At 68.9% G+C, this 57,671-nt stretch carries 54 protein-coding genes and 1 tRNA gene (1 of these 55 running past the window's edge); 40 read left to right on the top strand and 15 right to left on the bottom strand.

Going from position 1 to position 57,671, the window contains the following annotated elements; genetic code table 11:
- The 3 genes in view from H036_RS23890 to H036_RS24665 are tightly spaced (each overlapping or abutting the next) and all read left to right on the top strand, a layout consistent with a single transcriptional unit that may run on beyond the window.
- Nucleotides 1-925, top strand: partial view of an O-antigen ligase family protein gene (locus tag H036_RS23890; protein ID WP_017936584.1) — the 3' portion only. 419 nt of this gene lie to the left of the window's left edge; 925 of the gene's 1,344 nt are visible here — the last part of the coding sequence; its start codon lies beyond the left edge, outside the window; it ends in the stop codon at nt 923-925.
- A complete protein-coding gene (locus tag H036_RS0119960) occupies nt 922-2,487 on the top strand; it encodes an oligosaccharide flippase family protein (RefSeq protein ID WP_017936583.1) in 1,566 nt (521 codons plus the stop codon). Before H036_RS23890 ends, H036_RS0119960 begins: the two co-directional genes overlap by 4 nt.
- On the top strand, nt 2,484-4,292 hold the full coding sequence (locus H036_RS24665) for a sigma-70 family RNA polymerase sigma factor (protein ID WP_157417689.1): 1,809 nt from the start codon (nt 2,484-2,486) through the stop codon (nt 4,290-4,292). Before H036_RS0119960 ends, H036_RS24665 begins: the two co-directional genes overlap by 4 nt.
- Here the strand turns inward: H036_RS24665 and H036_RS23880 are convergent.
- From H036_RS23880 to H036_RS0119940, 3 genes are read right to left on the bottom strand one after another with little or no spacing between them, the layout of a single operon-like run.
- A complete protein-coding gene (locus tag H036_RS23880) occupies nt 4,220-4,915 on the bottom strand; it encodes a glycosyltransferase (protein WP_017936581.1) in 696 nt (231 codons plus the stop codon). The genes H036_RS24665 and H036_RS23880 overlap by 73 nt on opposite strands.
- Entirely contained in the window at nt 4,912-5,361 is a 450-nt protein-coding gene (gene pssD, locus H036_RS0119945; RefSeq protein ID WP_017936580.1) for a PssD/Cps14F family polysaccharide biosynthesis glycosyltransferase, read from the bottom strand. The genes H036_RS23880 and pssD overlap by 4 nt, the downstream gene beginning before the upstream one ends.
- A 1-nt stretch (nt 5,362) precedes the next feature.
- Nucleotides 5,363-6,688 (bottom strand): hypothetical protein, encoded by a 1,326-nt coding sequence (locus tag H036_RS0119940; protein WP_017936579.1) that lies wholly within the window; start codon nt 6,686-6,688, stop codon nt 5,363-5,365.
- A 192-nt stretch (nt 6,689-6,880) separates the two neighbouring features.
- Here H036_RS0119940 and H036_RS0119935 point away from each other — a divergent pair, with 192 nt between their 5' ends.
- The 3 genes from H036_RS0119935 to H036_RS23875 all read left to right on the top strand — a co-directional run bounded on the left by H036_RS0119935 (nt 6,881) and on the right by H036_RS23875 (nt 10,313).
- Nucleotides 6,881-8,302 (top strand): glycoside hydrolase family 16 protein, encoded by a 1,422-nt coding sequence (locus H036_RS0119935; RefSeq protein WP_157417687.1) that lies wholly within the window; start codon nt 6,881-6,883, stop codon nt 8,300-8,302.
- Nucleotides 8,303-8,439: 137 nt separating this feature from the next.
- On the top strand, nt 8,440-9,510 hold the full coding sequence (gene galE, locus H036_RS0119930) for a UDP-glucose 4-epimerase GalE (protein WP_017936577.1): 1,071 nt from the start codon (nt 8,440-8,442) through the stop codon (nt 9,508-9,510).
- Nucleotides 9,507-10,313: a sugar transferase gene (locus tag H036_RS23875; RefSeq protein ID WP_198290036.1), complete on the top strand. Its 807-nt coding sequence runs from the start codon at nt 9,507-9,509 to the stop codon at nt 10,311-10,313. Before galE ends, H036_RS23875 begins: the two co-directional genes overlap by 4 nt.
- Nucleotides 10,314-10,356: 43 nt before the next feature.
- Here the strand turns inward: H036_RS23875 and H036_RS0119920 are convergent, their stop codons facing one another.
- On the bottom strand, nt 10,357-11,082 hold the full coding sequence (locus tag H036_RS0119920; RefSeq protein WP_017936575.1) for a response regulator transcription factor: 726 nt from the start codon (nt 11,080-11,082) through the stop codon (nt 10,357-10,359).
- Between the two features lie 93 nt (nt 11,083-11,175).
- Between H036_RS0119920 and H036_RS0119915 the strand changes: the two genes are divergently transcribed.
- From H036_RS0119915 to H036_RS0119905, 3 genes are all read left to right on the top strand, one after another.
- Nucleotides 11,176-11,448, top strand: coding sequence for a MoaD/ThiS family protein (locus H036_RS0119915; protein ID WP_017936574.1), 273 nt, complete (start codon nt 11,176-11,178; stop codon nt 11,446-11,448).
- A gap of 125 nt (nt 11,449-11,573) precedes the next feature.
- Nucleotides 11,574-12,449: a hypothetical protein gene (locus H036_RS0119910; RefSeq protein WP_017936573.1), complete on the top strand. Its 876-nt coding sequence runs from the start codon at nt 11,574-11,576 to the stop codon at nt 12,447-12,449.
- Between the two features lie 237 nt (nt 12,450-12,686).
- Nucleotides 12,687-13,157, top strand: a complete 471-nt coding sequence (locus H036_RS0119905) for a thioredoxin family protein (protein ID WP_017936572.1) — start codon at nt 12,687-12,689, stop codon at nt 13,155-13,157.
- 20 nt (nt 13,158-13,177) lie between these two features.
- On the opposite strand, the gene H036_RS24660 is transcribed toward H036_RS0119905, so the two are convergent.
- Both H036_RS24660 and gmd read right to left on the bottom strand, forming a co-directional pair.
- On the bottom strand, nt 13,178-14,134 hold the full coding sequence (locus tag H036_RS24660; RefSeq protein WP_017936571.1) for a GDP-mannose 4,6-dehydratase: 957 nt from the start codon (nt 14,132-14,134) through the stop codon (nt 13,178-13,180).
- Complete coding sequence (gene gmd, locus H036_RS0119895; RefSeq protein ID WP_017936570.1) at nt 14,131-15,123, bottom strand: GDP-mannose 4,6-dehydratase; 993 nt, start codon at nt 15,121-15,123, stop codon at nt 14,131-14,133. The genes H036_RS24660 and gmd overlap by 4 nt, the downstream gene beginning before the upstream one ends.
- A gap of 336 nt (nt 15,124-15,459) precedes the next feature.
- On the opposite strand from gmd, the gene H036_RS0119890 reads away from it, so the two are divergent.
- From H036_RS0119890 to H036_RS0119880, 3 genes are all read left to right on the top strand, one after another.
- Nucleotides 15,460-15,942 carry a DUF4395 domain-containing protein gene (locus H036_RS0119890; RefSeq protein ID WP_017936569.1) on the top strand — a complete coding sequence of 161 codons (483 nt, stop codon included), beginning with the start codon at nt 15,460-15,462 and terminating at the stop codon, nt 15,940-15,942.
- A gap of 78 nt (nt 15,943-16,020) precedes the next feature.
- Nucleotides 16,021-16,869, top strand: coding sequence for a sulfurtransferase (locus H036_RS0119885; protein WP_017936568.1), 849 nt, complete (start codon nt 16,021-16,023; stop codon nt 16,867-16,869).
- Nucleotide 16,870: 1 nt separating this feature from the next.
- Nucleotides 16,871-17,167, top strand: a complete 297-nt coding sequence (locus H036_RS0119880) for a DUF1416 domain-containing protein (protein WP_017936567.1) — start codon at nt 16,871-16,873, stop codon at nt 17,165-17,167.
- A gap of 277 nt (nt 17,168-17,444) precedes the next feature.
- Here H036_RS0119880 and ppnP read toward each other — a convergent pair whose 3' ends face one another.
- The 4 genes from ppnP to cysD all read right to left on the bottom strand — a co-directional run bounded on the left by ppnP (nt 17,445) and on the right by cysD (nt 20,374).
- A complete protein-coding gene (gene ppnP / locus H036_RS0119875; RefSeq protein WP_017936566.1) occupies nt 17,445-17,756 on the bottom strand; it encodes a pyrimidine/purine nucleoside phosphorylase in 312 nt (103 codons plus the stop codon).
- A 49-nt stretch (nt 17,757-17,805) separates the two neighbouring features.
- Nucleotides 17,806-18,012, bottom strand: a complete 207-nt coding sequence (locus tag H036_RS0119870; protein ID WP_017936565.1) for a hypothetical protein — start codon at nt 18,010-18,012, stop codon at nt 17,806-17,808.
- Nucleotides 18,013-18,128: 116 nt separating this feature from the next.
- Nucleotides 18,129-19,460 carry a GTP-binding protein gene (locus H036_RS0119865; RefSeq protein ID WP_017936564.1) on the bottom strand — a complete coding sequence of 444 codons (1,332 nt, stop codon included), beginning with the start codon at nt 19,458-19,460 and terminating at the stop codon, nt 18,129-18,131.
- A complete protein-coding gene (gene cysD / locus H036_RS0119860) occupies nt 19,460-20,374 on the bottom strand; it encodes a sulfate adenylyltransferase subunit CysD (RefSeq protein WP_017936563.1) in 915 nt (304 codons plus the stop codon). The genes H036_RS0119865 and cysD overlap by 1 nt, the downstream gene beginning before the upstream one ends.
- A 125-nt stretch (nt 20,375-20,499) precedes the next feature.
- On the opposite strand from cysD, the gene H036_RS0119855 reads away from it, so the two are divergent.
- The 3 genes from H036_RS0119855 to H036_RS0119845 all read left to right on the top strand — a co-directional run bounded on the left by H036_RS0119855 (nt 20,500) and on the right by H036_RS0119845 (nt 22,736).
- Nucleotides 20,500-21,168: a hypothetical protein gene (locus H036_RS0119855; protein WP_017936562.1), complete on the top strand. Its 669-nt coding sequence runs from the start codon at nt 20,500-20,502 to the stop codon at nt 21,166-21,168.
- A gap of 22 nt (nt 21,169-21,190) precedes the next feature.
- Nucleotides 21,191-22,372: a nucleotide sugar dehydrogenase gene (locus H036_RS0119850; RefSeq protein WP_026146193.1), complete on the top strand. Its 1,182-nt coding sequence runs from the start codon at nt 21,191-21,193 to the stop codon at nt 22,370-22,372.
- A gap of 151 nt (nt 22,373-22,523) precedes the next feature.
- Nucleotides 22,524-22,736: a hypothetical protein gene (locus H036_RS0119845; protein WP_017936560.1), complete on the top strand. Its 213-nt coding sequence runs from the start codon at nt 22,524-22,526 to the stop codon at nt 22,734-22,736.
- A 33-nt stretch (nt 22,737-22,769) separates the two neighbouring features.
- Here H036_RS0119845 and rfbA read toward each other — a convergent pair whose 3' ends face one another.
- Nucleotides 22,770-23,660, bottom strand: coding sequence for a glucose-1-phosphate thymidylyltransferase RfbA (gene rfbA / locus H036_RS0119840; protein WP_017936559.1), 891 nt, complete (start codon nt 23,658-23,660; stop codon nt 22,770-22,772).
- A gap of 19 nt (nt 23,661-23,679) precedes the next feature.
- On the opposite strand from rfbA, the gene rfbB reads away from it, so the two are divergent.
- Nucleotides 23,680-24,693, top strand: a complete 1,014-nt coding sequence (gene rfbB / locus H036_RS0119835; RefSeq protein ID WP_017936558.1) for a dTDP-glucose 4,6-dehydratase — start codon at nt 23,680-23,682, stop codon at nt 24,691-24,693.
- A gap of 60 nt (nt 24,694-24,753) precedes the next feature.
- Nucleotides 24,754-26,208 (top strand): sugar nucleotide-binding protein, encoded by a 1,455-nt coding sequence (locus H036_RS0119830; protein WP_017936557.1) that lies wholly within the window; start codon nt 24,754-24,756, stop codon nt 26,206-26,208.
- Between the two features lie 89 nt (nt 26,209-26,297).
- Here the strand turns inward: H036_RS0119830 and H036_RS23865 are convergent, their stop codons facing one another.
- The 4 genes from H036_RS23865 to H036_RS0119810 form a co-directional block, all read right to left on the bottom strand.
- Nucleotides 26,298-27,278 carry a hypothetical protein gene (locus H036_RS23865; RefSeq protein WP_051068736.1) on the bottom strand — a complete coding sequence of 327 codons (981 nt, stop codon included), beginning with the start codon at nt 27,276-27,278 and terminating at the stop codon, nt 26,298-26,300.
- A 138-nt stretch (nt 27,279-27,416) separates the two neighbouring features.
- On the bottom strand, nt 27,417-28,652 hold the full coding sequence (locus H036_RS0119820; protein ID WP_017936555.1) for a methyltransferase domain-containing protein: 1,236 nt from the start codon (nt 28,650-28,652) through the stop codon (nt 27,417-27,419).
- Nucleotides 28,622-29,647 (bottom strand): adenosine deaminase, encoded by a 1,026-nt coding sequence (locus H036_RS0119815; RefSeq protein ID WP_036489442.1) that lies wholly within the window; start codon nt 29,645-29,647, stop codon nt 28,622-28,624. The genes H036_RS0119820 and H036_RS0119815 overlap by 31 nt, the downstream gene beginning before the upstream one ends.
- 30 nt (nt 29,648-29,677) lie before the next feature.
- Nucleotides 29,678-30,961, bottom strand: coding sequence for an aminotransferase class I/II-fold pyridoxal phosphate-dependent enzyme (locus H036_RS0119810; protein ID WP_017936553.1), 1,284 nt, complete (start codon nt 30,959-30,961; stop codon nt 29,678-29,680).
- Nucleotides 30,962-31,148: 187 nt separating this feature from the next.
- Between H036_RS0119810 and H036_RS0119805 the strand changes: the two genes are divergently transcribed.
- From H036_RS0119805 to H036_RS0119695, 23 genes are all read left to right on the top strand, one after another.
- Nucleotides 31,149-31,221: transfer RNA gene (locus tag H036_RS0119805), tRNA-Trp, on the top strand.
- Nucleotides 31,222-31,256: 35 nt separating this feature from the next.
- A complete protein-coding gene (gene secE, locus H036_RS0119800) occupies nt 31,257-31,502 on the top strand; it encodes a preprotein translocase subunit SecE (protein WP_157417683.1) in 246 nt (81 codons plus the stop codon).
- 59 nt (nt 31,503-31,561) lie between these two features.
- Nucleotides 31,562-32,392 (top strand): transcription termination/antitermination protein NusG, encoded by an 831-nt coding sequence (gene nusG, locus H036_RS0119795; RefSeq protein WP_017936551.1) that lies wholly within the window; start codon nt 31,562-31,564, stop codon nt 32,390-32,392.
- Between the two features lie 127 nt (nt 32,393-32,519).
- Nucleotides 32,520-32,951, top strand: coding sequence for a 50S ribosomal protein L11 (rplK, locus tag H036_RS0119790; protein WP_017936550.1), 432 nt, complete (start codon nt 32,520-32,522; stop codon nt 32,949-32,951).
- A gap of 64 nt (nt 32,952-33,015) precedes the next feature.
- Complete coding sequence (rplA, locus tag H036_RS0119785; RefSeq protein ID WP_017936549.1) at nt 33,016-33,729, top strand: 50S ribosomal protein L1; 714 nt, start codon at nt 33,016-33,018, stop codon at nt 33,727-33,729.
- Between the two features lie 311 nt (nt 33,730-34,040).
- Nucleotides 34,041-34,619: a 50S ribosomal protein L10 gene (gene rplJ, locus H036_RS0119780; RefSeq protein WP_017936548.1), complete on the top strand. Its 579-nt coding sequence runs from the start codon at nt 34,041-34,043 to the stop codon at nt 34,617-34,619.
- Between the two features lie 72 nt (nt 34,620-34,691).
- Nucleotides 34,692-35,084, top strand: coding sequence for a 50S ribosomal protein L7/L12 (gene rplL, locus H036_RS0119775; RefSeq protein ID WP_017936547.1), 393 nt, complete (start codon nt 34,692-34,694; stop codon nt 35,082-35,084).
- 224 nt (nt 35,085-35,308) lie between these two features.
- The gene (locus tag H036_RS0119770; protein WP_017936546.1) at nt 35,309-36,268 is read left to right on the top strand and encodes an ABC transporter ATP-binding protein; all 960 of its coding nucleotides are present in this window, start codon (nt 35,309-35,311) and stop codon (nt 36,266-36,268) included.
- Entirely contained in the window at nt 36,268-37,053 is a 786-nt protein-coding gene (locus H036_RS0119765; protein WP_017936545.1) for an MlaE family ABC transporter permease, read from the top strand. Before H036_RS0119770 ends, H036_RS0119765 begins: the two co-directional genes overlap by 1 nt.
- A 5-nt stretch (nt 37,054-37,058) precedes the next feature.
- Nucleotides 37,059-37,901, top strand: a complete 843-nt coding sequence (locus tag H036_RS0119760; RefSeq protein ID WP_017936544.1) for an MlaE family ABC transporter permease — start codon at nt 37,059-37,061, stop codon at nt 37,899-37,901.
- Nucleotides 37,901-39,214, top strand: coding sequence for an MCE family protein (locus H036_RS0119755; RefSeq protein WP_017936543.1), 1,314 nt, complete (start codon nt 37,901-37,903; stop codon nt 39,212-39,214). Before H036_RS0119760 ends, H036_RS0119755 begins: the two co-directional genes overlap by 1 nt.
- The gene (locus H036_RS0119750; RefSeq protein WP_017936542.1) at nt 39,211-40,245 is read left to right on the top strand and encodes an MCE family protein; all 1,035 of its coding nucleotides are present in this window, start codon (nt 39,211-39,213) and stop codon (nt 40,243-40,245) included. The genes H036_RS0119755 and H036_RS0119750 overlap by 4 nt, the downstream gene beginning before the upstream one ends.
- Nucleotides 40,242-41,207: an MCE family protein gene (locus H036_RS0119745; protein WP_017936541.1), complete on the top strand. Its 966-nt coding sequence runs from the start codon at nt 40,242-40,244 to the stop codon at nt 41,205-41,207. Before H036_RS0119750 ends, H036_RS0119745 begins: the two co-directional genes overlap by 4 nt.
- A gap of 1 nt (nt 41,208) precedes the next feature.
- Nucleotides 41,209-42,372, top strand: coding sequence for an MCE family protein (locus H036_RS0119740; protein WP_017936540.1), 1,164 nt, complete (start codon nt 41,209-41,211; stop codon nt 42,370-42,372).
- Nucleotides 42,373-42,395: 23 nt separating this feature from the next.
- Nucleotides 42,396-43,943, top strand: a complete 1,548-nt coding sequence (locus H036_RS24655; RefSeq protein ID WP_051068735.1) for an MCE family protein — start codon at nt 42,396-42,398, stop codon at nt 43,941-43,943.
- Entirely contained in the window at nt 43,940-45,211 is a 1,272-nt protein-coding gene (locus H036_RS0119730) for an MCE family protein (RefSeq protein ID WP_017936539.1), read from the top strand. The genes H036_RS24655 and H036_RS0119730 overlap by 4 nt, the downstream gene beginning before the upstream one ends.
- Complete coding sequence (locus H036_RS0119725) at nt 45,163-45,924, top strand: hypothetical protein (RefSeq protein ID WP_157417681.1); 762 nt, start codon at nt 45,163-45,165, stop codon at nt 45,922-45,924. Before H036_RS0119730 ends, H036_RS0119725 begins: the two co-directional genes overlap by 49 nt.
- Complete coding sequence (locus H036_RS0119720) at nt 45,921-46,754, top strand: J domain-containing protein (RefSeq protein ID WP_017936537.1); 834 nt, start codon at nt 45,921-45,923, stop codon at nt 46,752-46,754. Before H036_RS0119725 ends, H036_RS0119720 begins: the two co-directional genes overlap by 4 nt.
- 278 nt (nt 46,755-47,032) lie before the next feature.
- A complete protein-coding gene (rpoB, locus tag H036_RS0119715; protein ID WP_017936536.1) occupies nt 47,033-50,503 on the top strand; it encodes a DNA-directed RNA polymerase subunit beta in 3,471 nt (1,156 codons plus the stop codon).
- 93 nt (nt 50,504-50,596) lie between these two features.
- Complete coding sequence (locus H036_RS0119710; RefSeq protein ID WP_017936535.1) at nt 50,597-54,397, top strand: DNA-directed RNA polymerase subunit beta'; 3,801 nt, start codon at nt 50,597-50,599, stop codon at nt 54,395-54,397.
- Nucleotides 54,398-54,587: 190 nt separating this feature from the next.
- Nucleotides 54,588-55,121, top strand: coding sequence for a DUF4232 domain-containing protein (locus H036_RS23855; protein WP_017936534.1), 534 nt, complete (start codon nt 54,588-54,590; stop codon nt 55,119-55,121).
- 72 nt (nt 55,122-55,193) lie between these two features.
- A complete protein-coding gene (locus H036_RS0119700) occupies nt 55,194-56,471 on the top strand; it encodes a geranylgeranyl reductase family protein (RefSeq protein ID WP_017936533.1) in 1,278 nt (425 codons plus the stop codon).
- A 30-nt stretch (nt 56,472-56,501) separates the two neighbouring features.
- The gene (locus H036_RS0119695) at nt 56,502-57,425 is read left to right on the top strand and encodes an NUDIX domain-containing protein (RefSeq protein WP_017936532.1); all 924 of its coding nucleotides are present in this window, start codon (nt 56,502-56,504) and stop codon (nt 57,423-57,425) included.
- Nucleotides 57,426-57,671 lie beyond the last annotated feature (246 nt).

Here is a 57,671-nt window from a genome sequence, read left to right as displayed (position 1 = left end):
GGTCTGGGTCACCGTGGTCGTCGGCGGGTGGCTGGCCGTGCTCGCGCCGGAGCTCACCTTCACGACACTGCTCGGTTATCTCGTGCCCCATGGGCTGCTCGGCAACCAGCTGGTGCACGACATGTTCGTGCCGAGGATGTCGGAGATCCAGACGCCTTGGGGCGCGCCCACGCCGATCCTCAGGCCGGCGGCACCCTTCCCGTACGCGAACAGCTGGGGCGCGGCCATCGTGCTGCTCACCCCCGTCGCCGTCGCCGCCCTGTTGACCAGCCGCCACCGGTGGGTTCGGTGGGCGGTGTCCGGTCTGCTGCTGGCCTCCATCGTGCCGGCCGTCGACTCCTCGAACCGGGGGATGTTCCTGGGCCTGGGAGTCAGCGCGGCGTACGTCGTACTCCGGCTCGCGATCCGCGGGCGGGTGCGGATGCTGGGGGTGCTCGCCGTGCCCGGCGCCGTCCTGGCGGTGCTGGCCGTGCGGCTGGGAGCTGCGGCCCGCATCACCGACCGCCTGCAGTACTCCAACTCGACCGAGGGCCGGGCCTCGCTCTACGCCGAGACCTGGCGGCGCACCTTGCAGTCGCCCTTCTTCGGCTGGGGGGCGCCGCGCCCGTCGCTCTACCACGAGGTCTCGGTGGGGACGCAGGGCTACGTGTGGACGGTGATGTTCTCCTACGGCCTGGTCGGACTGCTGCTGTTCGCGGTCTTCCTCGCAGGGTCTGTGCTGCGCACCTGGCGCGTTGTCGACGATGTCGCGTTGCTGATGCACGCCAGCCTGGTCGGGGCGGTGGCGATCGTTGGCTTCTACGGCCTCGACGTGATGCAGCTGCTCACCATCGGAGCTCTGGCCGCCGTGCTGCTGCGTGAGCGGGCCGACCGGGCGATGACGCCGGCCCCGTCATCCGACCGACCCGCCGGGGTGGCGGCATGAGCGAGTCGCGCACTCTGGTGGCCCGCGCCGCTGGAGTCGGCCTCGTCGGTGGCGTCATCGGAGCGGCGTCGAACCTGCTCCTCGCGACCCTGGTCGGGCGTGCACTGGGTGCGGCCGGCGCCGGACCGTTCTTCCAGACCATGGCCGTGGTGGCGATCGCCTCCAACGTCCTCGAGCTCGGCGCAGACACCGGGTTGGTCCGGCATGTCTCGGCGGCACTCGCCCAGGGCCGTGACGACCGGGTGCGCGGCCTGGTCGGGATCGCCGTGCTGCCGGTCGTCGCGGCCAGCCTGCTGGTCATCGTGGCAGGAGCGCTGGTGGCGCCCGAGCTGGGCGGCCTGACCGGCGGCGGGCGTGGCTGGGTGGTGATCGTGCTGCTCGGCTCGGGCCTGGCAGCGCTGATGGCGGTCTTGCTCGGCGCGGTCCGGGCGATGAGCTCGGCGCTCTCGGTCACGCTCGTCCAGAACGTTGGTCTGCCGTTGGCCCGCCTGGCGCTGGTGGGCGCATGCGTGATGATCGGTGCTTCGTCGTGGCGTTCGGCCGCGCTCGCCTGGCTGGCGCCGCTTCCGGCGGCGTTGCTGGCCGCCGCCCTGCTCCTGGTGCGTGCGGAGCGCAGGCATCGTGTCCCGAGCGCGCCCGTCCTGCCGGTGGAGTCGGAGTGGCGCCGGTTCTGGGCCTTCAGCGCGCCCCGGGGCGTGGGGGCTGCGGTCGAGATCTGTCTGGAGTGGGTCGACGTCCTGATCGTCGCGGCGCTGTGCTCGGCGGCGGATGCGGGCGTCTATGCGGTGGTCACCCGGGCGGCGCGCTCGGCTGAGCTGATCCAGCAGGCTTCCCGCATCGCCATCGGCCCGGTCATCAGCGCGGCGCTCACCGAGGGGCGTCTGGGAGCCGTACGACGGCTGCATCGCGACGTGGCTCTCGGCACGACCCTGCTCTCGTGGCCGTTCTTCACCATCGCCGCCTACTTCGCCCCCGCGCTGCTGGGTCTGTTCGGCCCGGGGTTCGCCGAGGGCGCCACCGCCCTGCGGATCCTGTGCGTCGGCCTGGCCCTCGCCTATGCGGCGGGCGGCGTGCAGAGCATCTTGTTGATGGGCGGGCGCAGTGGTGCCCAGGTCGGCAACAAGACGGCCTGTCTGGTCGTCAATGTCGGCCTCGATCTGGTGCTGGTGCCGCGCTTCGGCATCGTCGGCGCGGCCGCCGGGTGGGCGGTGGTGCTCGTGCTCGACGCGGGGCTGGCGTGGCTGCAGATCCTGACCGGACTGCGCTTGCGGCTCGGTCTGCGCACGGCGTACGTCGCCGGTGCAGCTGTCGCCGTGGCTACGGCAGGAATCTGCGTGCTCGTCGACGCGCTCGGCACCGGGCCGTTCGGCCACGGGGGCGGCTCGGTCGCGGCGCCCATCGGTGCTGCGCTGACGGTGACGCTCGTCGGCGGCGCCGGCGCCCTCATGGCTCTGCGTGCTCGGAGCGGTGCTGGACAGCAGGATCGTGGTCGCGGGGACGGCCTCGACATGACGACCGAGGACCTGCAAGGGCTGGCTTCTCGGACAGGAGGAGATCTGTGACAGCGAGGCCGATGGGATCCAGCACGCCGTGGGTCCCGGACCCGGATCTGATCGAGGCGACCCGTGGCGGCGACTCCGCGGCGTACTCGTCGCTGTTCAACCGCCATCGCGAGGCAGCGTGGCGGCTGGCGCGCCAGTTGGCGCGTACTCCCAGCGATGCGGATGACCTGGTCGCGGAGGCATTCGAACGCGTACTGAACCAGCTGCGGCAGGGGAAGGGCCCCGATGTGTCGTTTCGCGCCTACCTGCTCACGACGCTCAGGCATGCCCATTTCCGCCAGCACCGCGCGGAGAAAGTCACCGTGCCGACCGACGATCCCATGGTGCTGGACCAGCCGATCGAAGACCCCGACCGCGTGTTGGCATCCTTCGACAACGCCGCCGCGGCGCGTGCGTTCGGTGCCCTGCCGGAGCGTTGGCAGATGATCTTGTGGCACCTCGAGGTCGAGGGGCAGCGGCCGGCGCAGGTGGCCGAGCTTCTCGGCATGAAGCCGAACGCGGTCTCAGCCCTGGCCTACCGGGCAAGGGAGGCGCTTCGGCAGGCCTACCTGCTCGAGCACGTCGCCCATGCCCGCGATGCCGCGCACGCTGCCATCCTCGACCAGCTGCCCGCGCTCGCGCGCCGGAAGCTGGGGCGGCGCGACACGCAGAAGGTACGGCGCCACCTGGCGGGCTGCGCCTCCTGCTCGGCTGCCTACGCCGAGATCTCCGAGATGAGCTCTCGGCTGTGCGCTTTCATCGCTCCGGTGATCCTCGGTGCTGGCGCGGCCGGCTCGTACCTGCAGAGTGTGCCGGCGAGCACCCTGACGGTGCTGCACCGTCCGGTGGAGCTGACGCGGCACTGGATCCACCACGGACCCGTCCGGAGTGTCCTGCTGCACAAGCTCGCGGTGGGCGTGGCTGGGTCGCTGGCCACCGGCGTGATCGCGGGGACCGGGTGGGCCGTCTATGCCGAACCCGGCTACGGCACCAGCCACGTCGCGGCCCCCGGCCGCGGCGCGCCGACGACCGACCACCTCGGCGGCACGCCGTGGGCCGAAGCCGGAGGCGCGGCCGCTGCCACCGGGCCCTCGGTGCGGCCAAGTCCGACCACGGCGCCGCGGCTGCCCGCAACGTCGATGACCACCTCGCCGCCCGCGAGTTCCTCGCCTGTCCGGCGCCAGGTCGAGCCGATGGATACGACGGGACAAAGCACCGACACGTCGAGCAGCCATCCGCCGCGTCCGCACCCGGACCCGGAGACCGATGGCCACACCGCAACCGACCCGGCGCCTCCCTCCCCGACCCCCTCTCAGGGGACCACGGCGCCAGCCGACGTGCCGATCTCGGCGAGCTTCGAGGCAGACCCGTCTGGGCTGTCGGTGACAGTGGTCGCGCATGCCGACGGCGACATCGGCCACTACGCCTACTCCTGGCAGTTCGGTGACGGTGCCACCGCGTCCGGTGCGCGGTCCTCACACACCTACGCATCGAACGGCACCTACACGGTGAGCTTGACGGTCCGTGGTCTCCCGGGTGCGCGCACGGTGACCAGATCGGTCCCGGTCAGCGAGCCCTCCCACATGCCGAGCCCAGACGTCGGGATCAGGCAGCGTGGGTCGCGCATCATCGCCGTGGCGCACACGCCGTGCGGCCAGGGCGGTGAGAGGACGACGATCTGTTCCTGGAGCTTCGGCGATGGCTCGACCGGACAAGGCCGGCGGGTCTGGCACCACTACGACGCACCGGGACGCTACCTCCTCCGGTTGACCGTGACCGGCGGCGGCGTCACCTCTTCGCACGCGATGATCGTCTCGGTGGACTGACCAGGACTGGCAGGTGCCCCTCGGGGCTGCTCCACCGGGGCGCCAGTGCCCGACCGTCGCGACTGCACGATCTCGCGGAGTCGGGCGAGGCTGACGAAGCCGACCGGCCGGCTGGCGGTCTCGCGCAGCAGGCGGGCGACCCGGTCGACCGTGTCGTGGATCGGCGGTGACCCCGCGTCGGTGCGGACAGTGGCCGGGTCGGCGAGCGCCGCATCAAGGAGCCGGTGCAGCTGCGTCTCGCTCTCGGCGAGCAAGGCGCGACCGTCGGCGGCCATGCGGCGGCAGAACGCGACCTGGTGGTCATCCACTACCTCGCCGTACCGGGCCAGGCGTGGCACCACGACGGGTATTCGCCCGACGACGGCGGCGTCGAGCACCGTGCCGGGACCTCCCTGGCCGAGTACGACGTCGGCGTCCTCCATGCGGCTGAGCAGCTCGGCTCGCGAGACGATGCCGATCGACTCGGCTCCCGCGGTCGTCCCGGAGTATCCCGTCTGGACGAGGCACCGTACGTCGGGGTGTGCTGCCAGCCAGCTCGCCAACCAGCGCGACAGCCTGTCGAACCTGTGATGGTCGGTGCCGAAGGTGGCGAGGACCGTGAAGGTGTGCCCGGGGGCTGTCACATCGTTCTCCCGACCACGACGCCGCGGCGATAGCTACGCCTTTGCTCCGGCCACTGCAGCGCGAAGGCGTCGGCGAGCGGATAGCACATCCGCCCGGTCAGGGTGGGATGCTCGATCCTGTCGAAGACCTCGAGGTAAAGGGTGCGGATGCGGAGGAGCCGTGCGGTCACGAAGAAGGGGAAGGCCACCCCTGCTCCGGTGGACACGACCACGTCCGGCCGTTCGCGAAGCAGGATCCGCCAGGCGAGTGCCAGGTTGCGAAGAGCGTTGGGGACGTTGCGGGTCGTCGGGTGGTGTGCCCAGGTCCGGCGCTCGCCCTCGAGCGCGCCGCGGGCGTCGGCCTTGTCGAACGTGACCCAGTGCCGGTCATGGTCCGCCCAGACCTCACGCAGCGCGACCAGTTGGGCGAGATGGCCGCCGGTCGAGGCGACGAGGAGCACCTTCACCTCAGGCGCCCTCCTGCTCGAGGGCGTCGTCCGCCGGCGGGTTGCTCGACCCTGCGGGCGACGTCGTCATGGCGCCGTCCTCGGCAGCGGTGCAGAGCGGGTGCTGCCGGTCCAGGAGCACGGCGCCTGTCACCTGGCGGCCGGCGGCCCGTAGAAGTGCGAGGAAGGCGTCGGTGTGGGCCAGGGGAGCCTTGGTGGTCACCACCAGGATGACGAGGTCGCAACGGCTGGCAACCGTCGCCGCGACCGGATCGTCGATGTCGCTGCCCAGGTCGACGATGAGGACGCGGCCGACCTTCGCGGTCGGCCAGCCGCGGTCCACACCCAGAGGGCTGACATCACTGGCTTGCACCAGTCGCGTGCGGAGACCCTGATGCCCCATTCGCTCGGCCAGCAGGTGCGCGAGTGCCGGTGTGGGAGTGCCTGCAACGGCGATGGTCCGCGTTGCGGTCCGGGCATCCAGGTCGAGCCGCAGCGCGAGCGTGCGGAGAACGTCGTTGGCGGAGGTGTGACGGTTCGCGACGACCACGGGGGCGCCGATACGGGAGCTGAGCAGTTGTGGGTCGCTGGCCCGGCGAGACATCCTGTCGCGCAGCAGCGCGACGGCGACGGCGCTGGCCAGGCCGAGCACCAGCGCACCGGCCAGATAGATCACGAGGGACGGCCCCGACGTAGCCGACGCGGGGGTTGCCTGACGGGTGACGTGGCCGCCGCTGGCGTCATCGACCAGGGCGAGATCGGTGACCTGGGCCTCGAGGTTGGCGAGTTGCTGACCGTCAGCGTTCTCGAGGGCGCCGGGCGCCTTGCGCGGCCTCGGGAGGTCCCGGCGCAGCAGACTGATCTGCGCCTGCAACACGGCGGTCTGGGCGTGTGCCTGGGCCAGTGCCGCGGTCCGTCGTACGGTCAGATAGGTCGTCGCGACAGTGTTCGCGCCCTGCGCTGCCTGGGCAGCGGAAGCGGCGGTGTAGGAGACCGTGAGCACGCGCGATTGGGCGGGATTCGCCACGGTGAGCGCACCGTCGACAGCGCTGGCCGACACTCTCAGCGCACGACCCGCTTGGTCGAGTACGGCGGTGCTGGTCACGTTCTGCTGCTCCGTCGGCATGTCCGGCGCCGGCGGTGTGCCGGTCGTCGGCGAAGCAGCGGCGAAGGATTCGACGGTGACGGCCGCGGTGGCGGTGCGGCTGGTCGGCGCGAGTGAGCACGCGACCATGCCGATGCCGAACCAGATCACCAGCGCGAGCAGCGCGGTCGGCCACCGTCGCCGCAAGGCAGCAGCTGCCTTGTCAAGCTGCAGCGAAACAGTCGCGGGTGCCTCGGGATGCACGTGATACTCCTCGGGAAGTCGGCCCTTCTCCTTGGTGGAGCAGCCGCTCGGTGGGTTATGACGCCACTTGACGGATCGATTCGATCTCGGGAGGGTCAAGCGCGCGGGGTGCGCGGCATGGCGCTCCTGGCCACAGGATCAGCAGCTTCTTCTCGGGGGGACGTGGTGATGCGCGCGCTGATGAGAGCCGCCGTGAGACCGGCCGCGTGGGCGGTCGTTGCTGTCGTGATCGGACAGTGCGCGGCAGCTACGGCGTCGGCCGGCCTGTTGGACCGACCCGCCGGCTCGTCGGTTCGAGCGGCAGGCGAGGGTCTTGCTCCGACGGTCACCACGGCGCGCTTCCGGCGCGGCGTGGACGGCTGGAGCGCTGGAACCGGTTCGAAGGTACGCCGCGTCGACCATGGCGATGGCGTGCTGGAGGTGGTCCGTCGCGTGGGCCACGGCCCCGCGAGCGCATGGGGGCCGCTGGTGCACGGAGGTCCGGGTGAGCCGGTGGTCGTGACCCTTCGGATGCGGTCGGTGCGTCAGCGACCTCAGCCCGTCGTGGTCACGTTGGTCACCCAGGCCCGGACCGGGCGGTCGGTGCTGGCCCGGACCGGCAGACAGCTGTCGCCGGCCTGGCAGACCGTCACCGTCACCTACCGGGACGGCGCGCCCGTGGTGCAAGCCCACGTGAAGGCCGGCCGGCACCGCGCCTCCGCCCGGATCCAGATCGACACCGTCCGAACCACGGTGTCGACAACCTCCGTTCCCGCGGACCACGCCGCGACGCAGGCCGCCTCGCCGAGCGCGTCCCGTCCGCCGGCCGGGTCGTCACCAGCCAGCGGGCCCGCGAGCCCCTGCCAACCGCTGGACTACTCACAGCCCACGCAGGGCGTGTTGGACTGGTCCGATGACTTCGATGGCACCAAGGTCGATCCGACCCATTGGCGCGTGCACGACGGTGAGTCGCTGTCCTACGACCAGGCCCGGATCCAGGCCGCCAACGTCTCGGTCGGGGGAGGCCTGCTCACCATCGAGGCGCGTCGGCAGGACACCGCCGGCCGGCCTTTCACCACCGGCTACCTCGACACGATCGGCCGTTACGCCCGGCAGTACGGGCGCTGGGAGATCCGCGCGAAGCTGCCGACGCAGGTAGGTCACTCGCGGGGCCTGTGGCCGGCCTTCTGGCTTCGCGGGGTGGACACCCCCGGAGAGGTCGACGTCGTCGAGGCCTGGGGTGAGCCGACGGTCCGGCCGGGCTATCGCTCCGGTTCCTACCAATGGACGGTGCACCAGAACACCGCCTCGCCGCCAGGCAGTCAGCACCTCTCGGGATGGGGAACCGACCCCGGCGCCCCGCCAGTCGCCGACGGCTTCCACCTCTACGCCGTGGACTGGTCGCCGGATTGCCTGGTCTTCAGCTTCGACCACCACGTGGTAGGGGTCGTCTCCCGCTCACAGGCACCGTGGATGTCGACGTCGCTTGCCGGGCCGGCCGACATCCGGCTCAACCTCCAGGTCGGCCAGAGCTACTGGGGCTACGCCGACCCCGCCGACAACCAGCTGACAGCACTTCCCGCCAAGCTGCTGGTCGACTACGTGCGCGTCTACCGGCCACTCTCCGGAGGCTGAACACGGAGTCCAGAATCCGCCGGCAACACATTTCTGCGTCTTCGGCGTCATGGTCCGTCCTGAGCGGACTCTCCTGGCTACCACGAACGTCGTGGGCCGGTCGCTCGACCGGTTGGGGGATCTGCTGGGGCAGGACATTGACGAAGCACACGAACGGACGGTTCGCGGCCGGGGTCGGCCCGGTGATGGTGACTGGTGGGGCGGGCTACATCGGCGCACACGTCGTTGACCTGCTCGTCGGATCGGGCGTGCCCGTCGTCGTGGTCGACGATCTGAGCACCGGGCGGCCCGAGCGGCTGCCTGCCGACGTACCTCTCATGGAGGTCGACCTTGCTGCCCCCGGCGCGGCCACGGCGCTGCTGAGCATCATGCGGATCTATCGCATCGAGGCCGTCGTGCATCTGGCCGCCCACAAGCAGGTGGCCGAGTCGGTACGGCGCCCGGCTTGGTACTACCGGCAGAACGTCGACGGGCTGCTCGCTCTGCACGACGCCATGGCTCAGGCACGCGTGCACCGACTGGTCTTCTCCTCCTCCGCCGCCGTCTACGGTGACGTCGCCGCACGTCCCGAGGGCGCGGCGGGGGCGGTGGGCGAGGATGCCATCCCAGAGCCGATCTCCCCCTACGGCCAGACGAAACTGGCGGGGGAGTGGCTCAACCGCGCGGCGTACGGCGCCTGGGGATTGCGAGCGGTCAACCTTCGCTACTTCAACGTGGCCGGGGCGGCCCGCCCCGGACTCGCCGACCCGGGGATATCCAATCTCATTCCGATGGTGTTCGCCGGCCTCGCCCGTGGCGAGGCCCCGCGCATCTTCGGTGGCGACTACCCCACCTCTGACGGCACCTGCGTGCGGGACTTCGTCGATGTCCGCGACCTGGCCGCCGCCCACGTGGCGGCCCTCGGCTACCTCGACACAGCGATGCGGCACGGCGAGGTGTTCAACGTCGGCACCGGACGCGGCGCGTCGGTGGCCGAGGTGGTCGAGGTCATCGGCGCTGTGACCGGGTGGCTGATCGAGCCGGTCGTCGTCGATCGTCGCGCCGGTGATCCAGCAAGCGTCGTCGCCGACGTGAGCCGCATCCGCGCCGCCATGGACTGGCGTGCCGAACGCTCGCTCGAAGACATGGTCCGATCGGCATGGTCCGGCTGGTGCGAGCAGGTCGGGCGACCAACGGCGCCGGCACCCGCCAGGAGGGTGGCGGGATGAGCATCGCCCCGCCCGGAGCACCGCCGCTGAGCACCTCCCGACCATCGCCCCAGCACGAGCCGACACGAACGATGCCGACCAACCTCCCTGCCGCCCTGATCGTCACGCGCAGCGGAACCGTCGTGCGGGGCGGAGCGCTCGCGCCGCATCGGTCCGACGTGCTGCTCGTGCCCTCTCGCCCCGCCGCGGGCGGTCAGTCGAGACCCCACGTGATCCTCAAGAACGGTGTGGACCGCGTGCTGGCGAGCCTGTTGCTCGTGCTCCTCGCCGTGCCGATGCTGCTGGTGGCGCTGGCCGTCCGGCTCGACTCGGACGGCCCGGCGGTCTTCCCGCAGACACGGGTGGGTCGCGGCGGCCGTCGGTTCACGATGTACAAGTTCCGGTCGATGGCCGTCGACGCGGAGGCCCGGCGCGAGCGGCTGCGCGGCCTCAACGAGGCCGCCGGGCCGATGTTCAAGATGCGTCGCGATCCTCGCGTGACCCGGGTGGGTCGCTTCCTGCGCAAGGCCTCGCTCGACGAGCTGCCTCAGCTGTGGAACGTCGTGCGGGGCGAGATGTCACTGGTCGGCCCGCGTCCCGCGCTGCCCGAGGAGGTCGCCAGGTACGACGAGCGGGAGCGGCGGCGGCTCCTCGTGCAGCCAGGCATGACGGGGCCGTGGCAGGTCAGCGGGCGCTCTCGGCTCTCCTGGGAGGAGGCGATCACGCTCGATCTGGCCTACGTCGACGGCTGGTCGGTGTGGGGTGATGCGGTGCTGCTGCTCCGCACCGTGCGCGCCGTTTTCACCGGCGACGGAGCCCGCTGACCTTCGATCCGGGGCCGAGGCCGAGCAGGGTGGGCCTGATTCCTCAGGCCTTGGCGAGCTGGGCGACGTCGTCGGCCTGCTCCTTCTCCTTGGCCGGCACCACGAAGCGGTAGCCGACGTTGCGCACCGTGCCGATGAGGGTCTCGTTCTCCGGGCCGAGCTTGGCGCGCAGACGCCGGATGTGGACGTCGACCGTGCGCGTGCCGCCGAAGTAGTCGTAACCCCAGACCTCCTGCAGCAGCTGCTGACGGGAGAAGACGCGTCCCGGGTGCTGAGCCAGGAACTTCAGCAGCTCGAACTCCTTGAACGTCAGGTCGAGCGGTCGCCCGCTCACCTTCGCGGTATAGGTCGCGTCATCCACGACGACCTCACCCGAGCGGATCACGTGCGCGTCCGGGTCGGCCGCGACGCGCGCGGCGGTGAGCCGGCCGATCGCGAGCCGGATGCGTGCCTCGAGCTCCGCGGGGCCGCAGGTGTGCAGGACGACGTCGTCCATGCCCCAGTCGTGCGCGACCACGGCCAGGCCGCCCTCGGTGACGATGAGCAGCACCGGCACCTCGGCGCCGGTGGCGCGGATCAGGCGGCACAGGTCGCGGGCGTGGGCGAGGTCCTGGCGGCCGTCGACCAGCAGCAGATCGGCGCCGGGCGCATCGAGCAGAGCGCTACCCTCGGCCGGCAGCACCTTGACCTGATGGCCGAGCAGCGCGAGGCCGGGAAGCACCTCGGCAGAGGGCTGGAGCGAGCCGGTGAGAAGCAGAAGGGTGCTCATGATTTCCTCCAGGTGGAGTGAGGAGCACCGAGCCGCAACACTGAGCCTCGGTGGCGTAACCGTTGAGACATCGTAGCGAAAGGTGAGCCGACAGTGGCTGAAACCTCCATCACTGTTCATTACTGGGCTGGAGCCCGCGCCGCAGCAGGTACGTCGCAGGACATCCTCGACGCGCCGGCGCCCATCACCCTGGCCGACGTGATGGCCAGGGCGATGGCGCTGCACCCGGGGACCAGGCTGGGCGACGTACTGGCTGTCTGCTCGACCCTCGTCGACGATCGACCGACCGCCTCGGAGGACGCGGCGGAGGTGATGGTCCGGCCGGGACAGGCGGTGCAGTTCCTGCCGCCGTTCGCGGGGGGCTGAGACGCGGTTCTGGTCTAGACCTGAGGCGAACTGATGAATGATCCGTGTCGTCCTGGTCACACGGTCGTTACGTTTCGCAGAAGACATCGGCCTCGGCCGGTTTCCATCATCGAAAGGTCCCCGCCATGACCGTGAACCCCGCCACCAAGGGCATGCGCATCGCCGCTCTCGGCCTCAGCTCCGTTCTCACCATCGGCGTTCTTGCCCCGTTCGTCGGGCTCGAGGGCGCGTCCGCCGCCACCACGTGCAGCACCGCGTCGTCGCACTACTCCACGGCGAACTCCAGGCTCGCCGTCGACACGGCCAAGCTCCACAAGGCCAAGAAGAAGCTCAAGAAGGCCAAGAAGCACCACAAGTCGCACGCGGTCATCAAGCGCGACAAGAAGAAGGTCAAGAAGCTCAAGCACAAGGTCGCCGCTGACCGGGCCTCGCGCAAGTACTACGCGGCGCAGCAGACCAACTGCACCACCGCCTCGAACCAGGCCGCGACCGGCACGGCGAGCGCGCTGGACTCGCTGCTGACGCAGCTGCAAGGCGTCCTCGACCCCTCGCAGGTGACCGGCGCCCTCAACGGCCTCGCCACCCAGATCGCCGCCTCGGGCGTTCCGGGCGCGGACCAGCTCGCCGGGGTGATCAAGCAGCTCTCCGCGGCGATCGCCAGCGGCGCCACCTCGATCGACCCGAGCCAGCTGACCTCGCTGTTCGGCCAGCTCAGCGATGCTGGCCTCGACCCGACCGCGATCGAGAAGGCCTTCGAGAACGCTGTGGCGACCTTCAGCAGTTTCGACCCGAGCTCGCTGGCGAGCAACCCAGCCGGCCTCGTCGACCTGCTCCTCGGCACTCTGGCTGACAGCTTGAAGACGGCGGGCGTCCCGGCGTTGCCTGACGTGATCAGTGAGCTGAACACGACGATCGACTCGATCGTGAGCGCTCTGGTCAGCGGCAACACCAGCCAGCTGACCAGCCTGCTCAACGGTCTGCTCGGTAACCTCCCGAGCTGATCGGCGCTGACTGACTGAGTCCCATCACTGAAGTCCCATAAACGGGGCCGTTCCTCTGCGGAGGGACGGCCCCGTCTATGCATCGCAGGGCCTGTCCCCATCTCGTGGATCACGACCTGGTCCAGACCACCGTTCCCGCTGTCGGGGAGCGTCGTTGGCGTCCGCCCGCACGCCCCATGCCCGGCCCGACACATCCTCGGGGGAATCGCGACGGCGCAGTACGACGTTGCACCCGTCGTGGTCGGACTCTGGATCGTGCTCGCCGCCGTCGTACTCGCGCTCGGGTTCGGCGGCTATCGCCTGCTCACCGACGGCCGCTTCAACGGGACCCACGCAGTCCGTGGCGCAGGATCGGAGCAGGATGTGACCGCTCAACCCGCGGAAACCGACCCCTCGACGTGGGCCAGCCTCGGCGAGGCGGTCGCGAGCGTCGTCCCGGGGGAGAGGGCGACCCTGGTGCAGTTCTCCAGCGCGTTCTGTGCGCCGTGCCGAGCGACGCGGCGGATCCTCGGCGAGGTGGCCGAAGTCGTCCCGGGCGTCGTGCACGTCGAGGTCGACGCGGAGCACCACCTGGAGGTGGTCCGTCGGCTGAACGTCGTGCGGACGCCCACCACCCTGATCCTGGACGGGGACGGGCGCGAGGTCGCTCGCGCGGCCGGGGCGCCGCGCAAGGAGCAGGTGCTCGGCGCGCTTCCGCTCGGCATGTGAGTGTCAGCGTGACCTCTGGGTCACTCTGACACTCGCATGCCGAGATAGCCGGGGTCGTCCTCGGCGCCCGTGGCCAGTCGGCGTGCTTCGACGGCGACCATCTCCGCCATCAGATCCGCGACCGATGTGCGCGCCTGCCAGCCGGTGGCCCGTGTGATCGCCTCGGCTGAGCCGCCGACCGCGGCCGGGTCCGCGGGACGGGCGACCGTGGCGGTCTCGACGACGTACGCCCCCGGCTCCCGACCCGCCGCTCGATAGGCCGCCTCGGCGAGCGCGCGCAGTGGCTGTCGGACGCCGGTGCAGATGTCGGCATCGAGGGGTTCGGCGAGCCGCAGCAGCTGCGGCATCGCGGCAACATGGTCGCGAGCGTGTCCCCAGTCGCGCTCGGAGGAGAGATCCCCGATGTCCAGTACGTCGCCACAGGCCGCGGCGCGGGCGATCCGCCGGGAGACGAAGTGTGCGGGGCGCAGCGGCGACTCGTGGTTGGCCAGCCGGCCCGAGACGGCGAAGAGTCCGCGGGCACGTGCGTCCGCGACCCAGCCCTCGGCGGCCAGCTTCGAGGCCGCGTAGGGGCTGGTGGTGCCCGCCTGGACCGAGGAGGCCTGGAAGAACCGTGCCTGCGGGCGGATGTGGCGCACCGCGGCGAGCATGCCCTCGACGGCGTCGGCGTTGACGGCCACGGTGGCACGTGGGTCGTCCCAGGACCGGGCGACGGACGAGACCGCGGCGAGCTGGTAGACCTCGTCGATCTGGCGGGCGCGCAGCAAGGCTGCGAAGGCGGCGGTGTCGGTGACGTCGAGGTCGACCACCGTGATCCGTGGGTGCGCGAGGTAGAGGTCGCGGGCGGTGGCGGTGCGACGGCTCGCCAGCACTTCGGTGCCGGTGGCGGCGAGGTGCAGGCTGAGGTAGATGCCGTCCTGGCCGGTCGCGCCGGTGACGAGCGCCAGGGGCCGGCGCTGCGACGAGGCAGTCGTCACTGCTGCAGCGCGGCGATGTCGGAGTCGACCATCAGCCGAGCCAGCTCGCCGACGGAGGTGGTGGCCTTCCAGCCGAGCTCGCTCGCCGCGTGCGAGGCATCGCCGACCAGCTCGGGGACCTCGGCCGGGCGTTCGAAGCGTGGGTCGATGACCACGTGATCGCGCCAGTCGAGCCCGGCGTGGGAGAAGGCCAGCTCGCAGAAGTCGCGGACCGTGGTGCCGACCCCGGTCGCGAGCACGAAGTCGCCGGGGGTGTCCTGCTGGAGCATGCGCCACATGCCCTCGACGTACTCCTGGGCGTAGCCCCAGTCGCGGATGGCGTCGAGGTTGCCGAGCGTGACCGGCTCGGCGGTGCCGCCGCGCTCGAGCGAGGTCGCGATCCGCGCGACGGCGCGGGTGATCTTTCGGGTCACGAAGGACTCGCCGCGCCGCGGCGACTCGTGGTTGAAGAGGATCCCGGCGACGGCGAAGAGTCCGTAGGCCTCGCGGTAGTTGATGGTCGCCCAGTGCGCGTGCAGCTTGGCGGCGCCGTACGGCGAACGGGGGTGGAAGTGTGTCCCCTCGTGCTGCGGTGGCGCGGTGAGCCCGAACATCTCCGACGTCGACGCCTGGTAGAACCGGGCCTCGGGGGCGTGCTGGCGGACCGCCTCGAGCATTCGGATCGTCCCGATGGCGTCGGCGCTCGCGGTGTACTCCGGCATCTCGAAGCTGACCGCCACGTGCGACTGCGCTGCCAGGTTGTAGACCTCATGGGGCTGCGCGGTGCGCACCAGGTTGGTCAGGCTGGTGGAGTCGGTGAGGTCGCCGTAGTGCAGGTTCAACCGGCCGGTGTTGTCGGCGTGCAGGTAGATCGGGTCGATCCGGCCGCGGTTGAAGCTGGAGCTGCGTCGTACCAGCCCGTGCACCTCATAGCCCTTCGCGAGCAGCAGCTCGGCGAGGTAGGAACCGTCCTGCCCGGTGATCCCGGTGATGAGGGCGCGCTTGGTCATTGCGGCAGCATACGGAGACTGACAACACCGTCGGTCGGGGCGCGACAGCCGCGAGTCGCGAAGCCCTTCAATCTCAATTCGTGGACACGCGTCTCGCTGCGTGAGACGTCAGTTTCGCTCGCGCCGAAATCCCTCCTAGAGTCGCATCGTGCTCTCGACCATGCTGACCAAGCGCCGCGCAGTGGACCACTGCCGCGTGCGCTCGTCGCTGTGTCGGCTGGGTCGAATGTCCCAGCGAGTCTGACGGCCCGTCCCGCGCTCCTCTGAGGAGGCACCGCGATGGCTGTCGCAAGATCCGCTGACCAGCCATCCAGCCCTCTCGACCTTGGAGCATCCATGTCTGCCACCGCCCCTCGACAAGCTCGGGGACCGTCCGCCTCGTACGCCGAGCCTGTCGAGGCGCCGGGCATCGACCCGCGTGGGCCGCAGTTCACCGCGGCGATCACGGCGGTTGTGCTGATCGTGATCCTGTTGCTCCCGCCCGCGGCTGCAGCGGTGCTGACCGGCGTACAGGCCCTGCTGTTCGCGCTGGGAGCGATGCGCGGTGTTCAGCACACCCCGCACGCCGCGCTGTTCAAGCGGCTGGTGCGACCCCGCCTTCGGCCGTCGGCCGAGCTGGAGGATCCGGCCCCGCCGCGGTTCGCCCAGGCGGTCGGCCTGGTCTTCACGCTGGTGGCCCTGGTCGGCTACCTGACCGGCCTCACCCTGCTCGGCCAGATCGCGATCGGCTTCGCGCTGGTAGCGGCACTGCTCAACGCGGTCTTCCGGTTCTGCCTGGGCTGCGAGATGTACCTGCTCCTCAAGCGCCTCGGTGGATGAGGACGGCCGACGGCGCATCGCCAGACCACCAACCCCTGCTCTGACAAACGTAGTGAAAACCGAAGGGAACCAAACGAAATGACCCGCGAGAACGCGCTCGTCTCCGCCCAGTGGGTGGAAGAGAACCTGGACAACCCGAAGGTCGTGCTGGTCGAGGTTGACGAGGACACGTCGGCCTACGACAAGGGCCACATCAAGGGCGCCATCAAGCTCGACTGGACCACTGACCTCCAGGACCAGGTCCGGCGCGACTTCGTCAACAAGCAGCAGTTCGAGGCGCTCCTGAGCGGCCGCGGCGTCGCCAACGACGACACCGTCGTCCTCTACGGCGGCAACAACAACTGGTTCGCCGCCTACGCCTACTGGTACTTCAAGCTCTACGGCCACCAGGACGTCAAGCTGCTTGACGGCGGTCGCAAGAAGTGGGAGCTGGACTCGCGTGAGCTGACCACCGACCTGCCGTCGCGCGCCGAGACCTCCTACACCGCGCAGGAGCAGGACAAGAGCATCCGTGCCTTCCGCGACGAGGTCGTCGCGGCGATCGGCACCCAGAACCTCGTCGACGTCCGCTCGCCCGACGAGTACGCCGGCCGGCTGCTCGCCCCGGCCCATCTCCCGCAGGAGCAGGCCCAGCGTGCGGGTCACATCCCCACCTCGGTCAACGTGCCCTGGAGCAAGAACGCCAGCGACGACGGCACCTTCAAGTCCGACGCCGACCTGAAGGCGCTCTACGACGAGGTCGGCTTCGACACCGAGAAGGACACCATCGCACTGTGCCGCATCGGCGAGCGCTCCTCGCTGACCTGGTTCGTGCTGCACGAGCTCCTCGGCCAGCAGAACGTGAAGAACTACGACGGCTCCTGGACCGAGTACGGCAGCCTCGTCGGCGTCCCGGTCGCCCTCGGCGACGAGCCCGGGGAGGCCTGACATGTGCGGCGCCACTGCTGGTGGTCTGAGCCTCGACGGCGTCAACGTCGCCAAGGAGGCAGTGATCCAGGGTCAGGTCGTGCGTGACGGCGAGCCCGTCGCGAACGCCTACGTCCGGCTGCTCGACAAGACCGGTGAGTTCACCGCCGAGGTCCCGACCTCGGCCTCGGGCCACTTCCGCTTCTTCGCCGGCGAGGGCCCGTGGACCCTGCGCACGCTCGCCCCGAAGGCCGACCCGACCGACCGCCAGGTTCAGGCGCAGATCGGCTCGGTCGCCGAGGTGACCATCACGCTCTGACCCGGCCCCATCGCTGGCTCGGCCGCCCCAGGAGACCTCCTGGGGCGCGCCGGCGGATCGGACTCCGCCGCAACCGGAATGTCACGTGATCTTGTGGCAAATCCGGAATTTACCCTCATTGGGGTAGGCGGATGTGATCTGATGTGTTGTTCGGAGAGGTCAGGCACCGAGGCTTCGTCATGACCCCGCTCACGTGCCGCACATCGGCCACGGGCCGGCTCGTGAGGCTCCCGGGCCCAGCTTCGGCAGGACGGGCGCGTCACCGATTGCGGCTGCCTCAGCCGTAGTGGCAGACGTAGTCCAAGAGCTCGGTGACCTCGATGTCGAACGTGCTGTCACCGGGGACGGAGAAGGACTCGCCGGCGGCGTACTCCTGCCACTCGTCGGCGCCGGCGAGCCGGATCCGGCAGCGGCCCGCCTGGATCTCCATCGTCTCGGGGGCGGCGGTGCCGAAGGTGAGCGCTGCCGGGAAGATCACGCCGGCCGACTTGCGGGTGCCGTCGGCGAGGGTGAAGGAGTGGCTCACGCAGCGGCCGTCGAAGTAGACGTTCGCGGTGGTGGTGAGGGAGACGTTGTCGTAGGAAGTCACGCGCGCAGCGTAGTGAGCCTGCGCGACCCGGTGACTCCTTCCTCGGTGACTAGCCGCGGCGCCAGAGGCGTAGGCACATCGCGATCGCGACCAGCCAGCAGGCCAGCACGACCAGATCGTCGAGGTGGACGCCGTGGGTGGTCCGCCCGAATCGCAGGATGACGGGCCCGGAGATGCGTGAGTGACCCGCGACGCCGAAGACCAGCATGACGGTGGCCGCTGCCGCGGTGATGACGCTCAGGACACGGTGGGACACCCCTGCACCGTAACGGGGACGCTCTCCGCCCCTGACACGGCCGGGAGTTGCGAGGCGGGCCGGTCCGTCCTCCTCGGCCAGCGAGGGGTCGGACCGGCCCGTCTCGGCGGCTGACATCAGCCGTTGATCATCCCCGCGCCGACGGTCACGCCGGTCGCCTCGTCGATCAGGATGAACGAGCCGGTGGTGCGGTTCTTCGAGTACGAGTCGGCCAGCAGCGGCACCGTGGTGCGCAGCTGGACCCGCCCGATCTCGTTGAGGCCGAGCTCGCCCGAGGTCTGGTCGCGGTGCAGGGTGTTGACGTCCAAGCGGTACTGGATGTCCTTGACCAGGGCGCGTCCGGTCCGAGTGGTGTGCTTGATGGCCAGCTTCTGCCGCGGCTGCAGCGGCGTGGTGGTCATCCAGCAGACCATCGCGTCGATGTCCTGCGTCGGGGTGGGGGCGTTCTTCACCCTGGCGATCATGTCGCCGCGCGAGACGTCGACGTCGTCCTCGAGCCGGATCGTCACCGACATGGGCGGGAAGGCCTCGGTGACCTCCTCGTCGAAGACATCGATGCCGGCGATCTTCGAGGTCATGCCGCTGGGCAGCACGATGACCTCATCACCCTTCTTGAACACCCCACCGGCGATCTGGCCGGCATATCCGCGGTAGTCGTGGTGCTCGTCCGACTTCGGCCGGATGACGTACTGCACGGGGAAGCGCGCGTCGACCAGGTCGCGGTCGGAGGCGACGTGGACGTGCTCGAGGTGGTGCATCAGGGTCGGACCCGAGTACCACGGCATGTTCTGCGAGCGGTCCACCACGTTGTCCCCGGCCAGCGCCGAGATCGGGATGACCTCGAGGTCCGGCACGTTGAGCTTGGTGGCGAACTGGGTGAACTCGGACTGGATCTCGTCGTAGATCTCCTGCGACCAGTCCACCAGGTCCATCTTGTTGATGCACAGCACCAGGTGGGGGACCCGCAGCAGCGACAGCAGTACGGCGTGGCGCCGAGACTGCTCGGTGAGGCCGTGACGCGCATCCACCAGCACCAGACCGAGGTCGGCCGTCGATGCGCCGGTGACCATGTTGCGGGTGTACTGCACGTGGCCCGGGGTGTCGGCGATGATGAACTTGCGGTTGGGGGTCGCGAAGTAGCGGTAGGCGACATCGATGGTGATGCCCTGCTCGCGCTCGGAGCGCAGGCCGTCGGTCAGCAGCGACAGGTCGACGTAGCCGTGGCCCTTCTGCTCCGAGGTGCGCTCGACCGCCTCGAGCTGGTCGGCGAAGATCGACTTGGAGTCGAAGAGGAGCCGGCCGATGAGGGTCGACTTGCCGTCGTCGACCGACCCGGCGGTGGCGAAGCGGAGCAGGTCCATCCGACGCTTCTTCGCCTCGACAGGCTCGGCGTGCGTAACAGGCTCGGCGTGCGCGCCGTTGCTGGGCTGCGTGGTCTCGGTGGCCATCAGAAGTAGCCCTCCTTCTTCCGGTCTTCCATGGCCGCTTCGGAGAAGCGGTCGTCGCCTCGGGTCGCGCCACGCTCGGTGACGCGGGCGGCGGCGACCTCCTCGATGATCTCGTCCAGCGTTGATGCAGTGGACTCCACGCAACCGGTCAGCGTCATGTCGCCGACGGTGCGGAACCGCACGGTGCGCTCGGTGGCGGTCTCACCGGCTCGCAGCGGGTTGTACTCGGTCTCGGTCATCAGCATGCCGTCGCGCTCGAAGACGCGGCGCTGGTGGCTGAAGTAGATGCTCGGGATCTCGATCTGCTCGCGGCGGATGTAGTCCCAGATGTCGAGCTCGGTCCAGTTCGAGATCGGGAAGATCCGCATGTGCTCGCCCTCGTGCAGCCGGCCGTTGTAGAGGCTCCACACCTCGGGACGCTGGTTCTTCGGGTCCCACTGACCGAACTCGTCGCGGTGGGAGTAGACGCGCTCCTTGGCGCGGGCCTTCTCCTCGTCGCGCCGGCCGCCGCCGAACGCCGCGGTGAAGCCGTTCTCCTCGATGGCGTTGAGGAGGGTGCCGATCTGCAGCCGGTTGCGGCTGGTCTTGCCGTCGTCGACGACCACCCCGTTCTTGATGGCGTCCTCGACCCCTGCCACCAGCAGGCGTACGCCGAGGCGTTCGACCCAGTTGTCGCGGGTCGAGAGCACCTCGGGGAAGTCGTAGCCGGTGTCGACCTGCAACACCGGGAAGGGGATCTTGGCCGGGTAGAAGGCCTTCTCCGCCAGCCGCATCATCACGATGCTGTCCTTGCCGCCCGAGAACATCAGCACAGGCTTCTCGAACTCGGCGGCGACTTCGCGGAAGATGTGGATCGACTCCGCCTCCAGCTGGTCGAGCTGACTCAGCCGATAGTCGGTATGGGTGGACGTCATGGCGGGCACTCTAGCCGGGGGCTCGTAGGCGCAGACACTTCAGATGTCCGAAATTCACGCTCTCCTAGCGTTCATCTGTTGTGAACACACTGCTACCGTGAACGCTTGTGGTGACGGATCTCCCGGTGGAATCACTGGTCGAGGCAGCCCGCTCCTGGCTGCTGGAGTGGGGCATGGAGTGCTCGGTGCGCTACGAGCAGTCACCGCTCGTGCGTGCCGATGCCACCCTCGCGCTCCGGTGGGGTGGCGCCCGACAGCGCTTCGCGGTGCACGCACTACCGGCCGTGCGGCTCTCCTCGGTCCTGGCCGCCTCGGAGGCCGGCGCGCCCGTGCTGGTCGTGGCGCCGTGGATCTCGCCGAGGATCGGTGGCCAGCTCCGCGCGATCGGGGTCGCGTACGTCGACAGCGTCGGCAATGCCTCGGTGCGGTTCGGCACGGTGCTGATCGAGGTGTCGGGGCGCAAGCGGCCGAGCAAGCGCGCCGAGCCTGTCGAGGTGCCCCTCGACGAGCTCGGGGGCCATGAGCCACGCACGCCGAGCCTGTCGAGCCGCGAGCGCTCGGGGCGCCTGCTCACCCCGGCCAATCGCCGCGTGATCGCCGCGCTGCTCGCGGACCCGGCACTCGAGGCAGCGCCGCTGCGCGAGCTTGCCGAGGCCGCCGGCGTCTCTGTCGGCCAGGCCCACAAGAGTGTGACGCTGCTGGCCGGAGCCGGCTATCACCGAGGCCGGATGGACGCACGGCAGCGGGCCGCGCTCGCCGGCGTACTGGATGCCGTGGCTTCATTGGGTGAGTAATGCGATGCGTATGCTCCCTGCCATGAGGATCGCCGTGGTCGGAACGGGGTACGTCGGACTCTCGATGGCGGTGCTGCTGGCCCAGCACAACACGGTCCTCTGCTACGACATCGACCCTGCGCGGATCGCGCTGCTGGAGCAGGGCCGAAGCCCGATCGAGGACGTCGACATCAGTCGCTTCCTGAGCGAGCGCCGCCAGGGAGAGCGCTCACTCGACCTCACCTTCACCGTGGACCGTTCGACCGCCTACGAGCACGCCGACTACGTGGTGATCGCGACGCCGACCAACTACGACCCCGTCACCAACTACTTCGACACCTCCTCGGTCGAGGGCGTCATCGCCGACGTGATGGCGATCAACCCGACCGCGACGATGGTGGTCAAGTCGACCGTGCCGGTCGGCTACACCGCCGGGGTCTCCAAGCGGCTCGGCACCGACAACGTGATCTTCAGCCCGGAGTTCCTGCGCGAGGGCCAGGCGCTGCACGACAACCTGCACCCGTCCCGGATCGTGGTGGGGGAGCGGGGCGCGCGTGGCGGGCGGTTCGCGCAGCTGCTGGCGCAGGCGGCCGAGGACTCCGACGTACCGGTGCTTCTGACCGAGTCCACCGAGGCCGAGGCGATCAAGCTCTTCGCCAACACCTACCTGGCGATGCGGGTCGCCTACTTCAACGAGCTCGACACGTTCGCCGCACTGCACGGCCTGGACACCCGCCAGATCATCGAGGGCGTCGGGCTCGACCCCCGGATCGGCACCCACTACAACAACCCGTCCTTCGGGTATGGCGGCTACTGCCTGCCCAAGGACACCCTGCAGCTCCAGGCCAACTACCGCCGCGTGCCGCAGAATCTCATCTCCGCGATCGTCGCCTCCAACACCACCCGCAAGGACTTCGTCGCCGAAGACATCCTGGCCCGCGACCCGAAGGTCGTCGGCATCCACCGGCTCATCATGAAGGCGGGGTCCGACAACTTCCGAGAGTCGTCGGTGCAGGGTGTGATGAAGCGGCTCAAGGCCAAGGGCGTCGAGGTGCTGGTCTACGAGCCGGAGCTGCACGAGCCGACCTTCTTCGGGTCGGAGGTGCTGCACGACCTCGACGAGCTGAAGCGACGCTCGTGCCTCATCGTCGCCAACCGGCGTACGCCGGAGCTCGCCGACGTGGCCGAGAAGATCTACACCCGCGACCTCTTCGGCAGCAGCTGAGAACCTGTTTCAGCGCCCGTCGGCGCGGGTAGTGGTAAGGCGTGGTGGTCTGGACCGCCGCAGCGATGTCCTTGGGAAGTCCTCCGACCGGCCGATCGTGCTCACAACGCGACGTGGTCGCGGTCCGAAGGTGCACACGACTGGAGCAGTGATGACGACTGTGGTTGTCGCAGGGCTGATGGTGATGGTCGCGTGGTGCGCCGGCGCCCTCGTGCTGGCCGCCGGTGTCGGGCGGGCGCTCGCGCGCCGTGCCGAGACCGAGCCGGCCGCCGCGGCCGCAGGCATCCCGGACGGCAGCTGGCTGGTCCGCCCGGCGCAGTCGGTCGAGGACCTGCTGCCGGAGCGTCGCCCGACGGCCTACTGACGCCGCGGGGCGTCGCGACGTCGTCGCCGGCCTCTACTGGTGATCGAGAAGATCCAGCAGGTAGCGGCCGTACCCCGACTTCAGCAGCGGCTGCGCCAGTTCGGCCAGCTCGGCGTCGGAGAGCCAGCCCATCCGCCAGGCCACCTCCTCGGGGGCGCCGACCTTGGTGCCCTGGCGATGCTCGATGGCGCGGATGTAGTTGGCCGCCTCGTTGAGATCCTCCACCGTCCCGGTGTCGAGCCAGGCGGAGCCGCGCGGGAGGACCTCGACGTGCAGCGCGCCTGCCTCGAGGTAGATCCGGTTGAGGTCGGTGATCTCCAGCTCGCCACGTTCCGAGGGCTTCAGCGATCGGGCCAGCTCGACCACGGAGCTGTCGTAGAAGTAGAGACCCGGTACGGCGTAGGGGCTCCGCGGCTTCGCCGGCTTCTCCTCCAGCGAGAGTGCCTTGCGGTGCCCGTTCTCGTCGGGATCAGCGAACTCGACCACGCCGTACGCGGTGGGCTCGGCGACCCGGTAGCCGAAGACGGCCGCGCCCTCGAGGCTCTCGAAGCGGCGAAGCCGGGTACCGAGGCCGTCGCCGTAGAAGATGTTGTCGCCCAGCACCAGCGCGACCCGGTCCCCCTCGGCCAGGAAGCCTGCATCTGCTCCGATGGTGAACGCCTGCGCCAGCCCGTCGGGCGAGGGCTGCTGCTGGTAGCTGATCTCGACGCCGAACTGCGAGCCGTCACCAAGCAGCCGCTCGAACGCTTCGGCATCGTGCGGTGTGGTGATCACCAGGATCTCGCGGATGCCCGCCAGCATCAGGGTCGAGAGCGGGTAGTAGACCATCGGCTTGTCGTAGACAGGCATCAGCTGCTTGCTGACCGCGAGGGTGATCGGGTGCAGGCGCGAGCCGGTGCCACCGGCGAGGATGATGCCCTTCATGGGCCCTACGATAGGGGCCGTGAATCGCATCCTGGTCACCGGCGGCGCCGGATTCATCGGCTCGAACTTCGTGCACTACCTGGTCGAGAACACCGACTTCCAGGTCACCGTGCTCGACAAGATGACCTATGCGGCCAGCGCCGAAGCGCTCGCGGAGCTGCCCTCCGATCGGGTCTCGCTGGTGGTCGGTGACATCGCCGACGCCGCCGTCGTAGACCCACTCGTGGGCTCGCACGACGCCGTGGTCCACTACGCCGCCGAGTCGCACAACGACAACTCGCTCAACGACCCGAGCCCGTTCGTGCAGACCAACATCGTCGGCACGTTCACCCTGCTCGAGGCGGTGCGCAAGCACGGCGTCCGCTACCACCACATCTCCACCGACGAGGTCTACGGCGATCTCCCGCTGGTCGAGCCCGGCGTGGACGACCCGGAGCGGTTCACCGAGGCGACGCCCTACAACCCCTCGAGCCCCTACTCCTCGACCAAGGCAGGCTCCGACCTGCTGGTGCGGGCATGGGTGCGCTCCTTCGGTGTGCAGGCCACGATCTCCAACTGCTCGAACAACTACGGTCCCTGGCAGCACATCGAGAAGTTCATCCCGCGGCAGATCACCAACCTCATCGACGGCGTGCGGCCGAAGCTGTACGGCGCCGGCCTCAACGTCCGCGACTGGATCCACGCCGACGACCACTCCTCCGCCGTACTGACGATCCTGGAGAAGGGCGCCATCGGTGAGACTTACCTGATCGGGGCGGACGGCGAGATGAACAACCTCGACACCGTGAAGCTGATCCTGCGGCTGATGGGGCACGACGAGAACGACTTCGACCACGTCACCGACCGCGCCGGCCACGACCTGCGCTACGCGATCGACTCGACCAAGCTGCGCACCGAGCTCGGGTGGGAGCCGAAGTTCCGCGACTTCGAGTCCGGGATGGCCGACACCATCCAGTGGTATCGCGACAACGAGGCCTGGTGGCGGCCGAAGAAGGCAGCGATCGAGGCGTCGTACGCCGCGAAGGGCCAGTGACCAGCACGCTCATCGGTCGTGTCGAGTCGCCTCGACAAGCCCGGCGTACGAAGGAGACCCATGTCTGACCTGACGGTGACCGAGACCCCGATCCCGGGGCTGCTGGTCGTCCGCCTTCCCCTGCACGGCGACAGCCGCGGCTGGTTCAAGGAGAACTGGCAGCGCGCGAAGATGACCGCTTTGGGTCTGCCCGACTTCGGGCCGGTGCAGAACAACATGTCGTTCAACGCGGCGCGCGGTGCCACGCGCGGCATCCACACCGAACCCTGGGACAAGTTCGTCTCGGTGGCCACCGGGCGCGTCTTCGCCGCGTGGGTCGACATGCGCGAGGGCGCGTCGTTCGGGGCGACCTACTCGGTGGAGATCGGGCCCGACGTGGCGGTCTTCGTGCCACGCGGCGTCGGCAACTCCTACCAGGCGCTCGAGGACGGCACCGTCTACTCCTACCTGGTCAACGACCACTGGCGCCCCGGCTTCGCCTACCCGGCGCTCAACCTCGCCGACCCGACCGCCGCGATCCCGTGGCCGATCCCGCTCACCTCGGACGAGGTGGAGATCTCCGAGAAGGATCTGGCCAACCCCGTGCTCGAAGACGTCACGCCGATGCCGCCGAAGAAGACACTCATCCTCGGCGCCCGCGGCCAGCTCGGTCGCGCGCTTGCGGCGGCCTTCCCCGACGCCGAGCGGGTGGACCTCGACGGGCTCGACATCTCCTCGGCGACCGCGGTGGAGGCCTGGCCGTGGCACGAGTACGGCGTCGTCCTCAACGCGGCGGCCTACACCGCCGTCGACCTGGCCGAGACGGCCGAGGGGCGTGTCACCTCGTGGTCCGCCAACGCGGTGGCACCGGCACTGCTGGCACGGGCTGCGACCGAGCACCGGCTGACCCTGGTGCACGTGTCGTCCGACTACGTCTTCGACGGGGCCCCTCGACAGGCTCGGGGAACAGACGCCGAGCACACGGACGCCGAGCCTGTCGAGGCGGCGCTCGAGCACACCGAGGACGAGGCGTTCGCGCCGCTCGGTGTCTACGGCCAGTCGAAGGCCGCCGGCGACATCGCCGTCGCGACCACGCCACGGCACTATCTCGTCCGCACCTCGTGGGTGATCGGCGATGGCAACAACTTCGTCCGCACCATGGCCCGGCTGGCCGCGGACGGCGTCTCGCCGAAGGTGGTCTCCGACCAGATCGGCCGGCTGACCTTCACCGCCACGCTGGCCGACGCGATCGCGCACCTGGTGCGCACAGGTGCGCCGTACGGCACCTACAACGTCTCCAACGCCGGCGAGCCGCTGTCCTGGCAGCAGATCGCGGCCGAGGTCTTCGCACTGTCGGGCCGCCCGCGCGAGGACGTCGCAGCGACGACGACCCAGGAGTACTTCGCAGGTGCTGTAGCGGCCGGCAAGCCGATCAGCCCGCGCCCCCTCAACTCGGCGCTGTCACTGGCGAGGATCCGGTCGGTCGGGTTCGAGCCGGAGGACCAGCTGGAGATGTTGAAGGAGTATCTGGCCTGAGTGGCCTGCCATTTCCGTGCCAAGGCGCGGAAATCGCAGGACATCAGCGCCGTGGCCGTGCCGTTTCCGCGCCACCGTGGGGTCGGACTTCAGCCTGTCGGGTTGAGGTAGTCGCCCCGAACCGGGAAGTGCTGCCGCCAGGCGTCGGCAAGTCGCTGCGGAACGCCGGGCTGGCGACGATCGAGCAGCAGCCGGTGCACCTTGGCCAACGTCTGGTCGGGTGAGCGGTAGATCCCTCTGGCTGTGACCACGCGCAGCGTCCAGGCGTCGTCGTCGGCTTCCTCACGCCGCTCGATGTCTGACTCCCATTGCTCCTCGCGCTCGACGTGGTGGCGCCCGTCGTACTCGACGATGAGGCGCGCGTGACGCCACACCAGGTCGTAGCGCCGCCGGTTGCCACCGACCGTCATGTCCGGGTTGACCTCAGGCTCGGGCAGCCCGGCGAGCGCGAAGAGCAACCGCAGCCGGGTCTCCATCGGGGAATCCACCCGGTCGCGCACGAAGGCCGCGGCAGCTCGCGCCTGCCCCGCTCCGGCCCCCGACGCGTCCGAGCAGTGCTCCCGCAGGTCGGCGAGCGTCACGAGTCTCCTGCGGACCAGATGATCTCCGACGACCACCAAGTCGATCAGCGTCAGCATCGAAGCAAGCTCGATGAAGAGCTGCTGCGGAGCCGAGACTCGGGTCCCGCTCACGCGGACGATCAGTGCGTCGCTCGTCTGGTGGCAGCTGACATCGGATCGGCTACGGCGTTCCCGACGTTCGAGGACGGTGACGTGCTCGCCGGGAATGGCCGGGATCGGTACGCCGAGCACACGGGCGGCTGTGGTGTGGCTGGCCCATGCCTTGGGGCCGAACGGGACGAGAGCCGCACGGGCAGCCAGGAGTGGCGAATCCGGGACACCGGCGTGGACGTACACGCCATGCAGAAGCTGCCTGAAGGCGCGAGTGCGCAGCTGCTTGCCCAGGCCCGCGCGCAATGCGGCAGCACGGCTGAAGGGTCGACCGGTGTCGAGCGGCTCGGTGGGCTCCGTGCATTCGGTCGGCTCGTCCTCAACGTCGCGTGCGCTCATGCGTGCCAACATGCGCGAATCGCGCCGACCGCGTCGCTCGTCATCCACAGGCGCAAGTTCCGCGCCATGGTGCGGAAATGGCGCGTCTGGCCGGTGGCCGCCTGCGACTTTCACGCCATGGCGTGAAAGTCGCAGCGCTCAGCGGGACAGCAGAACCAACACCTCGTGGTGCCCGGTGTGCGGGAACATGTCCAGCAACTGCGCGGAGACCGGACGTAGCGAGGGCATCGCGGCCAGGTCGCGGGCGAGCGAGTCGACGTTGCACGACGAGTAGACGACGTGCTGAACGCCCGACTCCTCCAGCCAGCCCGCCAGCGTCGCCCCGACGCCGCGCCGGGGCGGGTTGACCACGACGAGATCCGGCAGCGAGCGGATCTGCCGCATCGGGTCCGACGCGACCACCCACTGCGTCGCGTCGTCGGCGATCCAGGTCGTGTCGGCGGCCCCGGTCGTTGAGCCCGCGCCGTCGGTGGTTGAGCCCGCGCCGTCGTTGGTTGAGCGTGTCGAAACCAGCTCAGCGGCCGAGATCCTCGCCGAGGCGATCGCCTGCTCGCTGACCTCCACGCCCACAACAGCCCGGCCCGGCCCGGCGAGGTGCAGCCCGAAGCCACCGACGCCGCAGTAGAGGTCCCACACCGTCGTCGCCTGATCACCCAGCGCCGCATCGACGAGCGCTGTAGCCGAGCGGTAGAGCGCCGCGGCCACCTCGGTGTTGGTCTGGAAGAACGACTGCGGCCGCAGGTGCAGGTCGATGTCGTTGACCCGCATCCGCAGCGTCTCGCCGTACAGCGGGATCTCCTCGGGGCCCTCGAGGATCGCCTTGTGCTCGGGCTGGAGGTTCACCGAGGCGACCGCGACGGGAAGCTCGTCGAGCAGAGTCGGCAGCCGCGAGCGCAGCCGCGCGAGCGCCTCGGTCGAACGCAGCACGAACCGCACCATCAACTCACCGTCGGGCGACTCCGTCACGATCAGGTGCTTGAGCTCCCCGGTCCGCTGAGGGACGGAGTACGGCGTGAGGCGGGCGGCCGTGATGAAGCGCGCCAGCGCCGGCAGAGCCCGTTCCAGACCCAGGTGATGCAGCCCGCAGCCCTGCAGGTCGACGCCGAGCCCGTCCGCGTCGAGGATGCCGAGGGTGGGGTCCCCGACCGTGCCGGCGACGACCATCTTCGCCTTGTTGCGGAACCGCGACTCTGCTGATGCGATCGGCTCGGCCCACGTCAGTCCCGGCGCGACCGCGGCGAGTGCCGTGGCCACCCGTTGCTGCTTGCGCGTGAGCTGGTCGGCGTAGGGCGTCTCGAGGAACGTGCAGGAGCGACACACGCCGGCCTCGAAGTAGCCACACCTCATCTCGCGGGCACCGGCTCCGCCAGCCACGAGTCGATGTCGGCGATGATCGAGGCCTGCACCGACGACGGAGCGTTCGAGGCCCGGACCGACATCCGGGCCAGCTCGGCCAGGGTGGCGTCGGTGAGGTCGTGCGCGGCGCGCATGGCGGCGTACTGACCCAGGAGGCGCGACCCGAACAGCAGCGGGTCGTCGGCGCCGAGCGCGATCGTCGCCCCGCCGTCGAGCAGCGTCGGCAGCGGCACCTCGGCCAGTGAGGAGTAGACACCGAGCGCGACGTTCGAGGTCGGGCAGACCTCAAGGGCGATGCCGGCCTCGGCGACCCGTTCGAGCACCTCGGGCGACTCTGCGGAGCGCACGCCGTGGCCGAGGCGATCCGGGTGCAGCGCATCGAGACAGACGGCGATGTGGTCGGGCCCGCGCAGCTCACCGCCGTGCGGCACCAGCCGCAGCCCGGCCCGCTCGGCGATCGCGAACGCCGGGGCGAAGTCGAGGGTGGACCCACGTCGCTCGTCGTTGGAGAGACCGAAGCCGACCACGCCGCGGCCGGCGTACTGCCCCGCCAGTCTCGCCAGCGTGCGGGCGTCCAGCGGATGCCGGGTGCGGTTGGCGGCGATCACGACCGCGATCCCCAGCCCGGTCGAGCGCGACGCCGACGCGACCGCGTCGAGGACGAGGTCGGTGAAGGCGGTGATCCCGCCGAAGCGGGCGGCGTACCCGGAGGGATCCACCTGGATCTCCAGCCACCGCCCGCCCTCGGCGACGTCGTCCTCCGCGGCCTCGCGGACCAGCCGGTAGACATCGTCCGGTGTGCGCAGCACCGAGCGCGCCACGTCGTAGAGACGCTGGAAGCGGAACCAGCCCTTCTCGTCGGCCGCCGAGAGCTGCGGCGGCCACTGAGCGACAAGCTGCTCGGGCAGCCTGATTCCATCACGCGCGGCAAGCTCGAGCAGGGTCGAGTGGCGCATCGACCCGGTGAAGTGCAGGTGCAGGTGCGCCTTGGGCAACTCCCTCAGATCACGCATGGCCTGCCGGTCGAGCATGTCGGGACCCGGTCATGCACTCAGCTTCTCGGCGGCGGCCAGCAGCACGCAGACGGCCACGGCCTCCATCGCACCGGTCACGTCTGCCAGCGGCGGGAAGCTCGGCGCGAGCCGGATGTTGGTGTCCTGCGGATCGTAGCGGCCCGGAAAGGCCGAACCGGCTGGGGTCAGCGCGACGCCCGCCTGTCCTGCCAGCTCGATGACGCGAGCGGCAGTGCCCGGGAGAACGTCGAGCGACACGAAGTAGCCGCCGCGCGGACGCGTCCACTGCGCCACGCCGTACCCCTCGAGGCGCTCGGTGAGGATCCGGTCCACCTCGGCGAATTTCGGCGCCAGCAGCTCGCGGTGCTTGTCCATGTGGTCGCGCACGCCCTGAGCGGACTTGAAGAACTCCAGGTGTCGCAGCTGGTTGACCTTGTCCGGGCCGATCGAGCCGTGACCGAGCTGCTGGGTGAACCAGGCGACGGTTTCCACCGAGCCGCCGACGAAGGCGACACCGGCGCCGGCGTAGGTGATCTTCGAGGTGGACGCGAACAGCACCGGACGGTGCGGGTTCCCGGCCACGGCGGCCAACGAGACGATGTCGGCGCTCTTGGTCTCCGCGGCGGTCAGGTGGTGGAGCGCGTAGGCGTTGTCCCAGAAGATCTTGAAGTCGGGGGCCGCAGTCGGCATCGACGCAAGCCGCTCGGCGACCTCCTGGCTGGTGACCTGGCCGGTCGGGTTGGCATAGGTCGGGACCAGCCACATGCCCTTGATGGTGGGGTCGTCCTTGACCAGCGCGGCCACGGCCTCCACGTCGGGACCGACATCGGTCATCGGCACGGTGACGGCCTCGATGCCGAACCACTCCAGCAGGACGAAGTGGCGGTCGTAGCCGGGCACCGGGCAGACGAACTTGACCTTCTCCTCCTTGCCCCACGGCTTCGGCGAGTCGACGCCGCCGTGCAGCCACAAGTAGGTGAGCACGTCCTTCATCAGGGTCAGGCTCGACGTGCCCTGCGCGGAGACCTGCGGCAGGTCGAGACGCAACAGCTCCGCGAACATCGCACGGAGCTCGGTCAGGCCGAGCAGGTTGCCGTAGTTGCGGGTGTCGCTGCCGTCGGGAGCGTATGCCGAGGTCGGCAGCGCGAGCAGGCCGTCGGACAGGTCGAGCTGCTCGCTCGACGGCTTGCCGCGTGTCAGGTCGAGGCTGAGCCCGGCGGCGACGAGGGCGTCGTGTGCGCCCTTCAAGTCGGCCGTGAAGGCAGTGAGCTCGTCGGCGGGGAGACTGGTGAGGGGGCGGCGCTGCTCGGTCACGGCACCATCGTCGCACGACGGTACGACTTCTTTTCCACCGCCGGCCCCGGCCGAACATCGGCCGTGGCTCCCGGTGTCGGTTATGCGGCATGACCACCTACCCCCTATGCTTGCGGTCACGGCGTTCCTGTCACATTGCTTTGGCATGCCCTCAGGGCGGGCTTCGGTACGGTTGGGGAAACGGCGTAGGGCACTAGCTCAATTGGCAGAGCATCGGCCTCCAAAGCCGAGGGTTGGGGGTTCAAGTCCCTCGTGCCCTGCAAGACGGTCGGAAGAGATGAGAGGTGACACGGACGTGTCGGAACCCAAGGCGGTCCCCACTCCGCGCGAGCGCAAGCATGAGCGCACGTCACCCGCGCTCTTCTACCGGCAGGTCGTGGCCGAGCTTCGCAAGGTGGTCTGGCCGACGCAGCAGCAGCTGTCGACGTACTTCGTCGTGGTGCTGGTTTTCGTCCTCGTGATGATGGCGATCACCTCGCTCCTCGACCTGGGCTTCGGCCGGCTGTTCTTCGCGATCTTCGGCGGTCGGGACAACTCGTGACCGTCGGCCCCTGGTCGCAGTCAAACTGAAGCAGAACCCCCCGAACTTTGGAGCAGCGCGTGTCTGAGCAGGCCCCCACGAACGAGGCGGCGACCGACGAGACGGCGATCGAGGAGATCGAGCCGTCCCTCGACGCGACCGCTGACGAGGCGGACGCCGACGTCGAGGTTGCCGCGGACGCCGACGTCGACGGCGACGACGAGGCTGGCGAGGTCGACCAGGCCGACGAGGCCGGCGAGGCCGAGCCGGATGAGAACGACCCGCTCGAGGCCTTCCGCCGCGAGCTGTGGAGCAAGCCCGGCGACTGGTTCGTCGTGCACACCTACTCCGGCATGGAGAACCGGGTGAAGTCCAACCTGGAGCAGCGCAAGGTCGCGCTCAACATGGAGGACTACATCCACGAGATCGTCGTGCCGACCGAGGAGGTCGCCGAGATCAAGAACGGTCAGCGCAAGATGGTCAAGCGCACCGTTCTCCCGGGCTACGTGCTGGTCCGGATGGACCTCACCGACGAGTCCTGGTCGGCCGTCCGCCACACCCCGTCGGTGACCGGCTTCGTCGGTCACAGCCACCAGCCGGTGCCGCTGTCGATGGCCGAGGTCGAGAACATGCTCGCCCCCGCCGTCGTCGCCGCAGCCGAGGCCGAGGCTGCCGCCGCGGGTCAGCAGGGCGCCACGTCCGCCTCCGGCGGCGGTGCCGCGAAGAAGCCGATCGAGGTGGCTGACTTCTCCGAGGGTGACTCGGTCATGGTCGTCGACGGCCCGTTCGCCACCCTGCACGCGACGATCACCGAGATCAACGCGGAGTCGCAGCGCGTCAAGGCCCTCGTCGAGATCTTCGGCCGCGAGACCCCGGTCGAGCTGAGCTTCAACCAGATCCAGAAGGTCTGATTGATTTGGACCAGTGTCGCCGCAACGGCGACACTGGTTCTCTGCTGTCCGGACCCAGGTCGCGGACGGTGCAGTGGCAGAGGCCGCGAGGCCCTCGTCATGACCACGGATGAGAAAGAGATAGAGCATGCCTCCGAAGAAGAAGATCGCCGCACTGGTCAAGGTGCAGCTCCAGGCCGGCCAGGCCACCCCGGCTCCGCCGGTCGGTACGGCCCTCGGTCCGCACGGCGTCAACATCATGGACTTCTGCAAGGCTTACAACGCCCAGACCGAGTCCATGCGTGGCAACGTGATCCCCGTCGAGATCACGATCTACGAAGACCGCAGCTTCACGTTCATCACCAAGACCCCGCCGGCCGCTGAGCTGATCAAGAAGGCCGCGGGTCTGGCCAAGGGTTCGAGCGTTCCGCACACGGACAAGGTCGGCAAGCTGACCAAGGACCAGGTGCGCGACATCGCCACCACCAAGCTGCCTGACCTCAACGCCAACGACATCGACGCCGCCATGAAGATCGTGGAGGGCACTGCCCGCTCCATGGGCGTCACCGTCGAGGCCTGACCCATCGTGGGAGAGCCGCGCTGGCTCGCTAACCACATCTCCTCTTAAGAATCGAAGGAAAATCATGCAGCGCAGCAAGACCTACCGCGCGGCCGCGGACACGTTCGACAAGAACGAGCTCCACGCCCCGCTCGCGGCGATCAAGATCGCCAAGACCTCCTCGAAGAAGAAGTTCGACGAGACCCTCGACGTCGTCATGCGACTGGGCGTCGACCCGCGCAAGGCCGACCAGATGGTCCGCGGCACCGTGAACCTGCCGCACGGCACCGGCAAGACCGCTCGCGTCCTCGTGTTCGCGAACGCCGAGAAGGCCGAGGCCGCCCGTGAGGCCGGCGCCGACTTCGTCGGTGGCGACGAGCTCATCGAGAAGGTCGCCGGCGGCTGGCTCGACTTCGACGCCGTCGTGGCGACCCCGGACATGATGGGCAAGGTCGGTCGTCTCGGCCGCGTCCTCGGCCCGCGCTCGCTGATGCCGAACCCGAAGACCGGCACGGTGACCCCGGACGTCGCGAAGGCTGTCACGGACATCAAGGGCGGCAAGATCGAGTTCCGCGTGGACCGCCACGCCAACCTGCACTTCATCATCGGCAAGGCGTCGTTCTCCGAGCTGCAGCTCGCCGAGAACTACGCCGCTGCCCTTGAGGAGGTGCTGCGTCTCAAGCCGGCCAGCTCGAAGGGCCGCTACATCAAGAAGGTCACCGTCTCCACGACCATGGGCCCCGGCGTCCAGGTTGACCCCAACCGCACCCGCAACGTCGCGGGCGAGGACGAGGCCTGAGCTTCGCTCTGAGCAGGTTCGAAGGGCGGTCACCCACGCGGGTGGCCGCCCTTCGGCGTACCGGGCCGTCGATTTGGCGTACGTCGCCGCGCCGCCCATACTTGATCACGAACCAGAGACCGCCGGTTGTCAGCGAGCAACAGCTCAACGACCGAAGGTGCCGCGACAGTGTTGATCACTGAGGCGGACGGCCAGCGCAGGTGACCAGAGCAGGACGCAAGTCCATATCGCCCTGAGCATCTGTGCTCGGGGCGTTCGTCATTTCACGGGGCCAGGCGCCGTCGGACTCGATCCACGGAAGAAGGAGACCCATGGCGCGGGCAGACAGGCAGGCCGCCGTTGCCGAGATCGCTGACGAGTTCAGCGCCTCGAACGGCGCCGTGCTGACCGAGTACCGCGGTCTCACCGTGAAGGAGCTGAAGGACCTCCGTCGCTCCCTCGGTGCGAACGCCAACTACGCCGTGGTCAAGAACACGCTGACCAAGATCGCCGCCAAGCAGAGCGGCATCGAGGGTTTCGACGACCTCCTGAACGGCCCCACCGCCGTCGCCTTCATCAAGGGTGACGTCGTCGAGGCCGCCAAGGGTCTGCGTGACTTTGCCAAGGCGAACCCCAACCTTGTCATCAAGGGCGGGATCTACGAGGGCAAGCTGCTCGACGCGAAGGAGGTCGCCAAGCTGGCCGACCTCGAGTCGCGCGAGGTGCTGCTTGCCAAGCTTGCCGGCGCCATGCAGGCGTCGATGGCGCAGGCGCTCTACGTCTTCAACGCCCTCCCCTCGAAGGCCGTGCAGCTTGCTGCCGCTCTTCAGGAGAAGGCCGCGAACGACCCCTCGATCCTCGCAGGTGGTGCGGCCCCGGCCGACGCCGCCGAGGAGACCACCGAGGCCTGAGGCCTCGGTACACACCACCTGTAACCCGGTGACCGGCACACGCCGGCTGCCACATTGAAAGGAATGCCAATCATGGCGAAGCTTTCCACCGCCGAGCTGCTCGACGCGTTCAAGGAGCTCACCCTCATCGAGCTCTCCGAGTTCGTGAAGGAGTTCGAGGAGACCTTCGGCGTCACCGCCGCTGCCCCGGTCGCCGTTGCCGCTGCCCCGGCCGCCGGTGGCGCTGGCGCCGGTGCCGACGAGGCTGCCGCGCAGGACGAGTTCGACGTCATCCTCGAGGCCGCTGGTGACAAGAAGATCAACGTCATCAAGGAGGTGCGCGCTCTGACCAACCTTGGTCTCAAGGAGGCCAAGGACCTCGTCGAGGGCGCCCCGAAGCCGGTCCTGGAGAAGGTCAACAAGGAGACGGCCGACAAGGCCAAGGAGACCCTCGAGGGCGCTGGCGCGACCGTCACCCTCAAGTGATCCGTGCGGCCTCGGCCGCATGGCTCCTGCCGACTCTCGAGTCAGCATCCGTCCGCAGGGCGGTCACCCGACATGGGTGGCCGCCCTGCGGCGCATTTTGCGCGCGCAACGCCGGTCCATACGCGTGACGTCCGTCCCACCCAGGCCGTAACTTCGCTCACGCCCAGGCGTTGTTACTGGCGAGTCTGGGTAATGCCGGGCCGGGAGAGGGAGGCGCACGTCACATGGGTGTGGACATCAAGATCGAGGGCTTGACGAAGAGCTTCGGCAAGCAGCTCATCTGGGGCGACGTCAGTCTCACGGTCCCGGCGGGCGAGATCTGCGTGATGCTCGGTCCGTCCGGCACGGGCAAGTCGGTGCTGCTCAAGACCCTCATCGGGCTGCTCAAGCCCGACCGCGGCTCGGTCGTGATCGAGGGCGTCGACATCTGCTCGTGCGCTGAGAAGGACCTCTACGAGATCCGCAAGCTGTTCGGCGTGCTGTTCCAGGACGGCGCGATGTTCGGCTCGATGAACCTGTACGACAACGTCGCCTTCCCGCTGCGCGAGCACACCAAGAAGTCCGAGGCGGACATCCGCAAGGTCGTCATGGAGAAGATGGACCTGGTCGGTCTCATCGGCGCCGAGGACAAGCTGCCCGGCGAGATCTCCGGCGGGATGCGCAAGCGCGCCGGCCTGGCCCGCGCACTGGTCCTGGACCCGGAGATCGTGCTCTTCGACGAGCCCGACTCCGGCCTCGACCCCGTCCGTACGGCGTTCCTCAACCAGCTGATCGTCGACCTCAACGCCCAGATCGACGCCACCTTCCTCATCGTCACCCACGACATCAACACGGCGCGGACCGTGCCGGACAACATCGGGCTGCTCTACCACAAGCACCTGGCCATGTTCGGGCCCCGCGAGATGCTGCTCTCCTCCGAGGAGCCGGTGGTGCGCCAGTTCCTCAACGCCCAGCGCGTCGGCCCGATCGGCATGTCCGAGGAGAAGGACGCCGACCAGCTCGCAGCGGAGAAGGACATGGACCTGCCGCCGCTGCCTCCGATCGCGCTCCAGCTCGATCCCTCCAACGGGATTCCGCGCCGGAGCCAGCGGCCGCCGGGGGAGTGGTGCCGCGAGAACGGCGTGACGCCACCGCCGGGATCCTTCCTGCAGGACTCGGTCCTGGCCGGGGGTGCCGGGGCCTGATGTCCTCCGTATCCGCCGCCAAGGTACTGGCGCCGGTCGGTACCGCGGGGAAGCTGTTCGCCTTCGGGCTGGACGTCTGCCGAGGGATCTTCAGGCGCCCGTTCCAGCTTCGCGAGTTCATCCAGCAGGCCTGGTTCATCGCGTCGGTCACGATCGTCCCCACCGCGCTGGTCGCCATCCCCTTCGGCGCTGTCATCGCGCTGCAGGTCGGTGGCCTGATCACGCAGTTCGGCGCGCAGTCCTTCACCGGCTCCGCCTCCGTGCTGGCAGTAGTGCGGGAGGCCGGTCCTATCGCCACCGCGCTGCTCGTCGCCGGAGCCGGCGGCTCCGCGATCGCGGCCGACCTCGGCGCGCGCAAGATCCGCGAGGAGCTCGACGCGATGATGGTGCTGGGCATCGACCCGATCCAACGCCTCGTCGTACCGCGCGTGCTGGCGTGCATGCTCGTCTCGGTCTTCCTCAACGGCCTGGTCAGCGTCGTAGGGGTAGCCGGTGGCTACGTCTTCAACGTGATCCTGCAGCACGGCACCCCCGGCGCCTACCTGGCCAGCTTCACCGCGCTCGCGCAGATGTCGGACGTCTGGCAGGGCCTGATCAAGGCGCTGATCTTCGGCCTGATCGCAGCGATCGTGGCGTCCTACAAAGGCATGAACGCGGGCGGCGGCCCGAAGGGCGTCGGCGACGCGGTCAACGAGTCCGTGGTGATCACCTTCATGTTGCTGTTCATCGTCAACTTCGTGATGACGGCGATCTACTTCCAGCTCGTCCCGGCGAAGACAGGCTGATCGCGATGTCGACCAACTTCATCGGACGCGGCAAGGCCGTCTACGAGCGGCCGCTCAAGATGCTGGACATCCTGGGCCAGCAGCTGTCCTTCTACCTGCGTGCGATCGCCTGGGCGCCGCGGGCGGTGCGCCGCTACTCCAAGGAGATCCTGCGCATCCTCGCCGAGGTCACTCTCGGTTCGGGCTCGCTCGCGGTCATCGGCGGCACCGTCGGCGTGATCACCGCGATGACGTTCTTCACCGGCACCGAGGTCGGCCTGCAGGGGTACGCCGCGCTCAACCAGCTCGGCACCGCGGCGTTCTCCGGCTTCGTCTCGGCGTACTTCAACACCCGCGAGATCGCGCCTCTGGTTGCGGGCATCGCGCTCGCGGCCACGGTCGGCTGCGGCTTCACCGCGCAGCTCGGCGCGATGCGGATCTCGGAGGAGGTGGACGCGCTCGAGGTGATGGCGATCCCGTCGCTGCCCTACCTGGTCACCACCCGGATCATCGGCGGCCTGATCGCGATCGTGCCGCTCTACGTGCTCGGCCTTCTTTCGTCCTACTTCGCCACCCGACTGACGGTGACGCTCTCCTACGGGCAGTCGACGGGCACCTACGACCACTACTTCAACGAGTTCCTGCCGCCGGCCGACGTGCTGTGGTCCTTCGGCAAGGTGCTGATCTTCGCGGTCGTGGTGATCCTGATCCACTGCTACTACGGCTACAACGCCTCGGGCGGTCCGGCCGGCGTCGGCACCGCCGTCGGCAAGGCGGTGCGCACCAGCATCGTCGCGGTCAGCGTGATCGACCTGTTCTTGTCGATGGCGATCTGGGGCGCCTCCACCACGGTGAGGCTGGCCGGCTGATGGCGAGCGTGCTGGGCCGACAGAAGTACCGGGCACTGGGGATGGCGTTCCTGGCGCTGATCCTCGTCGCGCTCTACCTGGTCTACGCGGTCTTCACCCAGAAGTTCACCCACTTCGACAAGGTCACCCTGCAGACCGACACCATCGGCCTGCAGCTGCCCCAGCGCGCCGACGTGAAGATCCGCGGTGTGCTGGTCGGGCAGGTGCTGGACTTCAAGGCGACCGCGAAGGGCGCGGAGGTGACCCTCGGGATCAACCCGAAGGAGATCGACACCATCCCGGCCAACGTCACCGGCGCGATCCTGCCCAAGACCCTCTTCGGCGAGAAGTACGTCGCCCTCGACATCCCGGCGCGGCCCGATGCCCAGCACCTGAGCAGCGGCGCGGTGATCACCCGCACCGCTGTCTCCACCGAGGTGGAGAAGGTGCTCAGCGACGTCTACCCGCTGCTGCAGTCGATCCAGCCGGCCCAGCTCAACACCACCCTGAACGCACTCGCCACCGCGCTCGACGGCCGCGGCGAGGAGCTCGGCCAGACCCTGACGACGCTCGACGGCTACCTGAAGAAGATCAACCCGCAGCTGCCGCTGCTGATCACGGACCTGAAGCAGACCGCGCAGGTCGCCGGGACCTACAACGACGTGCTGCCGCAGATCGCGAACATCCTGCGCAACACCATCACCACCACGACCACGCTCGAGAACCACTCCACCCAGCTGCACGACCTGCTGACCAACGTGACCTCCTTCTCCAACACCGCCGACGCCTTCCTCGCGGCCAACGGCGACAACCTGATCCAGCTCGGCAACGTCAGCGAGCCGGTGGTCGGCACGCTGGCGCGCTATGCGCCGGAGTTCCCCTGCCTGCTCGGTGGCATGGACAACCTGAGCCAGCGCGTCTCCAGCGCCTTCCGCAACTACACCCTGCACATCGACCTGATCACGCTGCCGCGGCAGCCGCGGGGCTACACCTCGAAGGACGCGCCCGCGTTCAACGAGGACCGCGGTCCCGCGTGCGGCCACCTGCCGAACCCGCCGTGGAGCGCCACCAAGCCGCTCAAGCTGGTGCCGAACCTCTCCGACGGCGTGAACACGCCCACCGGCAAGGGCACCGATCGGTCGGCGCTCGGGTTCGACAGCGCGACCGGCGCCACCAGCGGCAGCGCGCTCGGGTACGCCGGCAGTCCCGCGGAGACCCAGGTGCTCGACTCGCTGATCGCGCCCGCGCTGGGCACGAAGGCCTCCGACGTACCGGACCTGGGCGCTCTCCTCGTCGGGCCGATGGCCCGGGGAGCGAAGGTGAGCCTCCAGTGAAGCTCTTCGACAGGCGCACCACCGCCGACCTCGTCAAGCTGCTCGTCTTCGTGACGGTCACCGCGCTGTGCACAGGACTGCTCGTGCTGGTGATCGGCAACGTCTCCTTCGGCAGCTCGAAGGAGTACAGCGCCGAGTTCTCCGACGCCACCGGGGTGAACAAGGGCGACGACGTCCGCATCGCCGGCGTCAGGGTCGGCACCGTGAAGAAGGTGCAGATCGTCCATCGCACCCATGCGCTGATCTCGTTCTCGGTGGCCGACGGCACCTCGCTGGACAAGGCGACGCACGCCACGATCAAGTACCGCAACCTGGTCGGGCAGCGCTACCTGGCGCTCACCGACGAGATCGGCGCCGGCGGCATCCTGAAGCCGGGCGCGACGATCCCGACCTCACAGACCACGCCGGCGCTGGACCTGACGGTGCTGTTCAACGGCTTCAAGCCGCTCTTCCAGGCGCTCTCGCCGGGCGACATCAACGCGCTCTCCTACGAGATCGTCCAGGTCTTCCAGGGCGAGGGCGGGACCCTGGACGACCTGCTGGCGCACACCGCCTCCCTGACCCAGACCCTCGCCGACCGCGACCAGGTGATCGACACGCTGATCGACAACCTCAACGACGTCCTCGCCCACGTGGGCAGCCGCGACACCCAGCTGACCCAGCTGATCGAGACCTACAAGACCTTCGTGCACGGCCTGAACCAGGACAAGCAGCCCATCCTGGACTCGCTCGACAACATCTCCGCCCTCTCCCAGCAGACGTCGGACCTGATCGCGGGCATCCGCTCGCCGTTCGTCGAGGACGTCAAGCAGCTGCACACCTTCGCCGGTCAGCTCGCCTCGCAGCGCCAGGGCCTCGACGCGGATCTGCAGATCGAGCCGCAGAAGCTCAACAAGATCGGTGCCACCGCCACCTACGGCTCGTGGTTCAACTTCTTCCTCTGCGGCCTGGGCGGCAGCGTCACCCTGCCCGGCAAGGTGAAGATCCCGGTCGGCCTCAACGTCACGGCAGCGAGGTGCAACTTAGGATGATCCCCTTCCGCGAACGCAACCCCGTCAAGGTGGGTGCCGTCAGCATCGCCGTGCTGGCGCTGATCGTGCTGGCCGCCTTCAAGGCCGACAGCCTCCCGTTGATCGGCGGCGGCACCTCCTACTCGGCCGACTTCTCCGAGGCCGGCGGCCTCAAGGCCGGTGACGCCGTCCGGATCGCCGGCGTCCGGGTCGGCAAGGTGTCCAAGATCGGCCTGGACAACGGACACGTCAAGGTCGACTTCAAGGTCAAGAGCGACTCGCCGTTCGGCACCCGGACCGGTGCCGCGATCAAGGTGCAGACCCTGCTCGGTCAGATGTTCCTCGACCTGCAGCCGGCCGGTCCGGGACAGCTGTCCAAGGGAACGGAGATCCCGGTCAGCCGGACGACCTCGCCGTACGACGTCGTCAAGGCGTTCTCCGGCCTGGCCGACACGGCGGGCAAGATCGACACCGACCAGCTGGCCTCGGCCCTCACCACGCTGGCCGACCTGACCCGGACAACGCCGAAGTCCTTCCAGGCGGCGCTGACCGGTGTCGCGGCGCTGTCGAAGAACATCGCCGCCAAGGACGACCGGATCAACACCCTGCTGCACAACCTCGACAAGGTCACCGGTGTGCTCGACCAGCGCGACCAGGACATCGTGGACCTGATGAAGGACTCGGCGTCGCTGTTCAGCGCGCTGGAGGCCAAGCAGCAGGCGATCCACCAGCTGCTCACCTCGACCACCACGCTGTCCCAGGAGCTGTCCAAGCTGATCAACCAGAGCCGAGCCGACCTCAAGCCGACGCTCGCCAGCCTGCAGACCGTGATCGACGTCTTCACCAAGAACGACGACAACCTCGATGCGACGCTGCGGCTGATGGCGCCGTTCTACCGCGACTTCTCGCAGGTGCTGGGCAACGGGCCGTGGTTCGACAGCTACATCCAGAACCTTCCGCCCGTCCCGTCGTTGGGAGGCTGAGATGGCTACCGGACTGAACGCGTCGATGCGCCGCTGGGCGGTGCCGCTGGTGATCGCGCTGCTGGTGTTGGCGGCGGGCGTCACGATGCTGTCCCGAGGCAGCGGCGAGCAGACGCTCACCGCGCACTTCCCGCGAACCATCTCGATCTACACCGGCAGTGACGTGCGGGTCCTCGGCGTACCTGTCGGCAAGGTCGACAAGGTGACGCCGGACGGCACCGACGTGATCGTGACGATGCACTACGACAAGGACGTCAAGATCCCGAAGGACGCCCAGGCCGTGATCGTGGCGCCGTCGGTCGTGGGCGACCGCTACGTCCAGCTGACGCCCGTCTACACCTCGGGCCCGACGCTGAAGGACGGCGCGGTGCTGCAGACCGATCGCACCGCCGTGCCGCTCGAGCTCGACCAGATCTACGGCAGCCTCGACCAGCTGGTCAGCGCGCTCGGCCCCAACGGTGCCAACAGGAACGGCGCGCTGACCGACCTGCTGCAGCAGACGGCGGCCAACTTCGGCGGCCAGGGCGAGCAGGTGCACCAGACCATCGGCGACCTCTCGAAGCTGACCAAGACGCTGGACGACAACAAGGACGCGCTCTTCGGCTCGGCCTCCCAGCTGGAGACGTTCGTCAACAAGCTCGCCCAGAACGACGGCACCGTGCGCGACTTCAACACCGCCCTGTCCGGCGTCTCCACGATGCTGGCCGGCGAGCGCACCGACCTCTCCGCCTCGCTGCACAACCTGCAGGTGGCGCTGGGCAACGTGGCCGACTTCGTCAAGGAGAACAAGAACGCACTCGGCAGCAACCTCAAGGGGCTCAACCAGATCCTCGGCACGGTGGTGAAGAACCGCGACAACGTCAACGAGATCCTCCAGGCGGCGCCGGTCGCGCTCTCGAACCTCTACCTCGCCTACAACCCCGATGTCGGCTCGTTGGACACCAACGCCAACCTCGGCGAGCTCGCGCACCAGCTGACCACCGACCCGGCGCAGGTGCTGTGCACGCTGACCGACCAGCTGCCCAGCGGGAAGAGCCTGTGCAACCTGGTCGACAAGATCCTGCCGCGCAGCGGTGTGTTCGGGGCCGGGACCGGATCGTCGTACGGCGTGAAGTCCGACCCGACGCTGGGCGGTCTCGTGCCCGGGACGGGCGGTGCCCGATGATGTCGAGGCGACGGGGGAACGCGGTGCGCGATCGCAGGCGGGTCCTCACCGCGGTGGTGGCGGTCCTGGTCGGCTGCCTGACCCTGGGCGGCTGCGGCTTCTCGGTCTACGACCTGCCGCTGCCCGGCGGCGCGTCGACCGGCAAGGACCCGTTGACGCTGCACGTGCAGTTCCGCGACGTGCTCGACCTGGTCCCCGACTCCACGGTCAAGCTCAACGACGTCACCGTCGGCAAGGTGGACAAGATCCAGCTGACCAAGGGCATCGCCGACGTGACGGTGAAGGTCCGCAAGGACACCAAGCTCCCCGACAACGCGACCGCCGAGATCCAGCAGACCAGCCTGCTGGGGGAGAAGTTCGTCGCCCTGCAGTCGCCCTCGGACCCGAGCACCACCCTGATGAAGAACGGCGACACGATCCCGCTGGCTCGCTCCGGGGACAACCCGGAGGTCGAGCAGGTGCTGGGCGCGCTCAGCCTGATCCTCAACGGCGGCGGCGTGGCCCAGCTGCACACCATCTCCACCGAGCTCAACAAGGCGCTGGCCGGGCACGAGGACGCCGCCAAGTCGGTCCTCACCCAGGTCGACGTCTTCGCCAAGAACCTGGACGAGCACAAGCAGGCCATCACCGACGCCCTCGACGCGGTCGCCAAGCTCTCGACCACGGCCCGGTCGCAGGAGAAGACCATCGACTCCACGCTGCAGGAGCTGCCCAGCGCGCTGAGCAGCATCAACCAACAGCGCCAGGACCTGGTCACCATGCTGCAGGCGCTGAGCAAGCTCGGCGACACCGGCGTCCGGGTGATCAAGGCGTCCAAGCAGGGCACCATCGACATCGTCCGCAACCTGCAGCCCGTGCTGACCTCGCTGGCGAAGTCGGGCGACCACTTCGTCAACGCGTTCAACACGCTGCTGACCTACCCCTTCGTCGACGCAGCCGTCGGCGGTACGCCGCAGGCGGCGCGCAACCTGCACATGGGCGACTTCGTCAACCTCAACATCAGCCTCAACCTGGACTTCTCCGACATCCTGTCCGGCGGTCTGAGCAACCTGGTGCCGAGCGACATCGCACCGGGCCACGTGGTCAGCGAGGTGGTGCAGTGCCTCACCTCCGGCAGCCTGACCAGCCAGGCCTGCATCAACGTGCTCGCCTCGGTCAAGGCGCTCACCCAGCTCAAGAGCGAGTGCCTCAAGACCGCCAACGCCAAGACCGCCGTGTGCAAGCTGCTCAACATGATCCCCGGGCTGCCCAACCTCTCCAGCATCCTGCCCGGCCAGCTGGCCAACCTGCTCGGCGGCGTCCTGGGCCAGGGCGGCGGCAGCTCCGGATCCACCACCCAGCCGAGCTCCGGATCCAGCGGGCTGCTCGGACTCGGCACGCTCGGCCTGCGCAAGGACACCGGCTCCGGTGATACCGCGGCGAACGGCGCCGAGCGTGCCTCGATCCAGCTGAAGACAGGGCCGAAGGGCCCGACGTACGGCGAGCTCGCCGCGCTCTACGATCCCGACCTGGTCAGCCTGCTGGTCCCGGGGCTCGACACGTCCCGCGCGACCAAGGGAGGCACGCAGTGATCACTCGGCGTACTCGGATCCAGCTCGGGGTCTTCGCGCTCATCACCTTGCTCGGGGTGAGCTTCACCGGGGCGCGCTACGCGCACCTGGACCGGCTGGTGCACGCGACCAGCTACACCGTGGTCGCCCACTTCGCCGACTCCGGCGGGATCTACCAGGGTGGCGAGGTCTCCTACCGCGGCGTGCGGGTCGGCCAGGTCGGCAAGCTGAAGCTCACCGCGTCGGGCGTCGATGTCTACCTCGACATCGACAAGTCGCAGGAGGACATCCCGGCAGACACCCTGGCCGTGGTCGGCAACCGGTCGGCCGTGGGCGAGCAGTACGTGGAGCTGCAGCCGCGGACGAAGACCGCGCCGTACCTCAAGAACGGCTCGACGATCGCCGAGCGCGACACCAGCATCCCGGTCCCGACGGACAAGCTCCTCGGCGACGTGTCGACCACCGTCAACTCCGTCGACCAGCAGGCCCTGCAGACCACCCTGACCGAGCTCGGCACCGCGTTCGCCGGCACCGGTCAGGAGCTGCAGACGATCCTCGACTCCGGCACCTCGTTCATCGACGCCGCCGACAAGAACTTCGACGTCACCACGGCGCTGCTCAAGGACGGCAACACCGTGCTGAAGACGCAGACGGACACCGAGAGCTCGATCAGGTCCTTCGCGCAGAACCTGTCGCTGGTCTCCGACACCCTGTCGGCGTCCAACCAGGACCTGGTCAAGCTGCTGGCCAACGGCTCGGCCGGTGCGAGCGAGCTGCGCGACTTCCTGGACCGCAGTGGCGTCGACCTCGGGCAGATCATCTCCGAGGGGCTCACCACCGGACGGATCGTCCAGGCGCACCTGCCCGGTCTGCGCTACGTGCTGGTGGTCTATCCCTACGTCACCGAGGGCGGCTTCAGCGTCCTCGCCAAGAACGACTCGGGCCAGTACGACGCCCGCTTCGGCCTCATCCTGACCACGCAGGCGGTCTGCCACGACGGCTACCAGTCGACCAAGAAGCGTGCGCCCCAGGACACCACGCCGCGGAACATGAACACCGCGGCCCAATGCACCGAACCGATCAGCAAGAGCAACGCGCGCGGTGTGCAGAACTACCATCAGCGGGCCGCGGCCGCCTATCGGGCGCCGGTCGTCGCGTCGTACGACGAGAAGACCGGTCAGCTCAACTGGGGCGACCCGACCGCGGATGCCTCCACCTCGCTTGGGAAGGACACGTGGAAGTGGCTCTACCAGCAGCCCCTGACAGCGAACAGCTCGACGACTCCGTGACCCCGTCGGGTCCCGACACGTCCGAGACGTCTGCACCGCACGACGACGAGCCCACTGCCACGCGGGTCTCCGCAGGCGTGAGGTGGGGAGTCCTGGGCGTTCTCGTCCTGGTCATCCTCGCCTCGCTCGGCTACCTCGGTGGCCGGGTCGTCAACGACGGCACCGGCTCCGGCTGGGGCCGGGTGACCAGCGCCTTCTCCGGATCGGACAGTCTCCAGTCCGAGCGCGACGACGCGATGTCGCAGGCGCGGCAGTTCGCGCTGCGGGTCAACAACTACGGGCCGGACATGCTCGACGCGAAGTCCGGCCAGATGCCGAAGTACCGCCAGTTGGTCGAGGCCGTCGTCACCGCCAAGTTCCGCACTGACTTCGAGAACGAGGGCGTCCCGTACGCCGAGGCGAGCGTCTCCCAGACCGGGGTCAAGCGGACCACCCAGATCTACTCGGCCGGCGTGGCGGCGATCGACTCCGACACCGCGACCGTGCTGGTCGCCGGGTCGTTCACCAACTCCTACCCGAAGAAGAAGGGCTCGACGGACTACCTCACCGGCACGCCCGAGCCCTACCGCTTCGAGGTCAGCATGGTGAAGACCGGCGGGAAGTGGCTGGTCGACGCCTTCACCCCGGCGGAGAAGGCCAGCTCCAGCTCCACGGGCTCGGGTTCCACGGGCTCGGGTTCCACGGGCTCGGGTTCCACGGGAGGTGCGCAGTGAGCGCCGCCCTGACCCCGACCTGGTACGACCTCCTGGGCGTCGAGCAGACCGCGAGCGCGGACGAGATCCGCTCTGCGTGGCGCTCCTCGATCGCCGACCTGGATCCGACCGAGCGCCGCTTCGCCACCCTGAACGAGGCCGCCGCGGTCCTGCTCGACCCGGACCGGCGCAGCGCGTACGACGCCTCGATCTCGCCCGCTTCCGCCGAGCCTGTCGAGGCGACCGAGCCCGCCTCGCCCGCCGAGCCTGTCGAGGCGCCGGATGCGCCGGACGAGCGACCGCGCAGGGCGCCGTACCTCGTGCCGGGATGGGTGCTCGCCGTCGTCGGCGTGGTCGCGCTCGCGGCCGTCGCGCTCGCCGGCGTGCTCGCCCCCCGCGAATCGGCCGCCAAGGTCGTCCAGGCCGACGCCGAGCTCTCGAGCGGCACGAAGGTGACCCGGATCGAGGACCGGGCGGTGGCGGCGCAGGCGGCAGCCAAGGAGGCGATCGTGCCGGCGCTGTCCTACGACTATCGCAAGCTCGACACCGACCAGGCCAGGGCGGAGAGCTACATGACCGACGCCTACCGCACGAAGTACGACCGGATCTTCGCGCTGATCAAGAAGAACGCGCCCGGCACCCAGACGGTGATCACCGCCAAGGTGGTCGACAGCGGCATCGTCCGGGTCGACGCGGACCGGGTGCAGGTGCTGCTCTTCGTCGACCGGCCGACGACCAACAAGGCCTCGGCGACGCCGATCCCCTACCAGGACCAGGTCACCGCCACGATGCGGCGGGTGGGCGACGCGTGGCTGATCGACAACCTGGTGACGACTCCGCTCGCACAGTGACCGGCGACCGTACGGCGGCCCGCGCAGCCCCGCCGTACGGTGCGATCGGGGACGTCCCGTTTTCGTGGCGATCTTGCCGCGCGTTGCTTGACCTGGGCGCCGTAGAGGCGCATGATCGTCCGGACGCAGCCGCCTGACCGCGTCCGGTATTGTGGCGGCCGCCTTTTTGCGCTATCGTTGTTCTTTGCGCATGCCTTCATATGCCCTCCCGCCTGCCCGGTGGCGGAGGAGTGGTCGGCAGCGACTTCAGCCAGCGATACCCGCAAGAAGGATTCCTCTTGGCCGCGCGCAGCACCACCGCCTCCGGTAACCCTCGCCGCATCTCGTTCGCAAAGATCCAGGAGCCTCTCGAGCTCCCGCAGCTCCTCTCTCTCCAGACCGACAGCTTCGACTGGCTCGTCGGCAACGACGTCCACAAGGAGCGCATCGCCGCCCGCAAGGCCGCCGGCGACGACGTCTCGGAGAAGTCGGGGCTGGAGGAGATCTTCGAGGAGATCTCTCCGATCGAGGACTTCTCCGAGACGATGTCTCTCTCGTTCGACAACCCGGTCTTCTACGACCCGAAGTACACCGTCGACGAGTGCAAGGAGAAGGACTTCACCTACTCCGCCCCGCTGTATGTCTCGGCGGAGTTCACCAACAACGACACCGGTGAGATCAAGGGCCAGACGGTCTTCATGGGCGACTTCCCGCTCATGACCGACAAGGGCACCTTCGTCATCAACGGCACCGAGCGCGTCGTCGTCTCGCAGCTCGTCCGTTCGCCGGGCGTCTACTTCGAGCGCACCGCCGACAAGACGTCCGACAAGGACATCTTCACCGCCAAGCTCATCCCGAGCCGCGGCGCATGGCTCGAGTTCGAGATCGACAAGCGCGACCTGGTCGGCGTCCGTCTCGACCGCAAGCGCAAGCAGAACGTCACCGTGCTGCTCAAGGCCCTCGGCTGGACCAACGAGCAGATCCGCGAGGAGTTCGGCGAGTACGAGTCGATGATGTTGACCTTGGAGAAGGACAACATCGCCGACCAGGACGCTGCGCTGCTCGACATCTACCGCAAGCTCCGCCCGGGCGAGCCGCCGACGCGTGAGGCCGCGCAGACGCTGCTGAACAACTACTACTTCAACCCGAAGCGCTACGACCTCGCCAAGGTCGGTCGCTACAAGGTGAACAAGAAGCTCGGTCTGACCGAGGCGTTCGACCAGCAGACGCTGACCGTCGACGACATCGTCGCCGCGATCCGCTACATCGTCGCGCTGCACGACGGCCGCGAGCAGGTCGAGGCGCCGATCGGCGGTCTCGACATCGCCGCCGACGACATCGACCACTTCGGCAACCGTCGCATGCGGACCGTGGGCGAGCTGATCCAGAACCAGCTCCGCACGGGCCTGGCCCGGATGGAGCGCGTCGTCCGCGAGCGGATGACGACTCAGGACGTCGAGGCGATCACGCCGCAGTCGCTGATCAACATCCGCCCCGTGGTCGCGGCGCTGAAGGAGTTCTTCGGTACCTCGCAGCTCTCGCAGTTCATGGACCAGACCAACCCGATCGCGGGTCTGACCCACAAGCGCCGTCTCTCGGCGCTGGGTCCGGGCGGTCTGTCCCGTGACCGCGCCGGCATGGAGGTCCGAGACGTCCACCCGTCGCACTACGGTCGGATGTGTCCGATCGAGACCCCTGAGGGTCCGAACATCGGTCTGATCGGCTCGCTGGCCTCCTTCGGCCGGATCAACCCGTTCGGCTTCGTCGAGACGCCTTACCGCAAGGTCGTCGAGGGCACCGTCACCGACAAGATCGACTACCTCACCGCCGACGACGAGGACCGCTACGTCATCGCGCAGGCCAACGCGGGCCTCAACGCCGACAACACCTTCGCCGACGAGCGCGTCCTGGTCCGCCAGCGCGACGGCGAGGTCGGCGAGGTCCCGGCCGCCGAGGTGGACTACATGGACGTCTCGCCGCGCCAGATGGTGTCGGTCGCGACCGCCCTGATCCCGTTCCTCGAGCACGACGACGCCAACCGCGCCCTGATGGGTGCCAACATGCAGCGCCAGGCGGTTCCGCTGGTCCGCAGCATGGCGCCGCTGGTGGGCACGGGTATCGAGTACCGCGCCGCCGTCGACGCCGGCGACGTCGTCACCGCCACCAAGGCCGGTGTCGTCAAGGAGGTCTCCGCCGACCTCATCGAGTCGATGAACGACGACGGCACCTACACCACCTACAAGCTGCAGAAGTTCCAGCGCTCGAACCAGGGCACCTGCATCAACCAGCGTCCGCTGGTCAGCGAGGGCGACCGTCTCGAGGTCGGTTCGCCGATCGCCGACGGTCCGTGCACCGACGACGCGGAGATGGCCCTGGGCCAGAACCTGCTCGTCGCGTTCATGCCGTGGCAGGGTCACAACTACGAGGACGCGATCATCCTCTCGCAGCGCCTGGTGCAGGAGGACTACCTCACCTCGATCCACATCGAGGAGCACGAGGTCGACGCCCGCGACACCAAGCTGGGTCCGGAGGAGATCACCCGGGACATCCCGAACGTCTCCGAGGAGATGCTGGCCGACCTCGACGAGCGCGGCATCATCCGCATCGGCGCCGAGGTCACCACCGGCGACATCCTGGTCGGCAAGGTCACGCCCAAGGGCGAGACCGAGCTGACCCCCGAGGAGCGCCTGCTGCGCGCCATCTTCGGTGAGAAGGCCCGCGAGGTCCGCGACACCTCCATGAAGGTGCCGCACGGCGAGGAGGGCACCGTCATCGGTGTCCGCGTCTTCGACCGCGAGGACGGCGACGAGCTCCCGCCGGGTGTCAACCAGCTCGTGCGTGTCTACGTCGCCCAGAAGCGCAAGATCTCGGTCGGCGACAAGCTCGCCGGCCGGCACGGCAACAAGGGTGTCATCGCCAAGATCCTGCCGATCGAGGACATGCCGTTCATGGAGGACGGCACCCCGGTCGACGTGATCCTCAACCCGCTCGGTGTTCCGCGTCGTATGAACATCGGTCAGATCCTCGAGCTCCACCTCGGCTGGCTCGCCCAGCAGGGTTGGGACCTCAACCTCACCGGCGACAAGAACGACTCCGAGTGGGCCCAGCGGCTCATCTCTATCGGTGCCGACAAGGCCGCCCCGGGCACGAAGGTCGCCACGCCGGTCTTCGACGGTGCCCGCGAGGACGAGATCACGGGTCTGCTGGGCGCCACCATGCCGAACCGCGACGGCGTACGCCTCGTCGGCAAGGACGGCAAGGCTCGGCTCTTCGACGGTCGCTCCGGCGACCCGTTCCCGGAGCCGGTGGCCGTGGGCTACAAGTACATCCTGAAGCTGCACCACCTGGTGGACGACAAGATCCACGCCCGCAGCACCGGTCCCTACTCCATGATCACGCAGCAGCCGCTGGGTGGTAAGGCGCAGTTCGGTGGCCAGCGCTTCGGTGAGATGGAGGTCTGGGCGATGGAGGCGTACGGCGCCGCCTACGCCCTGCAGGAGCTGCTCACCATCAAGTCTGACGACGTCCCCGGCCGCGTGAAGGTCTACGAGGCGATCGTCAAGGGCGAGAACATCCCCGACTCGGGCATCCCGGAGTCGTTCAAGGTTCTCGTCAAGGAGATGCAGTCGCTGTGCCTCAACGTGGAGGTGCTCAGCCAGGACGGTTCGAGCATCGAGCTGCGTGACGCGGAGGAAGACGTCTTCCGTGCCGCCGAGGAGCTCGGTATCGACCTGTCACGGCGCGAGCCCAACTCGGTCGAAGAAGTCTGAGCGTGAAGGCAGTACGCCGGAACCCCCGGCGTACTGCCTCCGCTCGGTCCCTCAAGCCACACAGAATTCGGAAGAACGAGGAAAGCAGCCAAAGTGCTCGACGTTAACTTCTTCGACCAGCTTCGGATCGGCCTGGCCACTGCGGATGACATCCGCACGTGGAGCCACGGTGAGGTCAAGAAGCCGGAGACCATCAATTACCGCACGCTCAAGCCCGAGCGTGACGGCCTCTTCTGCGAGAAGATCTTCGGTCCCACCCGGGACTGGGAGTGCTACTGCGGCAAGTACAAGCGCGTCCGCTTCAAGGGCATCATCTGCGAGCGCTGTGGCGTCGAGGTCACCCGCTCGAAGGTGCGCCGCGAGCGGATGGGTCACATCGAGCTCGCCGCTCCCGTGACCCACATCTGGTACTTCAAGGGCGTCCCGTCGCGGCTGGGCTACCTGCTCGACCTGGCCCCGAAGGACCTGGAGAAGGTCATCTACTTCGCGGCCTACATGATCACCTCGGTCGACGAGGACGCGCGTCACCGTGACCTGTCCTCGCTCGAGGCGAAGGTCGACCAGCAGCGCAAGATGCTGACCAACCGCATGGACGTGGCCATCAACGACCGCGCCAAGAAGCTCGAGGAGGACCTCGCGTCCCTCGAGGCCGAGGGCGCCAAGGCTGACGCCAAGCGCAAGGTCCGCGACGGCGCTGAGCGGGAGATGAAGCAGCTGCGCGACCGCAGCGAGCGCGAGATCGCCCGTCTCGACGAGGTCTGGGACACGTTCAAGAGCCTCAAGGTTCAGGACCTCATGGGTGATGAGCTCCTCTACCGCGAGATGAAGAACTGGTTCGGCAAGTACTTCGAGGGCCACATGGGCGCCACGGCGATCCAGAAGCGCCTGCAGACCTTCGACATCGAGGCCGAGGTCGAGAGCCTGCGCGAGACCATCGCCACCGGCAAGGGTCAGCGCAAGGTCCGTGCCCTCAAGCGGCTCAAGGTGGTCGACGCGTTCCGCAAGACCGGCAACAGCCCGCAGGGCATGGTGCTCGACGCCGTGCCGGTCATCCCGCCGGACCTGCGTCCGATGGTGCAGCTGGACGGTGGCCGCTTCGCGACCTCCGACCTCAACGACCTGTACCGCCGCGTGATCAACCGCAACAACCGCCTCAAGCGCCTGCTCGACCTCGGGGCGCCCGAGATCATCGTCAACAACGAGAAGCGGATGCTGCAGGAGGCCGTCGACTCGCTGTTCGACAACGGTCGTCGTGGTCGGCCGGTCACCGGTCCGGGCAACCGTCCGCTCAAGTCGCTCTCCGACATGCTGAAGGGCAAGCAGGGTCGCTTCCGTCAGAACCTGCTCGGCAAGCGCGTCGACTACTCGGGTCGTTCGGTCATCGTGTCGGGTCCGCAGCTCAAGCTGCACCAGTGCGGTCTGCCCAAGCAGATGGCGCTGGAGCTCTTCAAGCCGTTCGTGATGAAGCGCCTTGTCGACCTGTCGCACGCGCAGAACATCAAGTCCGCCAAGCGGATGGTCGAGCGCGCTCGCCCGGTCGTGTGGGACGTCCTCGAAGAGGTCATCACCGAGCACCCCGTGCTGCTCAACCGTGCCCCCACGCTGCACCGTCTCGGCATCCAGGCGTTCGAGCCGCAGCTGATCGAGGGCAAGGCCATCCAGCTGCACCCGCTGGTCTGTGGCGCCTTCAACGCCGACTTCGACGGCGACCAGATGGCTGTCCACCTGCCGCTGTCGGCGGAGGCCCAGGCCGAGGCTCGCATCCTGATGCTCTCGACCAACAACATCCTCAAGCCGTCGGACGGTCGTCCGGTGACCATGCCGTCGCAGGACATGATCATCGGTCTGTTCTTCCTCACCGCCGACCGTGACGAGCAGCCGGGCGAGGGTCGTGCCTTCGGCTCGCAGGCCGAGGCCGTGATGGCCTTCGACCGCCGCGAGATCACGCTGCAGTCGAAGGTCAAGATCCGCCTCGACACCGGCGAGCTGCTCGACACCACGCTGGGCCGAACGATCTTCAACGACACCCTGCCGGGCGACTACCCCTTCGTGAACTACGAGGTGGGCAAGAAGCAGCTGGGTGCGATCGTCAACGACCTGGCCGAGCGCTACACCAAGGTCGAGGTCGCGGCGTCGCTGGACGCGCTGAAGGACAACGGCTTCCACTGGGCGACCCGCTCGGGTGTCACGGTCTCGATCGACGACGTCACCACGCCGGCGAACAAGGCCGAGATCCTCGCCGAGTTCGAGGCCAAGGCCGCCAAGATCCAGAAGCAGTTCGAGCGCGGTCTGGTCACCGACGAGGAGCGCCGTCAGGAGCTGGTCGAGATCTGGACCGAGGCCGCCAAGGTCGTCGGTCAGGCCATGGAGGACGCCTTCGACAAGAAGAACCCGATCTTCATGCAGGTCACCTCCGGTGCCTCGGGTAACTTCAACCAGATCCGTCAGGTCGGCGCCATGCGAGGCCTGGTGGCGAACCCGAAGGGCGAGATCATCCCGCGCCCGATCAAGGCCAACTTCCGTGAGGGCCTCTCGGTGCTCGAGTACTTCATCTCGACCCACGGTGCCCGCAAGGGTCTGGCTGACACCGCCCTGCGTACCGCCGACTCGGGTTACCTGACCCGTCGTCTGGTGGACGTCTCGCAGGACGTCATCATCCGCGAGGAGGACTGCGGCACCGAGCGTGGCCACCTGGTCGACATCACGTCCGAGGACGTGGAGACCACCGCCTACGCCCGCACCGCAGCCGAGGATGTCGTCCACCCGGAGAGCGGCGAGGTTCTCGCCCCCGCCGGTTCGGACATCGGTGACGTCAAGATCGCGGAGCTGCTCCAGGCCGGCGTCACGGAGATCAAGGTCCGCTCGGTCCTGACCTGCGAGGCGAAGACCGGTACGTGCGCCAAGTGCTACGGCCGCTCGCTGGCCACCGGCAAGCTCGTCGACATCGGCGAGGCCGTCGGCATCATCGCGGCCCAGTCGATCGGTGAGCCTGGTACGCAGCTGACGATGCGTACCTTCCACACCGGTGGTGTGGCCTCGGCGGACGACATCACGCAGGGTCTGCCGCGTGTGGTCGAGCTCTTCGAGGCCCGTACGCCGAAGGGCGTCGCCCCGATCTCCGAGGCCGCCGGCCGGATCGAGATCGAGGAGACCGACAAGGCCCGCAAGGTCCTGGTCAAGCCCGACGACGGCTCCGAGATCATCGAGTACGTCGTGTCCCGCCGCTCGCGACTCAACGTCGTCGACGGCGAGCACATCGAGGTCGGTCGGACCCTCACGGTCGGTACTCCCGACCCGAAGGAGGTCCTGCGGATCCTCGGCGTTCGTGCCACCCAGCAGCACCTGGTGGACGAGGTCCAGTCGGTCTACAAGAGCCAGGGTGTGTCGATCCACGCCAAGCACATCGAGATCATCGTGCGGCAGATGCTGCGCCGGATCACCGTGCTGGAGTCGGGCGAGACGAACCTGCTCCCGTCCGACCTGGTCGACCGGGTCAAGTTCGAGACCGAGAACCGCCGGGTCGTCTCCGAGGGCGGCAAGCCGGCCTCGGGTCGTCCGGAGCTGATGGGTATCACCAAGGCCTCGCTCGCCACCGAGTCGTGGCTCTCGGCGGCCTCCTTCCAGGAGACCACCCGAGTGCTCACCGACGCGGCGATCAACGGTCGCTCCGACAGCCTGCGCGGCCTGAAGGAGAACGTGATCATCGGTAAGCTCATCCCGGCCGGTACCGGCCTCGAGCGCTACCGCAACATCCGGGTCGAGCCGACCGAGGAGGCCCGCGCCGCGGCCTACTCGGTCACCGGCTACGACAACTACGACTACGACTTCGGTAACACCGGGTCCGGTCAGGCTGTCGCGCTGGACGACTTCGACTTCGGTTCCTACCAGAGCTGAGCTAGCGAAGCTCTGGTGTAAGAACCAGATCGAGTAGCACGAAGCCCCGCCCGAGCTTGCTCGGGCGGGGCTTCTGCGTATCGAGATCCAGCCGTCGATGTGGGAAGCCGGCGCGGCTCCGCTCTGGATCCGCGCTCATTGGGTACCGCCATGGTGTGAGCCAGCTCATCTCTCGTCAGGAGGTACGACCATGAATCCGACCAAGATGATCCTCGGCGCCGCCCTCGCCAGCGGCCTCGCGGGTGGTGTCCTGACGGCGGTCCCGCCGGCACCGGCCGGCGCGGCTGCGCCGGAGTGCTCCACCGCCGACCTCGCCGTCACGTTCCGCGTCAGCGGCGCCGCAGCCGGCAGCCTCTACGGCACGCTGCGCTACAAGAACACCACCGACCACGCCTGTCGCACCGGCGGGTACGGCGGGCTCTCCTTCGTCGGTCATGGCAACGGCACCCAGGTCGGCGCTGCCGCGACCCGGGCGCCCGGCACCCCGGTGCGCTCCTTCGTGCTGCATCCCGGTCAGCGCGCGACCAGCCGGGTCCAGATCGCACAGACCGCTAACTACGACCGCTCGCAGTGCAAGCCCAAGAAGGTCGACGGCTTCCGGGTCTTCGTGCCGGACTCCTACACCGCGCAGTTCGTGCCCTACAAGACGCGCGCGTGCTCGCGGAAGGCGATTGCCACCTTCAGCCCGCAGCTCAGCCACCAGGCCCTGCGCAAGAAGGGCTGAGCAAGGACGACCTGTGGCCGGAGGCCGCCGGCTGGGCCGGTGCGGGACGCCGGGCGAGGTAGCCTTCGGCGCATGAGTGCTGTGCCGCTGAGTGCCGTTCCGCAGGCGGCCGACGTGCTCGTCGTCGGGGCCGGCCCGGCCGGGTCCGCCGCGGCGGCATGGCTGGCGCGCGCCGGTGTCGACGTCGTCCTGGTGGACGCGGCGGTCTTCCCGCGCGACAAGACGTGTGGCGACGGGCTCACCCCGCGCGCGATCGCGGAGCTGAACCGACTCGGCCTGGAGGACTGGGTGCGCACGCACACGGTCAACCACGGGCTGCGGGCGCACGGGTTCGGGCAGACGCTGGAGCTGCGCTGGCCCGGTCCCGGCACGGCCGGGACAGGCCTGCCCGCGTGGGGCTCCGCCGTGCCGCGAACCGAGCTCGACGACCACCTGCGGACGACCGCGATCAAGTCCGGCGCGACCGCCGTAGACGGGCTGCGCGCCGTCGACGTACGCATGCGTGCTGGGCGCGTCGAAGCAGTCGTCTTCGACAACGGCACCGAGATCGCCTGCCGCCGCGTGGTCGTCGCCGACGGTGTCCGCTCACCGCTGGGCAAGGTGCTCGGCCGGGAGTGGCACCGCGACACCGTCTACGGCGTGGCAGGGCGCTCCTACGTGGCCTCCGAGCGCAGCGACGATCCGTGGATCAGCTCGCACCTCGAGCTGCGAGGCCCGGCGGCGAGCCCGGGGACCAAGGGCGAGGTCCTGTCGGGGTATGGCTGGGTCTTCCCGTTGGGCACCGGCGAGGTGAATCTCGGCGCCGGCACCCTGGCCACCGCCAAGCGCCCGGCCGACGTAGGGATCAAGCCCCTCATGCGCCTGTACGCCGAGAGCATCCGTGCTGAATTCGGCCTCAGCGGTGAGCTGCGGGCGCAGGCGTCCGCGCTGCTGCCGATGGGCGGCGCGGTGTCGGGCGTCGCCGGCCCCAACTGGGCACTGATCGGCGACGCCGCCGGCTGCGTGAACCCGCTCAACGGCGAGGGCATCGACTACGGCCTGGAGACCGGCCGGCTGGTCGCCGAGATGCTGGTCGAGGGTGCGGACCTGGACGTCGCGTGGCCGGCGTTGCTGCGCGAGCACTACGGCGAGGCGTTCTCGATCGCCCGGCGTCTGGCCGGGATCGTGACGGTGCCGCGACTGCTGGCCGCTGCCGGGCCGGTCGGCATGCGCTCGGACTGGCTGATGACGCTCGCGCTGCGCTGGATGGGCAACCTGGTCACCGACGAGGACCGCGACCGAGCAGCGCGGGTGTGGCGTTGGGCCGGGCGCCGATCGATCGCGCTGGACCACCGGCCGCCGTTCTCATGACACGGCGCCCGCGATGACCCGGAGCAGACCGTGACACGGAGCGGCTCGAAGGGGCTGCCGCGCCGGCAACGGGTCGCGGCGTACGCGATCATCCAGCGGGTCTCCGGCACCGGAACACCCGAGATCCTGCTCAGCCGCCTGTCCGAGGTCGTCACCTCCGAGGAGCTCTGGAGCCTGCCGGGCGGCGGACTCGACCACGGCGAGGATCCGCGTGCCGCGGTGGTCCGCGAGGTGCTCGAGGAGACCGGCCTGGAGGCAGGAGTGGGCGAGACCGCCCGGGTGTTCAGCCATCGCGGCGACCGGCACTGGCGTGGACGCCAGGTCGACACGCACGCGTTGCGCATCGTCTACGACGGCTGGGTCGCACCCGACGCGCCCGAGCCGCGCACCATCGAGGTCGGCGGCAGCACCGCTGAGGCGGCGTGGCATCCGCTCGCTGCGGTGCTCGACGGCACCGTGCCGACCGTTCCGCTCGTCCGCGATGCGCTGGCGGTGCATCGTCCGGTGCAGGTCCAGCGGATCTCGGCGTACGCGCTGATCCAGCGGGACGTGGAGGAGTCCGGGATCGAGGTGCTGCTGTGCCGCAACTCGCTGCTCGGCCCGCATCCGGGACAGTGGAACCTGCCCGGCGGCGGTATCGACTTCGGCGAGTCGCCTGCCGACGCGCTGGTGCGCGAGGTGCGGGAGGAGACCGGGTTGGAGTGCGTGGCCGGTGCGCTGCTGGCCGCGGACGACATCGCGTTCACCGGGACGGCGCCGAGCGGGCGGTACGAGGAGTTCCACGGCATCCACCTGATCTATGCCGCGAGTGTCGATGCGGGGGCCGAGCCACGCGTGGTCGAGGTGGACGGCACGGTCGATGCGGTGGGGTGGGTGCCGGTGGCGGCGATCGCGGAGGGGGCGGTGTCGGTGCGGGACGTGGTGCGGGTGGCGCTGGAGTCACTGAGACGCTGAGCTGTTGGGGTGCTGGTGTGCGGCGTGGCCGGGCCTGGGTTTCGGGTGTGCGGCGTGGCCGGGCCTGGGTTTCGGGTGTGCGGCGTGGCCGGGCCTGGGTTTCGGGTGTGCGGCGGGCCCGGGCCCGGGGCCGCTTGGGTGTGCGGCGTGACCGGGCCTGGGGCGCCCTAGGGGCAGGCCTACCGCCGCGCGGCGCTCCTTCGTCGCGGCGCGTCGTCCGGCAGCGCCCCTGGCGGGCACCCCACG

Origin of the sequence: Nocardioides sp. Iso805N (assembly GCF_000364605.1) — a bacterium.
Taxonomy (GTDB): Bacteria; Actinomycetota; Actinomycetes; order Propionibacteriales; family Nocardioidaceae; genus Nocardioides.
The sequence above is the reverse complement of the archived record's forward strand: the minus strand, read 5'-3'. Positions and strand labels throughout refer to the sequence as shown.

Excerpts from the sequence above, each read along its gene's own strand:
- H036_RS0119960 (WP_017936583.1), top strand. The coding sequence starts at position 922 with ATGAGCGAGTCGCGCACTCTGGTGGCCCGCGCCGCTGGAGTCGGCCTC.
- H036_RS23875 (WP_198290036.1), top strand. The coding sequence starts at position 9,507 with ATGAGCATCGCCCCGCCCGGAGCACCGCCGCTGAGCACCTCCCGACCA.
- H036_RS0119920 (WP_017936575.1), bottom strand. The coding sequence starts at position 11,082 with ATGAGCACCCTTCTGCTTCTCACCGGCTCGCTCCAGCCCTCTGCCGAG.
- H036_RS0119910 (WP_017936573.1), top strand. The coding sequence starts at position 11,574 with ATGACCGTGAACCCCGCCACCAAGGGCATGCGCATCGCCGCTCTCGGC.
- gmd (WP_017936570.1), bottom strand. The coding sequence starts at position 15,123 with ATGACCAAGCGCGCCCTCATCACCGGGATCACCGGGCAGGACGGTTCC.
- H036_RS0119890 (WP_017936569.1), top strand. The coding sequence starts at position 15,460 with ATGTCTGCCACCGCCCCTCGACAAGCTCGGGGACCGTCCGCCTCGTAC.
- H036_RS0119885 (WP_017936568.1), top strand. The coding sequence starts at position 16,021 with ATGACCCGCGAGAACGCGCTCGTCTCCGCCCAGTGGGTGGAAGAGAAC.
- H036_RS0119880 (WP_017936567.1), top strand. The coding sequence starts at position 16,871 with ATGTGCGGCGCCACTGCTGGTGGTCTGAGCCTCGACGGCGTCAACGTC.
- H036_RS0119865 (WP_017936564.1), bottom strand. The coding sequence starts at position 19,460 with ATGGCCACCGAGACCACGCAGCCCAGCAACGGCGCGCACGCCGAGCCT.
- cysD (WP_017936563.1), bottom strand. The coding sequence starts at position 20,374 with ATGACGTCCACCCATACCGACTATCGGCTGAGTCAGCTCGACCAGCTG.
- H036_RS0119850 (WP_026146193.1), top strand. The coding sequence starts at position 21,191 with ATGAGGATCGCCGTGGTCGGAACGGGGTACGTCGGACTCTCGATGGCG.
- H036_RS0119845 (WP_017936560.1), top strand. The coding sequence starts at position 22,524 with ATGACGACTGTGGTTGTCGCAGGGCTGATGGTGATGGTCGCGTGGTGC.
- rfbA (WP_017936559.1), bottom strand. The coding sequence starts at position 23,660 with ATGAAGGGCATCATCCTCGCCGGTGGCACCGGCTCGCGCCTGCACCCG.
- H036_RS0119830 (WP_017936557.1), top strand. The coding sequence starts at position 24,754 with ATGTCTGACCTGACGGTGACCGAGACCCCGATCCCGGGGCTGCTGGTC.
- H036_RS23865 (WP_051068736.1), bottom strand. The coding sequence starts at position 27,278 with ATGAGCGCACGCGACGTTGAGGACGAGCCGACCGAATGCACGGAGCCC.
- H036_RS0119815 (WP_036489442.1), bottom strand. The coding sequence starts at position 29,647 with ATGCGTGATCTGAGGGAGTTGCCCAAGGCGCACCTGCACCTGCACTTC.
- rplK (WP_017936550.1), top strand. The coding sequence starts at position 32,520 with ATGCCTCCGAAGAAGAAGATCGCCGCACTGGTCAAGGTGCAGCTCCAG.
- rplA (WP_017936549.1), top strand. The coding sequence starts at position 33,016 with ATGCAGCGCAGCAAGACCTACCGCGCGGCCGCGGACACGTTCGACAAG.
- rplJ (WP_017936548.1), top strand. The coding sequence starts at position 34,041 with ATGGCGCGGGCAGACAGGCAGGCCGCCGTTGCCGAGATCGCTGACGAG.
- rplL (WP_017936547.1), top strand. The coding sequence starts at position 34,692 with ATGGCGAAGCTTTCCACCGCCGAGCTGCTCGACGCGTTCAAGGAGCTC.
- H036_RS0119770 (WP_017936546.1), top strand. The coding sequence starts at position 35,309 with ATGGGTGTGGACATCAAGATCGAGGGCTTGACGAAGAGCTTCGGCAAG.
- H036_RS0119765 (WP_017936545.1), top strand. The coding sequence starts at position 36,268 with ATGTCCTCCGTATCCGCCGCCAAGGTACTGGCGCCGGTCGGTACCGCG.
- H036_RS0119760 (WP_017936544.1), top strand. The coding sequence starts at position 37,059 with ATGTCGACCAACTTCATCGGACGCGGCAAGGCCGTCTACGAGCGGCCG.
- H036_RS0119755 (WP_017936543.1), top strand. The coding sequence starts at position 37,901 with ATGGCGAGCGTGCTGGGCCGACAGAAGTACCGGGCACTGGGGATGGCG.
- H036_RS0119745 (WP_017936541.1), top strand. The coding sequence starts at position 40,242 with ATGATCCCCTTCCGCGAACGCAACCCCGTCAAGGTGGGTGCCGTCAGC.
- H036_RS0119740 (WP_017936540.1), top strand. The coding sequence starts at position 41,209 with ATGGCTACCGGACTGAACGCGTCGATGCGCCGCTGGGCGGTGCCGCTG.
- H036_RS23855 (WP_017936534.1), top strand. The coding sequence starts at position 54,588 with ATGAATCCGACCAAGATGATCCTCGGCGCCGCCCTCGCCAGCGGCCTC.
- H036_RS0119700 (WP_017936533.1), top strand. The coding sequence starts at position 55,194 with ATGAGTGCTGTGCCGCTGAGTGCCGTTCCGCAGGCGGCCGACGTGCTC.